The organism is Aeromicrobium sp. JP4 (assembly GCF_054957925.1).
In genome coordinates this window covers 1,130,147-1,184,135 of record NZ_CM143290.1, presented here as the reverse complement: position 1 = coordinate 1,184,135, position 53,989 = coordinate 1,130,147, and the positions used below count along the sequence as shown (strand labels likewise).

General features: G+C 71.4%; 58 protein-coding genes and 3 tRNA genes (1 of these 61 only partly in view). 36 read left to right on the top strand and 25 right to left on the bottom strand.

Going from position 1 to position 53,989, the window contains the following annotated elements; all coding sequences use genetic code 11:
• The 5 genes in view from ACY1JX_RS05830 to ACY1JX_RS05810 are tightly spaced (each overlapping or abutting the next) and all read left to right on the top strand, a layout consistent with a single transcriptional unit that may run on beyond the window.
• Positions 1-1,287, top strand: partial view of a nitrate reductase subunit alpha gene (locus tag ACY1JX_RS05830; RefSeq protein ID WP_462565515.1) — the 3' end only. 2,415 nt of this gene lie to the left of the window's left edge; the window shows 1,287 of its 3,702 coding nt (coding positions 2,416-3,702); the start codon falls outside the window, past its left edge; the stop codon is at positions 1,285-1,287.
• The gene (gene narH, locus ACY1JX_RS05825) at positions 1,287-2,951 is read left to right on the top strand and encodes a nitrate reductase subunit beta (protein ID WP_286929501.1); all 1,665 of its coding nucleotides are present in this window, start codon (positions 1,287-1,289) and stop codon (positions 2,949-2,951) included. Before ACY1JX_RS05830 ends, narH begins: the two co-directional genes overlap by 1 nt.
• Positions 2,948-3,577 (top strand): nitrate reductase molybdenum cofactor assembly chaperone, encoded by a 630-nt coding sequence (narJ, locus tag ACY1JX_RS05820; protein ID WP_286929502.1) that lies wholly within the window; start codon positions 2,948-2,950, stop codon positions 3,575-3,577. The genes narH and narJ overlap by 4 nt, the downstream gene beginning before the upstream one ends.
• Positions 3,577-4,338, top strand: a complete 762-nt coding sequence (gene narI, locus ACY1JX_RS05815; protein ID WP_181755120.1) for a respiratory nitrate reductase subunit gamma — start codon at positions 3,577-3,579, stop codon at positions 4,336-4,338. Before narJ ends, narI begins: the two co-directional genes overlap by 1 nt.
• Positions 4,335-5,552 carry an MFS transporter gene (locus ACY1JX_RS05810; RefSeq protein WP_286929503.1) on the top strand — a complete coding sequence of 406 codons (1,218 nt, stop codon included), beginning with the start codon at positions 4,335-4,337 and terminating at the stop codon, positions 5,550-5,552. Before narI ends, ACY1JX_RS05810 begins: the two co-directional genes overlap by 4 nt.
• On the opposite strand, the gene ACY1JX_RS05805 is transcribed toward ACY1JX_RS05810, so the two are convergent.
• The 3 genes from ACY1JX_RS05805 to ACY1JX_RS05795 all read right to left on the bottom strand — a co-directional run bounded on the left by ACY1JX_RS05805 (position 5,524) and on the right by ACY1JX_RS05795 (position 8,067).
• A complete protein-coding gene (locus ACY1JX_RS05805; RefSeq protein WP_462565514.1) occupies positions 5,524-7,098 on the bottom strand; it encodes an SLC13 family permease in 1,575 nt (524 codons plus the stop codon). The two genes, ACY1JX_RS05810 and ACY1JX_RS05805, sit on opposite strands and share 29 nt — an antisense overlap.
• Positions 7,099-7,172: 74 nt before the next feature.
• Positions 7,173-7,493 carry a DUF503 domain-containing protein gene (locus ACY1JX_RS05800; RefSeq protein ID WP_286929504.1) on the bottom strand — a complete coding sequence of 107 codons (321 nt, stop codon included), beginning with the start codon at positions 7,491-7,493 and terminating at the stop codon, positions 7,173-7,175.
• A gap of 10 nt (positions 7,494-7,503) precedes the next feature.
• A complete protein-coding gene (locus ACY1JX_RS05795) occupies positions 7,504-8,067 on the bottom strand; it encodes a TetR/AcrR family transcriptional regulator (RefSeq protein WP_286929505.1) in 564 nt (187 codons plus the stop codon).
• A gap of 37 nt (positions 8,068-8,104) precedes the next feature.
• Here ACY1JX_RS05795 and ACY1JX_RS05790 point away from each other — a divergent pair, with 37 nt between their 5' ends.
• Positions 8,105-8,578 (top strand): PaaI family thioesterase, encoded by a 474-nt coding sequence (locus ACY1JX_RS05790; RefSeq protein WP_462565513.1) that lies wholly within the window; start codon positions 8,105-8,107, stop codon positions 8,576-8,578.
• A gap of 85 nt (positions 8,579-8,663) precedes the next feature.
• On the top strand, positions 8,664-9,914 hold the full coding sequence (nhaA, locus tag ACY1JX_RS05785; protein WP_462565512.1) for a Na+/H+ antiporter NhaA: 1,251 nt from the start codon (positions 8,664-8,666) through the stop codon (positions 9,912-9,914).
• A 1-nt stretch (position 9,915) separates the two neighbouring features.
• On the opposite strand, the gene ACY1JX_RS05780 is transcribed toward nhaA, so the two are convergent.
• Together ACY1JX_RS05780 and ACY1JX_RS05775 are read right to left on the bottom strand one after the other, a co-directional pair.
• A complete protein-coding gene (locus tag ACY1JX_RS05780) occupies positions 9,916-10,221 on the bottom strand; it encodes a hypothetical protein (RefSeq protein ID WP_286929507.1) in 306 nt (101 codons plus the stop codon).
• Positions 10,218-10,673 carry a MarR family winged helix-turn-helix transcriptional regulator gene (locus tag ACY1JX_RS05775; protein ID WP_181755145.1) on the bottom strand — a complete coding sequence of 152 codons (456 nt, stop codon included), beginning with the start codon at positions 10,671-10,673 and terminating at the stop codon, positions 10,218-10,220. The genes ACY1JX_RS05780 and ACY1JX_RS05775 overlap by 4 nt, the downstream gene beginning before the upstream one ends.
• 77 nt (positions 10,674-10,750) lie before the next feature.
• On the opposite strand from ACY1JX_RS05775, the gene ACY1JX_RS05770 reads away from it, so the two are divergent.
• Together ACY1JX_RS05770 and ACY1JX_RS05765 are read left to right on the top strand one after the other, a co-directional pair.
• Complete coding sequence (locus ACY1JX_RS05770) at positions 10,751-10,993, top strand: helix-turn-helix domain-containing protein (RefSeq protein WP_181755146.1); 243 nt, start codon at positions 10,751-10,753, stop codon at positions 10,991-10,993.
• A gap of 1 nt (position 10,994) precedes the next feature.
• Positions 10,995-11,261: an acylphosphatase gene (locus ACY1JX_RS05765; RefSeq protein WP_181755147.1), complete on the top strand. Its 267-nt coding sequence runs from the start codon at positions 10,995-10,997 to the stop codon at positions 11,259-11,261.
• A gap of 43 nt (positions 11,262-11,304) precedes the next feature.
• Here the strand turns inward: ACY1JX_RS05765 and ACY1JX_RS05760 are convergent.
• Positions 11,305-11,380 (bottom strand) — tRNA-Lys (locus ACY1JX_RS05760).
• Between the two features lie 72 nt (positions 11,381-11,452).
• Between ACY1JX_RS05760 and ACY1JX_RS05755 the strand changes: the two genes are divergently transcribed.
• Positions 11,453-12,181: a dienelactone hydrolase family protein gene (locus ACY1JX_RS05755; protein ID WP_462565511.1), complete on the top strand. Its 729-nt coding sequence runs from the start codon at positions 11,453-11,455 to the stop codon at positions 12,179-12,181.
• Here ACY1JX_RS05755 and ACY1JX_RS05750 read toward each other — a convergent pair.
• Positions 12,178-13,686: a phytoene desaturase family protein gene (locus ACY1JX_RS05750; RefSeq protein ID WP_462565510.1), complete on the bottom strand. Its 1,509-nt coding sequence runs from the start codon at positions 13,684-13,686 to the stop codon at positions 12,178-12,180. The genes ACY1JX_RS05755 and ACY1JX_RS05750 overlap by 4 nt on opposite strands.
• A 35-nt stretch (positions 13,687-13,721) precedes the next feature.
• On the bottom strand, positions 13,722-14,669 hold the full coding sequence (locus ACY1JX_RS05745) for a hypothetical protein (protein WP_462565509.1): 948 nt from the start codon (positions 14,667-14,669) through the stop codon (positions 13,722-13,724).
• Positions 14,670-14,804: 135 nt separating this feature from the next.
• On the opposite strand from ACY1JX_RS05745, the gene glpK reads away from it, so the two are divergent.
• From glpK to ACY1JX_RS05725, 4 genes are read left to right on the top strand one after another with little or no spacing between them, the layout of a single operon-like run.
• Entirely contained in the window at positions 14,805-16,313 is a 1,509-nt protein-coding gene (gene glpK, locus ACY1JX_RS05740; RefSeq protein WP_462565508.1) for a glycerol kinase GlpK, read from the top strand.
• On the top strand, positions 16,310-17,368 hold the full coding sequence (locus ACY1JX_RS05735; protein ID WP_286929513.1) for an alpha/beta hydrolase: 1,059 nt from the start codon (positions 16,310-16,312) through the stop codon (positions 17,366-17,368). Before glpK ends, ACY1JX_RS05735 begins: the two co-directional genes overlap by 4 nt.
• A gap of 19 nt (positions 17,369-17,387) precedes the next feature.
• Positions 17,388-19,115, top strand: a complete 1,728-nt coding sequence (locus ACY1JX_RS05730) for a glycerol-3-phosphate dehydrogenase/oxidase (protein WP_462565507.1) — start codon at positions 17,388-17,390, stop codon at positions 19,113-19,115.
• Entirely contained in the window at positions 19,112-19,666 is a 555-nt protein-coding gene (locus ACY1JX_RS05725) for a nucleosidase (RefSeq protein WP_462565506.1), read from the top strand. The genes ACY1JX_RS05730 and ACY1JX_RS05725 overlap by 4 nt, the downstream gene beginning before the upstream one ends.
• A 2-nt stretch (positions 19,667-19,668) precedes the next feature.
• Here ACY1JX_RS05725 and ACY1JX_RS05720 read toward each other — a convergent pair whose 3' ends face one another.
• The 3 genes from ACY1JX_RS05720 to orn form a co-directional block, all read right to left on the bottom strand.
• Positions 19,669-20,091 carry a DUF1801 domain-containing protein gene (locus tag ACY1JX_RS05720; RefSeq protein ID WP_181755155.1) on the bottom strand — a complete coding sequence of 141 codons (423 nt, stop codon included), beginning with the start codon at positions 20,089-20,091 and terminating at the stop codon, positions 19,669-19,671.
• Positions 20,092-20,139: 48 nt separating this feature from the next.
• Positions 20,140-20,215 (bottom strand) — tRNA-His (locus ACY1JX_RS05715).
• 54 nt (positions 20,216-20,269) lie between these two features.
• Positions 20,270-20,878 carry an oligoribonuclease gene (orn, locus tag ACY1JX_RS05710; protein ID WP_181755156.1) on the bottom strand — a complete coding sequence of 203 codons (609 nt, stop codon included), beginning with the start codon at positions 20,876-20,878 and terminating at the stop codon, positions 20,270-20,272.
• Positions 20,879-20,966: 88 nt separating this feature from the next.
• On the opposite strand from orn, the gene ACY1JX_RS05705 reads away from it, so the two are divergent.
• Positions 20,967-21,719, top strand: a complete 753-nt coding sequence (locus ACY1JX_RS05705) for a thioredoxin domain-containing protein (RefSeq protein WP_181755157.1) — start codon at positions 20,967-20,969, stop codon at positions 21,717-21,719.
• 1 nt (position 21,720) lies between these two features.
• On the top strand, positions 21,721-22,458 hold the full coding sequence (locus ACY1JX_RS05700; protein WP_462565505.1) for a DsbA family protein: 738 nt from the start codon (positions 21,721-21,723) through the stop codon (positions 22,456-22,458).
• 11 nt (positions 22,459-22,469) lie between these two features.
• Here ACY1JX_RS05700 and ACY1JX_RS05695 read toward each other — a convergent pair whose 3' ends face one another.
• Positions 22,470-22,688: an amphi-Trp domain-containing protein gene (locus tag ACY1JX_RS05695; protein ID WP_181755159.1), complete on the bottom strand. Its 219-nt coding sequence runs from the start codon at positions 22,686-22,688 to the stop codon at positions 22,470-22,472.
• Between the two features lie 22 nt (positions 22,689-22,710).
• A tRNA-Arg gene (locus ACY1JX_RS05690) sits at positions 22,711-22,787 on the bottom strand.
• Positions 22,788-22,844: 57 nt separating this feature from the next.
• On the opposite strand from ACY1JX_RS05690, the gene ACY1JX_RS05685 reads away from it, so the two are divergent.
• The 10 genes from ACY1JX_RS05685 (at position 22,845) to secA (ending at position 35,435) form a co-directional block, all read left to right on the top strand.
• Positions 22,845-24,005, top strand: a complete 1,161-nt coding sequence (locus ACY1JX_RS05685; RefSeq protein ID WP_462565504.1) for a PrsW family intramembrane metalloprotease — start codon at positions 22,845-22,847, stop codon at positions 24,003-24,005.
• A 50-nt stretch (positions 24,006-24,055) separates the two neighbouring features.
• Entirely contained in the window at positions 24,056-25,483 is a 1,428-nt protein-coding gene (gene ahcY, locus ACY1JX_RS05680; RefSeq protein WP_462565503.1) for an adenosylhomocysteinase, read from the top strand.
• Between the two features lie 2 nt (positions 25,484-25,485).
• A complete protein-coding gene (gene mtrA / locus ACY1JX_RS05675) occupies positions 25,486-26,184 on the top strand; it encodes an MtrAB system response regulator MtrA (protein WP_181755162.1) in 699 nt (232 codons plus the stop codon).
• Entirely contained in the window at positions 26,184-27,713 is a 1,530-nt protein-coding gene (gene mtrB, locus ACY1JX_RS05670; protein WP_286929522.1) for an MtrAB system histidine kinase MtrB, read from the top strand. The genes mtrA and mtrB overlap by 1 nt, the downstream gene beginning before the upstream one ends.
• On the top strand, positions 27,710-29,362 hold the full coding sequence (locus ACY1JX_RS05665) for an LpqB family beta-propeller domain-containing protein (RefSeq protein WP_462565502.1): 1,653 nt from the start codon (positions 27,710-27,712) through the stop codon (positions 29,360-29,362). The genes mtrB and ACY1JX_RS05665 overlap by 4 nt, the downstream gene beginning before the upstream one ends.
• A 61-nt stretch (positions 29,363-29,423) precedes the next feature.
• Positions 29,424-30,116, top strand: a complete 693-nt coding sequence (locus ACY1JX_RS05660) for a ComF family protein (RefSeq protein WP_462565501.1) — start codon at positions 29,424-29,426, stop codon at positions 30,114-30,116.
• 42 nt (positions 30,117-30,158) lie between these two features.
• Positions 30,159-30,782: a ribosome hibernation-promoting factor, HPF/YfiA family gene (gene hpf, locus ACY1JX_RS05655; RefSeq protein WP_462565500.1), complete on the top strand. Its 624-nt coding sequence runs from the start codon at positions 30,159-30,161 to the stop codon at positions 30,780-30,782.
• 28 nt (positions 30,783-30,810) lie between these two features.
• Positions 30,811-31,473, top strand: a complete 663-nt coding sequence (locus ACY1JX_RS05650; RefSeq protein WP_286929526.1) for a response regulator — start codon at positions 30,811-30,813, stop codon at positions 31,471-31,473.
• Positions 31,470-32,684 (top strand): winged helix-turn-helix domain-containing protein, encoded by a 1,215-nt coding sequence (locus ACY1JX_RS05645; protein WP_462565499.1) that lies wholly within the window; start codon positions 31,470-31,472, stop codon positions 32,682-32,684. Before ACY1JX_RS05650 ends, ACY1JX_RS05645 begins: the two co-directional genes overlap by 4 nt.
• A 9-nt stretch (positions 32,685-32,693) precedes the next feature.
• Positions 32,694-35,435 carry a preprotein translocase subunit SecA gene (gene secA / locus ACY1JX_RS05640; protein ID WP_462565498.1) on the top strand — a complete coding sequence of 914 codons (2,742 nt, stop codon included), beginning with the start codon at positions 32,694-32,696 and terminating at the stop codon, positions 35,433-35,435.
• A gap of 28 nt (positions 35,436-35,463) precedes the next feature.
• Here secA and ACY1JX_RS05635 read toward each other — a convergent pair whose 3' ends face one another.
• From ACY1JX_RS05635 to ACY1JX_RS05625, 3 genes are all read right to left on the bottom strand, one after another.
• A complete protein-coding gene (locus ACY1JX_RS05635) occupies positions 35,464-35,907 on the bottom strand; it encodes an Rv3235 family protein (RefSeq protein ID WP_462565497.1) in 444 nt (147 codons plus the stop codon).
• Positions 35,904-36,386, bottom strand: coding sequence for a LysM peptidoglycan-binding domain-containing protein (locus tag ACY1JX_RS05630; RefSeq protein WP_462565496.1), 483 nt, complete (start codon positions 36,384-36,386; stop codon positions 35,904-35,906). Before ACY1JX_RS05630 ends, ACY1JX_RS05635 begins: the two co-directional genes overlap by 4 nt.
• A gap of 132 nt (positions 36,387-36,518) precedes the next feature.
• Entirely contained in the window at positions 36,519-36,830 is a 312-nt protein-coding gene (locus ACY1JX_RS05625; protein WP_462565495.1) for a MerR family transcriptional regulator, read from the bottom strand.
• A gap of 54 nt (positions 36,831-36,884) precedes the next feature.
• On the opposite strand from ACY1JX_RS05625, the gene ACY1JX_RS05620 reads away from it, so the two are divergent.
• Positions 36,885-37,349 carry an Hsp20/alpha crystallin family protein gene (locus ACY1JX_RS05620; RefSeq protein WP_462565494.1) on the top strand — a complete coding sequence of 155 codons (465 nt, stop codon included), beginning with the start codon at positions 36,885-36,887 and terminating at the stop codon, positions 37,347-37,349.
• A gap of 46 nt (positions 37,350-37,395) precedes the next feature.
• A complete protein-coding gene (locus ACY1JX_RS05615; protein ID WP_462565493.1) occupies positions 37,396-37,887 on the top strand; it encodes a hypothetical protein in 492 nt (163 codons plus the stop codon).
• Here ACY1JX_RS05615 and ACY1JX_RS05610 read toward each other — a convergent pair.
• Positions 37,844-38,089: a helix-turn-helix domain-containing protein gene (locus ACY1JX_RS05610; RefSeq protein ID WP_462565492.1), complete on the bottom strand. Its 246-nt coding sequence runs from the start codon at positions 38,087-38,089 to the stop codon at positions 37,844-37,846. The genes ACY1JX_RS05615 and ACY1JX_RS05610 overlap by 44 nt on opposite strands.
• A 101-nt stretch (positions 38,090-38,190) precedes the next feature.
• On the opposite strand from ACY1JX_RS05610, the gene ACY1JX_RS05605 reads away from it, so the two are divergent.
• Positions 38,191-38,823: a hypothetical protein gene (locus tag ACY1JX_RS05605; protein WP_462565491.1), complete on the top strand. Its 633-nt coding sequence runs from the start codon at positions 38,191-38,193 to the stop codon at positions 38,821-38,823.
• A complete protein-coding gene (locus ACY1JX_RS05600) occupies positions 38,820-39,935 on the top strand; it encodes an AAA family ATPase (RefSeq protein ID WP_462565490.1) in 1,116 nt (371 codons plus the stop codon). Before ACY1JX_RS05605 ends, ACY1JX_RS05600 begins: the two co-directional genes overlap by 4 nt.
• An 8-nt stretch (positions 39,936-39,943) precedes the next feature.
• On the opposite strand, the gene ACY1JX_RS05595 is transcribed toward ACY1JX_RS05600, so the two are convergent.
• Complete coding sequence (locus ACY1JX_RS05595; protein WP_462565489.1) at positions 39,944-40,669, bottom strand: hypothetical protein; 726 nt, start codon at positions 40,667-40,669, stop codon at positions 39,944-39,946.
• 155 nt (positions 40,670-40,824) lie between these two features.
• Here ACY1JX_RS05595 and ACY1JX_RS05590 point away from each other — a divergent pair, with 155 nt between their 5' ends.
• Together ACY1JX_RS05590 and ACY1JX_RS05585 are read left to right on the top strand one after the other, a co-directional pair.
• A complete protein-coding gene (locus tag ACY1JX_RS05590) occupies positions 40,825-42,231 on the top strand; it encodes a wax ester/triacylglycerol synthase family O-acyltransferase (RefSeq protein ID WP_462565488.1) in 1,407 nt (468 codons plus the stop codon).
• Complete coding sequence (locus ACY1JX_RS05585) at positions 42,228-42,524, top strand: hypothetical protein (RefSeq protein ID WP_462565487.1); 297 nt, start codon at positions 42,228-42,230, stop codon at positions 42,522-42,524. Before ACY1JX_RS05590 ends, ACY1JX_RS05585 begins: the two co-directional genes overlap by 4 nt.
• Positions 42,525-42,527: 3 nt before the next feature.
• On the opposite strand, the gene ACY1JX_RS05580 is transcribed toward ACY1JX_RS05585, so the two are convergent.
• Genes ACY1JX_RS05580 through ACY1JX_RS05565 form a run of 4 tightly spaced genes read right to left on the bottom strand, consistent with a single transcriptional unit; the run spans position 42,528 to position 45,939 of the window.
• Positions 42,528-43,010 carry a DUF2505 domain-containing protein gene (locus ACY1JX_RS05580; RefSeq protein WP_462565486.1) on the bottom strand — a complete coding sequence of 161 codons (483 nt, stop codon included), beginning with the start codon at positions 43,008-43,010 and terminating at the stop codon, positions 42,528-42,530.
• Positions 43,007-43,753 carry a PspA/IM30 family protein gene (locus ACY1JX_RS05575; RefSeq protein WP_181755180.1) on the bottom strand — a complete coding sequence of 249 codons (747 nt, stop codon included), beginning with the start codon at positions 43,751-43,753 and terminating at the stop codon, positions 43,007-43,009. Before ACY1JX_RS05575 ends, ACY1JX_RS05580 begins: the two co-directional genes overlap by 4 nt.
• 36 nt (positions 43,754-43,789) lie before the next feature.
• Complete coding sequence (locus ACY1JX_RS05570) at positions 43,790-45,208, bottom strand: sensor histidine kinase (protein ID WP_462565485.1); 1,419 nt, start codon at positions 45,206-45,208, stop codon at positions 43,790-43,792.
• Positions 45,208-45,939, bottom strand: a complete 732-nt coding sequence (locus ACY1JX_RS05565) for a response regulator transcription factor (protein ID WP_462565484.1) — start codon at positions 45,937-45,939, stop codon at positions 45,208-45,210. The genes ACY1JX_RS05570 and ACY1JX_RS05565 overlap by 1 nt, the downstream gene beginning before the upstream one ends.
• Before the next feature lie 155 nt (positions 45,940-46,094).
• Here ACY1JX_RS05565 and ACY1JX_RS05560 point away from each other — a divergent pair, with 155 nt between their 5' ends.
• The 3 genes from ACY1JX_RS05560 to ACY1JX_RS05550 are packed head-to-tail and all read left to right on the top strand — an operon-like array spanning position 46,095 to position 50,210.
• Positions 46,095-47,840, top strand: coding sequence for an Ig-like domain repeat protein (locus ACY1JX_RS05560; RefSeq protein WP_462565483.1), 1,746 nt, complete (start codon positions 46,095-46,097; stop codon positions 47,838-47,840).
• A gap of 38 nt (positions 47,841-47,878) precedes the next feature.
• Positions 47,879-49,810: a TIGR03960 family B12-binding radical SAM protein gene (locus ACY1JX_RS05555; RefSeq protein WP_181755183.1), complete on the top strand. Its 1,932-nt coding sequence runs from the start codon at positions 47,879-47,881 to the stop codon at positions 49,808-49,810.
• A gap of 1 nt (position 49,811) precedes the next feature.
• Positions 49,812-50,210 (top strand): hypothetical protein, encoded by a 399-nt coding sequence (locus ACY1JX_RS05550; protein ID WP_462565482.1) that lies wholly within the window; start codon positions 49,812-49,814, stop codon positions 50,208-50,210.
• 16 nt (positions 50,211-50,226) lie between these two features.
• Here the strand turns inward: ACY1JX_RS05550 and ACY1JX_RS05545 are convergent, their stop codons facing one another.
• The 3 genes from ACY1JX_RS05545 to ACY1JX_RS05535 form a co-directional block, all read right to left on the bottom strand.
• Positions 50,227-50,865, bottom strand: coding sequence for a hypothetical protein (locus tag ACY1JX_RS05545; RefSeq protein WP_462565481.1), 639 nt, complete (start codon positions 50,863-50,865; stop codon positions 50,227-50,229).
• 240 nt (positions 50,866-51,105) lie between these two features.
• Positions 51,106-52,305 (bottom strand): MFS transporter, encoded by a 1,200-nt coding sequence (locus ACY1JX_RS05540; protein ID WP_462565480.1) that lies wholly within the window; start codon positions 52,303-52,305, stop codon positions 51,106-51,108.
• A gap of 2 nt (positions 52,306-52,307) precedes the next feature.
• Positions 52,308-53,120 (bottom strand): CAP domain-containing protein, encoded by an 813-nt coding sequence (locus ACY1JX_RS05535; protein ID WP_462565479.1) that lies wholly within the window; start codon positions 53,118-53,120, stop codon positions 52,308-52,310.
• 64 nt (positions 53,121-53,184) lie between these two features.
• Here ACY1JX_RS05535 and ACY1JX_RS05530 point away from each other — a divergent pair, with 64 nt between their 5' ends.
• Positions 53,185-53,961, top strand: coding sequence for a TIGR03936 family radical SAM-associated protein (locus ACY1JX_RS05530; protein ID WP_462565478.1), 777 nt, complete (start codon positions 53,185-53,187; stop codon positions 53,959-53,961).
• Positions 53,962-53,989: the final 28 nt, after the last annotated feature.

The window sequence follows — 53,989 nt, the reverse complement described above, 5'->3', positions numbered from 1 at the left end:
CACGCCTTCACGCCGGCGATCGACCCGCCGTGGGAGTCCAGGACGGACTTCGACCTCTTCCACCACGTCGCCCGCAAGTTCTCCGAGCTCGCGAGAACGCATCTGGGCGTCCGCAAGGACATCGTCGCCGTCCCGATGCAGCACGACACCCCGGGCGAGACCTCGCAGCCCGGCGGCGTGGTGCTGGACTGGAAGCGCGGCGACGTCGAGCCCATCCCGGGCCGCACGATGCCGGCGCTGCACGTCATCGAGCGCGACTACACGGCGGTGGCCGACAAGCTCAAGGCGATCGGCCCCCTCGCCGACCGGCTGGGCTTCGGCGTCAAGAACGTCACGTTCGACCTGTCGAAGGCGCTCGACATCCTCGCGAGGTCCGGCGGCGTGTTCGACTCGGGTCCCGCCGCGGGCCGCCCCGCGATCGACACGGACTCCAAGATGGCCGAGGCGATCCTGACGCTGTCGGGCACGACGAACGGCGAGCTGGCCACCCAGGGCTTCCACACGCTGGAGAAGCGGGTCGGCAAACGGCTCGCCGACCTCGCCGAGGGCTCGGAGGAGAAGCGGATCACGTTCGCCCAGACGCAGGCGGCACCCGTGCCCGTCATCACCTCCCCGGAGTGGTCGGGATCCGAGACCGGCGGACGGCGGTACGCGCCGTTCACGGTCAACGTCGAGCGGCTCAAGCCGTGGCACACGCTCACCGGGCGGATGCACTTCTTCCTCGACCACGACTGGATGCGCGACCTCGGCGAGGCGATGCCGATCTACCGGCCACCCCTGGACATGAGCCGGCTGTTCGGCGGGCCGCGCCTGGGCGACAACGGCGAGCGCGAGATCACGGTGCGCTACCTGACGCCGCACTCGAAGTGGTCGATCCACTCGGAGTACCAGGACAACCTGCTGATGCTGTCGCTCTCGCGCGGTGGTCCGACCGCGTGGCTGAGCCGGGAGGACGCCGCCGCGATCGGGGTCAGCGACAACGACTGGATCGAGTGCTCGAACCCGAACGGCGTGTTCGTGTGCCGGGCGATCGTGACGCACCGCCTCCCCGAGGGCGTGACCTTCGTCCACCACGCCCAGGAGCGCACGATCGACGTGCCGAAGTCGGAGTTCTCGGGCCGGCGCGGCGGCATCCACAACAGCGTGACCCGGGTGTTGGTCAAGCCGACGCACCTCATCGGCGGCTACGCGCAGCTGTCCTACGCGTTCAACTACCTCGGTCCCACCGGCAACCAGCGGGACATCATCGCGACGATCCGTCGCCGTTCGCAGGAGGTGACGTACTGATGCGTGTCATGGCCCAGATGGGCATGGTGATGAACCTCGACAAGTGCATCGGCTGCCACACGTGCTCCGTCACGTGCAAGCAGGCGTGGACGAATCGCGCGGGCACCGAGTACGTGTGGTTCAACAACGTGGAGACGCGGCCCGGACAGGGCTATCCGCGCCGCTACGAGGACCAGGAGCAGTGGAAGGGCGGCTGGGAGCTGAACGGCCGCGGCAACCTCGTGCTCAAGGCCGGCGGACGCCTGAAGAAGCTGTTCGGCATCTTCGCCAGCCCCGTCCAGCCCGAGCTGAGCGACTACTACGAGCCGTGGACGTACGACTACTCCACGCTCATCGACGCACCGCTCGGCGACGACTTCCCCGTGGCCCGGCCGAAGTCGCTCATCACGGGCGAGGACACCAAGATCTCGTGGTCGGCGAACTGGGACGACAACCTCGGCGGCACGAGCGAGCTGGGGCACCTCGACCCGATCGTGGAGAAGGTCCGCCGCGAGAGCGAGGACCGGATCACGTTCGAGTTCGAGCAGACCTTCATGTTCTACCTGCCGCGCATCTGCGAGCACTGCCTCAACCCGTCGTGCATGGCGTCGTGCCCGTCGGGTGCGATCTACAAGCGCGAGGAGGACGGCATCGTCCTGGTGGACCAGGACCGCTGCCGCGGCTGGCGCCAGTGCATCACCGGATGTCCGTACAAGAAGATCTACTTCAACCACAAGTCCGGCAAGGCCGAGAAGTGCACCTTCTGCTACCCGCGGATCGAGGTCGGCCTGCCGACCGTGTGCGCCGAGACGTGCGTGGGCCGGCTGCGCTACCTCGGGCTGTTCCTGTACGACGCCGACGCCGTGACGGACGCGGCGTCGACCCCCGATCCGCAGGACCTGTACGAGGCGCAGCTCGACCTCATGCTCGACCCGGACGATCCCGAGGTGGCGCGCGCCGCCCGCGAGCAGGGCATCCCCGACGACTGGATCGCCGCCGCCCGCCGGTCGCCGGTCTACGCGCTGGCCAAGAAGTACCGGGTCGCGCTGCCGCTGCATCCGGAGTACCGCACGATGCCGATGGTCTGGTACGTCCCGCCGCTGTCGCCGATCGTCGACCTGCTGCGCGAGCAGGGCCACGACGCGGAGGCGCCCGCGACGCTGTTCGGCGCGATCGACGCGCTGAGGATCCCGGTGGAGTACCTCGCCGAGCTCTTCACCGCCGGCGACACCCAGGTCATCACCGAGGTGCTCAACAAGCTCGCGGCGATGCGGTCGTACATGCGCGACGTCAGCCTGGGCCGCGAGGGCGACGCGTCGATCCCCGAGGCCGTCGGGATGACCGAGGAGTCGATGTACGAGATGTACCGGCTGATGGCCATCGCGAAGTACGAGGAGCGCTACGTCATCCCGAAGGCGCACGCCGAGCAGGCGCACGACCTCGAGGAGCTCGGCTGCTCGCTCGACTTCGACGAGGGCCCCGGGATGGGCGGCTCGGGTCCGTTCGGCGAGGCCAGCGGCGGGCCCGTGCCGGTCGCGGTCGAGACCTTCCACGCGCTCAAGAACCGCCAGGAGGGCGACTCGCTGGCCAGCGACGACCAGCTGCGCGGCCGGGTCAACCTGCTGAACTGGGACGGCAACGGCACGCCCGCCGGGATGTTCCCCGACCGGGGCGCGGACGCGTGAGCGCGCGCATCGTCCACCAGGTCGCCTCGTGGGTGCTGTCCTACCCGCACGACGACGTGGTCGAGGCGCTCCCCGGACTCGCCGACGCCCTGCGCGAGCAGCGCCGGCCGACCGAGGCGGTGCGCGAGCTGCTCGCCGTCGTCGAGGCGCTCGCGCAGGTCCCGGCGGAGCAGCTGCGACACGACTACGTCGAGACGTTCGACCTGACCCGGCGGCACGCGCTGCACCTGTCCTACTGGACCGAGGGCGACACGCGGCGCCGCGGCGAGGTGCTGGCCGCGTTCAAGCAGGTCTACCGCGACAGCGGCCAGGTGGTCCGCCTGGACGGCGAGCTGCCCGACCACCTGCCGGTGGTCCTGGAGTTCGCGGCCGTCGTCGACCCCGAGACGGGCACCGCGCTGCTGCAGAAGTACCGCGCGAGCCTGGAGCTGCTGCGCATCGAGCTCGAGGACGACGCGTCGCCGTGGGCCGGAGCGGTGCGCGCCGTGTGCGCCACCCTGCCGGGTGCGTCGCCGCGCACGAGGACCGAGGCGATGGCGCTGGCCGGTCCGGTGCAGCCGGTCGAGTCGGTGGGACTGGAGCCGTACGACCCGCGGCTGCTGCCGCTGGCGGAAGGAGCGCGCTGATGGACGTCCTGCTCTGGGGCGTGCTGCCCTACGTCATGCTGGCCGTCCTCGTCGGCGGCACGATCTGGCGCTACCGCTACGACAAGTTCGGGTGGACGACGCGCTCGTCGCAGCTCTACGAGTCGCGGCTGCTGCGGATCGGCTCCCCGCTGTTCCACTTCGGCATCCTCATGGTCGCGATCGGGCACTTCGGCGGCCTCGTGATCCCCAAGAGCTGGACGGAGGCGCTCGGCGTCTCGCAGGACCTCTACCACTTCAACGCCCTGTTCTTCGGTGCGATCGCGGGGATCGCGACCCTCGCGGGCATCGTGCTGCTGATCTACCGCCGTCGCACCACCGGTCCCGTCTTCATGGCCACGACGACGAACGACAAGGTCATGTACGTCGTGCTCGTCTCCGCCATCGTGCTGGGACTGTGGACCACCCTCGTGTCGGTCGGCGCCGGGCACGACGCGCACGACTACCGCGAGACGGTCTCGCCGTGGTTCCGGTCGATCTTCGCCCTCCAGCCGAACGTCGACGCGATGGCGGCGGCGCCGTACCAGTTCCACATCCACGTCCTGGTCGGGATGCTGCTGTTCACGATCTGGCCGTTCACCCGGCTGGTCCACGCCTTCACGGCGCCCCTGCACTACCTGTTCCGTCCCTACATCGTCTACCGCAGTCGCGACGTGGGACGCAGCGCCGGGGCCCGCGCCCCGCGGGCCGGATGGGACCCCGTCGGCACACGCGACAACGCACGCGGAAGGAGATCACGATGAGCGATCAGCAGCACCAGCTCGAGGCCGGCCGGGGGAGGAACCTGGCCCTGGCCACCCTCGCTTTCACGATCAGCTTCTGGGCGTGGAACGTCATCGGGCCGCTGGGCGTGCGCTACGCCGAGCAGCTCGACCTCACCGCCAACGAGAAGTCGCTGTTGGTGGCGACGCCCGTCCTGGTCGGCTCGCTCGGGCGCATCCTCGCCGGAGCGATGACCGACCGCTTCGGCGGCCGGATCATGTTCCCCGTCCTGATGATCGTGTCGGCTCCCTTCGTGCTGCTCGTCGCCTTCGCCGGCGACCGGGGGTCGTACCCCCTCCTGCTGGTGTTCGGGTTCTTCCTCGGCATCGCGGGCACGACGTTCGCGGTGGGCATCCCGTTCGTCAACGCATGGTTCGACAAGCCGCGACGAGGCTTCGCCACCGGCGTCTTCGGAGCGGGCATGGGCGGCACGGCGCTCTCGTCGTTCTTCACCCCGCGGATGGTGGAGTGGTTCGGCTACGGGCTCACGCACGTGCTGATCGCGGCGGCGCTGGTCGCGGTGGCGGTGCTGTCGTGGGTGATGATGCGCGACTCGCCAGCCTGGACCGCCAACAGCGACCCGGTCGCGCCCAAGCTGGTCGCTGCCCTGAAGCTGCCGATCACGTGGCAGATGTCGTTCCTCTACGCCGTGACCTTCGGCGGCTTCGTCGCCTTCTCGACCTACCTGCCGACCTACCTGAAGGACGTGTACGACTTCGACCTGGCCGCCGCGGGCACGCGCACCGCGGGGTTCGCGCTGGCTGCCGTGGCCGCGCGTCCGCTCGGCGGCACCCTGTCGGACAAGCTCGGCCCGAAGGTCGTCACCGGCGTCTCGCTGGTGGGCACCGTCGTGATGGCCGGCGTGGTGGCCCTGCAGCCCGTGCCCGAGATTCCCGCCGGCGCCTCGTTCATCCTGCTGGCGCTCTTCCTCGGCCTCGGTACCGGCGCCGTCTTCGCGTGGGTCGCGCAGCTGGCACCGCCGGAGCGGGTCGGCAGCGTGACGGGGATCGTCGGCGCCGCCGGTGGCCTCGGCGGGTTCTTCCCGCCGCTCGTGATGGGCGCGACGTACGACGCCGAGGACCACAGCTACACGATCGGGCTGGTGCTGCTCATGGCCGTCGCCCTGGCCGCGTTCGTGTTCTCCCAGTGGGGGATCCGCAAGCGCGTCAGCCGATCCCCAGCAGGTTCGCCATGACGGTGACGCCCGTGACGATGATGACGATGCCGATGACGTCGAACACGATGCCCGAGCGCAGCATCTTGGTGATCGGGACCATTCCGGTGCCGTAGACGATCGCGTTCGGCGGCGTCGACACCGGCAGCATGAACCCGAACGACGCGCCGAAGATGGCGGCCAGCACGGGGATCGCCGGGTTCACGTCGGCCGCGAGCGCCAGCTGGGCGGCGATCGGCGCGACCACCACGACGCTGGCGGTGTTGCTCGTCGTCTCGCTGATGATCACGGCGATGACGGTGGCCAGGATCGTGATGCCGACGAGCGTCTCGGTGCCCAGCAGGTCGCCCAGGGAGGTGCCCATCGTCTCGGCCAGACCCGTGGACGACAGCAGCCCGCCGAGGGCGATGCCGCTGCCGAACAGGATGATCGTGCCCCAGTCGATCTTGACCGCGTCGTTCCAGTTCAGGGTGAACTCGCGCTTCTCCCAGTTCAGCGGCAGCAGGAAGAGCAGCGAGGCCGCGAAGATCGCCACGGCGCCCTCGTCGAGGTGCTCCAGCAGCCAGTCGTAGGTGGCGGACTCGCCGCCCGTGACCAGGCCGACCGCGCCCGGCAGGATCCAGAGGGTGACCGCGACGCCGAACGCGATGAGGGTGTTGCGACCGCCCGTGCCCATCGAGCCGAGCTTCTCGCGCTCCTCGGTGATGTAGCCCTCGACGCCCTCCACGTGCTTGAGCTCGGGCTTGTTGAGTCGCACCAGCAGCACGCACAGGACGGCGAACATCACCAAGACGAGCGGGAACGCCAGGAGCATCCACTGGAAGAACGGGATGACGATGTCCAGCTCCTCCTCCAGGTAGGCCCGGCCGATGAGGTTGGGCGGGCTGCCCACCGGGGTGAGCAGGCCGCCGACGCTCGCGCTGTAGGCGACCATGAGCATCAGCGCGGTGGCGAACCGGAGCCGCTGGGGGTTCACGTCGACGTCGCCGTCACCGCTGCGGCGCATCGCCGAGGCCATGAATCCGACGATGCCGGCGGCGATCGGCATCATCATCGCGGCGGTGGCGGTGTTGGAGACGAAGCCGCTCAGCACGGCCGTGATCACGCCGAACGCCACCACGATGCGCGTCGTCGACCGGGCGATCCCGGGCAGGTTCAGGATGCCGAACGCGAAGCGCCGGTCGAGCCCGTGCTTGCTCATCGACTCGGCCAGGATGAAGCCGCCGATGAAGACGAAGATCGTGCTGTTGCCGAAGGAGCCGAAGACGTCGTCGGCCGGGGCGATCCCCAGCGCGATGACCGCCGCCATCGCCAGCATGGCCGTGACCGGGATCGGGATGGCCTCGCAGATCCAGTAGACGGCCACCCAGGCCAGGACGCCCGCCAGCCGCTGGGCCGGCTCGTCGAGCGAGCTGCACGCGAGGTAGACCACGATCGCCAGGACGGGCCCGGCGAACAGGCCGGTGGTGCGGCGGATGCGCTCGAACCGCTGCTCCGCCGGACTCAAGGTCTCCTGCACCTCGTCGAACGTGCGGTAGGTGGTCGGTCGTTCCTCGGCCGTGCTCATCGCGCCCCCTGCAGGTGGTGATCGGAGTCACATGCAGCCTAGGGAGGCCCACCGGGTTGCGCGAACGCAGCGGCTCAGCCGAACGGCAGCTCGCCCTGGTCGTCCTCGTCGTCGGCGCTGCTCGCCAGGTGGCGGTGGGCCTGGAGGATCTCGACCTCGGGCCGGTCGGCCATCCAGCGCTCGACGGAGTCCAGCACCTCCACCACGTGGGACCGGTCGATCGACACGAGGGAGCCGCCGATCCCGGCGCGGCGGTACAGGTCCAAGGAGTCCGTCTCGGCCGCGGACACCGAGAACCGCCGCCGCAGCTCGTTGACGATGGGTCGCACGATCGCGCGCTTCTCCTTCAGGGAGTGCACGTCACCCAGTCGCAGATCGAACTCGATCCATCCCACCCACACAGGCTCAGTGTGGCAGCAGGTCGTCGACGAACCGGTGCAGGTGCGTGCGCAGGTCCTCGAGGGGCTGCACGGTGCGCAGGGCACGCGCGGTCAGGATGGCACCCTCGATGGCGCTGATCTGGAAGCGCGCGAACGCCGTCGCGGCCTCCGGCTCGGCACCGGCCGCGACCAGGCGGTCGGCGAACGATCTGGTCCACGTGGCGAACGCCTCGGCCGCGGCCTCGACCACCTCCGGGTACTCGCTGCCGGCGAGTGCGGCGGCCGCGACGGGGCAGCCCAGCGCGAAGTCGTGCCGCTGCAGCTGGCGGATCCACCAGTCGATGCGGCGGTCGAGATGGGCGTGCGGATCGGTCGCCTCGTCGGAGCGGACGATGAACTCGCCGGCCCGCCGCGTCGCCGCCGCGACCAGCTCGGCCTTGCCACCGGGGAAGTGCTGGTAGATCGACTGCCGTGCCGTGCCGCTCGTGTGGAGCAGCTCGGCGATGCCGGTGCCCTGGACGCCGTGGCGGCGCAGCGAGGTGATCGTGGCGTCGAGGAGCCGCTCGCGAGGGGAGGGGCGGGAGGCCATGTGGACACAGTAGACCGATCGGTCTACATTGACCAGCATGAGTGCCCCCGGCCTGACCGATGACCAGCTCGCCGCCATGTCCCGCATGAGCGGCCTGGAGTTCCTGCGGTTCGCGTTCGCGCTGCCGAGCGACCAGCGTCCCGCCGTGATCGGCGACCTGTTCGGGATGCGGATCGTGTCGCTGGAGGAGGGGACCGCCTCGTTCTCGATCCAGTCCCTGCCCACCGCCGCCAACCCCTTGGGCACGCTGCACGGCGGTGCGTGCGCCACGCTGCTCGACTCCGTCATGGGGTGTTCGGTCCACACGACGCTCGGTGCCGGCGTCGGGTACGGCACGCTCGAGCTCAAGGTCAACTACATCCGCACGGTCCCCGTCGACGGCCGCACGCTGACCGGCACCGGGAACGTGATCCACGTGGGCCGCAGCACGGCCACGGCGGAGGGCAAGGTGCTCGACGAGAACGGCAAGCTCGTCGCCCACGGCACCACCACCTGCATGATCTACTCCTGACCCCGTGCCTCGCGCCCGTTAGGGTGGTGTCAGGTGTGCCGGGAAGTCTGGTCGGCGTCCTGCCGCCGACCCCTCGAGGAAACCCATGAGCTCACCTGGTCTGTTCACCCGCGGAAGCTGGCCCGAGGCCTCCCGCGTCGCCGACGTGCTGCGCCGCGAGACGGTCGGCGGGACGATCCTGCTGGTCGCCGCGGTCGCGGCTCTCGTCCTGGCGAACTCGCCGTGGTCCGATGCGTACTTCGACCTGGCGGAGACGCGCATCGGTCCGGCCTCCCTGCACCTGGACCTCACGGTCTCGGCGTGGGCGGCGGACGGGCTGCTGGCCATCTTCTTCTTCGTGGTGGGACTCGAGCTCAAGCGGGAGTTCGTCGCCGGCGACCTGCGCGACCCGCGCCGCGCGATGCTGCCCGTCGTCGCGGCGGTGGGCGGCATGATCGCCCCTGCCCTCATCTTCGTGGCGATCAACGCCGGCCACGGGACCACGCACGGCTGGGCCATCCCGACCGCGACCGACATCGCCTTCGCGGTGGCGGTCCTGGCGGTGCTGGGCACGTACCTGCCGCTGGCCCTGCGCACCTTCCTGCTGACGCTCGCCGTGGTCGACGACCTCCTGGCGATCACCGTGATCGCGGTGTTCTACACCGCCGAGCTGGACCTGGCCATGCTCGCCGCGGCCTTCATCCCGCTGCTGGCCTTCGCGGTCGTCGCCCGCCGCGCGCCGAACTGGTGGTGGCTGCTGATCCCGCTTGCCGTGGTGACGTGGGTGCTCATGCACGAGTCGGGCGTCCACGCGACCGTCGCGGGCGTGCTGCTCGGCTTCACCGTCCCGGCGCACGGCCACCACAGCGTCGCGGAGCGGATGGAGCACCGCGTCCGGCCGGTGTCCACGGGGTTCGCCGTGCCGGTGTTCGCCTTCTTCGCCGCCGGGGTGGCGGTGTCGGGGGAGGTGCTCTCGGGGGCGTTCGACTCGCCGGTGACGTGGGGCATCGTCCTGGGTCTCGTGCTCGGCAAGCCGATCGGCATCGTCGGCAGCTCCATGCTGCTGTCGGCCACGACACGCGCCCAGCTGGACCCGAGCATCCGCTGGATCGACGTGATCGGGGTGGCGATGCTCGCGGGGATCGGCTTCACCGTCTCGCTGCTGATCGGCGACCTGGCCTTCGTCGACGAGGGCCGCGAGGAGTACGTGAAGATCGGCGTCCTGCTCGGCTCGCTCGTCGCGGCCGCGCTCGCGGCGGTGGTGCTGCGGGCGAGGAACCGCCACTACCGCGAGGTCGAGGAGCAGGAGTCGCGCGACGACGACGCCGACGGCGTCCCCGACGCGTTCCAGCGCTGAGTCAGAGCACCCAGACGAAGCCGGCCACGCAGAACGACAGCAGCAGCACGAGCCACGGAGTGGTGCGCCAGCTGATCGGCGGCTTGTCGAGGATCACCACGGTGACGCCGTAGATGATCAGCGCCAGCGGCACCGAGACCACCAGCAGGATGATCTGGTCGCTGCGCCGGTCGGCCCCGAGGGCGTAGGCGGCGCCGATCGCGCCGAACAGGCCGTGGATCGACGTGACCACCCAGGTGATCGCCATGATCCGGCGTCGGACGATGTTGAGGGACTCCTCCGAGGCGTCGGGGAGGCGCTGGCTCATGCCGTGGTCCTTTCGTGGGCGCGGTCGGCCCGCTCGATGAGTTCGTGCAGCCACCGGTTGACCTGCTCCAGCTCGGCGACGTCCATGTCGAACCGGTCGAGCATCGTGGCCGGGACCGCGAGGGCTCGCTCGCGCAGCGCCCGGCCCTCGGGCGTCACGGTGAGGGCGAAGGCGCGGTCGTCACCGGCGCGGCGGTCGCGGCGGACGAGGCCGGATGCCTCGAGGCGCTTGACGAGGGGAGAGACGGTGGCCGGCTCGAGGCGCAGCACGTCGCTCAGGCCGCGCAGCGTCAGCCCGTCGTTCTCCCACAGCGCAAGCATCACGAGGTACTGCGGGTGCGTGAGGCCCAACGGCTCGAGGACGTCGCGGTAGCAGCCGATCACGGTGCGCGACGCCACGGACAGCGCGAAGCAGACCTGCTCGTCGAGGGACAGCGGATTCGGGGCGGCCATGCCGTCAGTGTACTAATGGTTCGTGCACTCACGAAATCCCCCGTGCGGTTGGCCCCCGGGGGTCGTAGGTTGACCCCATGGCCTTCCGCCACCGTCGTGAGTACGACGAAACCGTGCCGCAGGCACTCCGTGCCGCGCGTGAGTCGTACGACGCCGCCTCGGCCGAGTACGAGGAGGCGATCACCCGCGCGAGGCGCGAGTGGGCCGCCGCCCTGGCGACTGCCATCGAGGCGGGCATGTCCTACCAGGAGATCGCCGACGAGGTCGGCGTCTCGCACACCAGCATCAGCCGGGCGATCAAGCAGTACGGCTCGACCTGACATGAGGCGCGTCGGCGTCGTGGTGCGCGGGACCGTCCAGGGCGTGGGCTACCGCTTCAGCCTGCGCGTGGTGGCCGAACGCGCAGGCGTGTCGGGTTGGGTCCGCAACCGCGCCGACGGCAGCGTCGAGGCCGAGCTCCAGGGCGCGCCCTCGGCGGTGGACACGGTGCTGGCGTGGATGGCGGAGGGGCCGCCCGGCGCCCGGGTGGACTCCCGCGACGTCACCGACCTCCAGCCCGAGGGCACGCAAGGCTTCGAGGTGCGCTGAGCCACCAACGTCAAAGGCCCCGGCGAACCGGGGCCTTCGACATTGGTACACCCCCTCGGACTCGAACCGAGAACCCATTGATTAAGAGTCAATTGCTCTGCCAATTGAGCTAGGGGTGCTCGCGCGCTGCGCGATCACCAACTCTACCGCATACCTTCACGCGACATGAAATCGAGTGCCATGCTTCCGCCATGACAGCGCTCGCACGGTGGGACCAGGGCACGTTCACGCACGACGGGATCACCCACGAGACGTGGCGCCAGGGCAGCGGGCCGGGTGTCGTGGTGATCCACGAGATCCCCGGGATGACGCCCGAGGTCATCGCCTTCGGGCAGGAGCTCGTCGACCACGGGTTCACCGTGGTGATGCCGCAGCTGTTCGGCGAGCCGGGTCGGCCGATGACCGCGGGGTACACCGTGAAGTCCCTCGTGCGGGGGTGCGTCAGCAAGGAGTTCGCCGCGCTGGCACTGCGCCGGACCGCGCCGGTGACCCGCTGGCTGGCCGCGCTGGCGAGCGACCTGCACGGCTCGGTGGGCGGACCGGGGGTCGGCGCGGTGGGGATGTGCTTCACGGGCGGATTCGCGCTGGCGATGATGGTGGACGACGCGGTCGTCGCGCCCGTGCTGGCCCAGCCGTCGGCGCCGTTCCCGATCACGCCTGCCCGCTCGCGCGACCTCGGGCTGTCTCCTGCCGACCGCGAGACCGTCGTGGGGCGCGTGAACGCCGGCTGTCCCGTCCTGGGCCTGCGATTCGAGGACGATCCCGCGGTGGGCCGCCGCTTCGAGGTGCTCCACGAGGAGCTGGGGGAGAACTTCACCGCGGTCGAGTTCCCGGGCCGTCGGCACAGCACCCTGACCCTGCACCGGCAGGAGCGCGGGGTCCGCGCCGTCCTGGACTTCCTCGACGGGCGCCTGCGCTAGGAGAGCAGCGCCTGCGCGGCGTTGTGGCCGCCCAGTCCGCTGACCGCGCCACCGCGCCGCGTCCCGCTGCCGCACAGCAGCACGCGCGGGTGCGCGGTCGCCACGCCCCAGCGCTGGGCGGGGGAGTGGGGACGCTCGTCCTCCTCGAGCCACGGCCACGTGAGGTCGCCGTGGAAGATGTGCCCGCCCGGCATCCACAGCTCGTGCTCGATCTCGGTGGGGGTCTTGGCCTCCAGGCCGAGGATGAGGGGCTCGATCGGCTCGGCCAGGTGGGCGTCGAGGGCGGCGAGCACCCGCGCGACGGCCTCGTCCTTCGCGCCGGGCGCGTCGAGCACGCCCGGCGGCGTGTGCAGGCCGAAATAGGTGAGCGTCTGCGCGTCGGAGTCGCGCAGGTCGGCCCCGAGGATCGAGCGGTCGGTCAGGGTGTGGCAGTAGAACTCGCCCGTGGCCGGGGGCAGGTCGCCCGAGGCGGCGGTCGCCCACGCCCGCTGCAGCTGGTCGTAGGACTCGTCGAGGTGGAACGTGCCGGCGAACGCGACCGCCGGGTCGGCACCGGACTTGAGCGCCGGGAGGCGGGACAGCAGCAGGTTGAGCTTCAGCTGCGCGCCCGCGGGCTTGGCCGTGGGGGTGTGGCCGAGCAGCCGCTCGAGCACGTAGGGCGCCGCGCCGAAGAGCACGTGGTCGGCCCGCTCGACGAACCCGTCACCGCACACGGTCACGTCGACGTCACTCACGTCGATGCCGTCGACCTCGGAGTTGAGCCGGATCGTCGCGCCCGCCTCGGTGGCCACCCGGGCCAGCTCTGCGGTGACCGCGCCCATGCCGCCCACGGGCACCCGCCACTCGCCCGTGCCGTTGCCGATCAGGTGGTAGAGGAAGCAGCGGTTCTGCACCAGGGACAGGTCCTCGAGGGAGGCGAAGGTGCCGATGAGGGCGTCTGTGGCCACCACGCCGCGAACGACGTCGTCGGCGAAGCGACGCCGGATCGCCGTGCCGATCGGCTGCTCGACGAGGTCGGTCCAGATCGCCATCTCCACCCGGTCGCGCAGGTCCCCGATGTGGGGGAGCGGCTGCATCAGCGTGGGGGCGATCGCGTCGGCGAGCGTGCCGATCTCGGCGTAGAACCGGTTCCAGGCCTCGAGCTCGTCGTCGCCGCCGGTGAGCTCGGCGAACGAGGCCCGCGTGGCCTCCCCGGGCCGGGTCTCCACGAGCAGGCCGCCGTCGCGCCCGTCGCGGTGCCAGGGCGTGAAGGAGGCGGTGTCGCGCGACCGCAGCTCCAGCTCGAGGCCGAGGTCGTCGATCAGAGCCTGGGGGAACAGGCTCACGAGGTAGGAGAACCGCGAGAGACGCGCGTCGTGCTCGGCGAACGGCGCGCCGCTGACGGCGGCACCGCCGACGCGCCCGAGCCGCTCCAGCACCAGCACCTCGACACCCGCCCGGGCGAGCAGCGCCGCCGCCACCAGTCCGTTGTGTCCCGCTCCGACGATGACGACGCGTTCGGCCATGCCTCACCCTATGACGCCTCGGGGCCGGACTTGCGTCATACGGATCGGTCGCCCGCACCACCGCTTCGTATGACGTCCGGCGCGGGCCGCCAGCCACCTCGCACGAGCGCCTCCCTGACCTGCGCCAGGAACTCGTGGGGCGCGACCCGGAGGCCGAGGTTCGGCACGCGGATGACGGTGGAGCGGTGCAGCACCAAGTGGTTCTGGCGCAACGCGTCGTCCACCATGACCGGTGCGCTGGAGTGCTGCACTCCGTCGACCTCGACGACCACGCCGTACTCGGACCACTCGACGTCGAGGTACGCCGAGCCCCGCGCGGTCCGGCGCGGTGCCTGACGGGTGGGCTCGGGCAGCCCCTGCTCGCGGCACAGGCGGGCGAAGTCGAGCTCGCCGAGCGCACGCACGCCGTCGACCAGCTGCGTGGAGACGTCGAGCAACAGCCGGCGGCGCGCGTGGCGCCGGATGTCCAGTGCCGCCCGAGCCACGTCCTCGGCCCGGCAGAGTCGCTGCTGGACGCTCGCGGTCAGGAAGAACGCCGCCTGCCGGTCCGAGCGGGCCCACAGGGCGGCGCGTACCGCCGCGATCTCGGCGCGGACGCGGGGGAGACCCGGACCGGCCAGGTCCCGCCGGGTGAGCAGACGGGTCTGCCGGAGCGTCACGCCGGCGATCCTCGGTGTGCGGGCGCCGCGCGGCACCGACACGCGGACGGTCTCGACGTCGACGCCGGTGAGGCCGGCCGCCTGGAGCGCGGAGACGCCATCGAGCATCGACCGGGGGCCGGCCTCGATGACAGCGCGCCACCACACCGCCCGCAGGGGCAGCGGCCCCGAGTGCAAGGCGATCGCGTGCCGTCCCCACGACCGCCACCGACCGGCCTCGAGCTGTGCTCGCAGGGTGGCGCGTGTGACTCCCGCGGCGAACAGCTGGCGACGGCTCACCACCTGCTCCTGCGCGGTGGCCGTGGCGTGCAGGCTCTGATCCATCCCGTGAGGGTGGCGCTTCCAACGGATCGGGTCGATCCGGCGTCCACAGCGGTCGGGGACGTCATACGGAGCGGTCGCCGGCGCGACCGCTCCGTATGACGCAACAGCCGCGCCCCCGTGGTTAGGGTGAGGCCCATGTCACAGCAGTTCGTCGGCGCGATCGACCAGGGCACCACCAGCACCCGCTTCATGGTCTTCGACCACCAGGGCGAGGAGAAGGGCCGGCACCAGGTCGAGCACGAGCAGATCCTGCCGCGGGCCGGCTGGGTGGAGCACGACGCCACCGAGATCTGGGAGCACACCCGAGAGGTCGTCGAGCAGGGCCTCGCGGCCGCCGGGATCACGGCCGGCGACCTGGCCGCGGTCGGCATCACGAACCAGCGCGAGACCACCGTCGTGTGGGACCGGCGCACCGGCGAGCCCTACGCCAACGCCATCGTCTGGCAGGACACCCGCACTGCCGACCTCGCCAAGCGCCTCGACGAGGACGGCAGCGGCAAGGTCATCCACGCGAAGTCCGGGCTGCCGCCCGCGGCCTACTTCGCCGGCGGCAAGCTGCACTGGATCCTGGAGAACGTCGACGGGGTGCGCGAGGACGCCGAGGCGGGCCACGCCCTCTTCGGCACGATCGACACCTGGCTCATCTGGAACCTCACCGGCGGGCCCGACGGCGGGGTGCACGTCACGGACGTCACCAACGCGAGCCGCACGATGCTGATGAACCTCGAGGACCTCACGTGGGACGACGAGCTGCTCGAGATCTTCGGCGTCCCGCGGCAGATGCTCCCCGAGATCACGTCGTCGTCGCAGGAGTTCGGCCGGACGACCGAGGACGGCCCCTTCGGCGCCGAGGTGATCCTGGCGGGCAACCTCGGCGACCAGCACGCGGCACTCGTGGGCCAGGCCTGCTTCGAGCCCGGGATGCTCAAGAACACCTACGGCACCGGCAACTTCCTGGTCCTCAACACCGGCACCGAGATCGTGCGCTCGGAGCGCGGACTGCTGACGACGCTGGCCTACCGCTTCGGCGACGAGCCGCCCGTCTACGCGCTCGAGGGCTCCATCGCGGTGACGGGATCGGCCATCCAGTGGCTGCGCGACCAGCTCAAGGTGTTCGCCGAGGCGGCCGACTCCGAGGCGCTCGCCGAGACCGTCGAGGACAACGGCGGCGTCTACTTCGTGCCGGCCTTCAGCGGCCTGTTCGCGCCGTACTGGCGGTCGGACGCGCGGGGCGTCATCGTGGGCCTCTCGCGCTTCAACACGATCGCCCACGTGGCCCGCGCCGCGCTCGAGGCCATCTGCTACCAGAGCAAGGACGTCGTCGACGTGATGGTCGCGGACTCCGGCATCGACCTGGAGGTGCTGCGGGTGGACGGCGGGATCACCGCCAACGAGCTCTGCATGCAGATCCAGGCCGACATCCTGAACATCGAGGTCAGCCGGCCCGTGGTGCCCGAGACCACGTGCCTGGGCGCCGCCTACGCCGCCGGGCTCGCGGTGGGCTTCTGGTCGAGCACCGACGAGCTGGTGGCGAACTGGTCGGAGTCCAAGCGCTGGACCCCGGAGTGGGACGACGACCAGCGCGCGGCCGGCTACCACCAGTGGAAGAAGGCCGTCGAGCGCACGCTGGGCTGGGTCGAGTGAGCGCCGCGACGCGGCACGGGCTCTCCGCCGCACTGAAGGCCGAGCGCTCGGTGGTGCGAGGCTTCTCGCGGCTGCCCGACTCGGTGGTCGCGCGGCTCGGCCGGCACGCGCCGGTCAACCGCGACGGCGAGACCCTCTCGCCCGAGATCGCGGTCGCCCTGCGGGTGATGAACCGCATCCCCGGCGGCGACTTCACGCAGCACCCCGTCGAGCAGGCGCGCCGGATGCTGACCGACGAGGCGCTCGTGTTCGCCGACGTCTTCCCCGACTTCGCCGTCGAGGAGGACCTCGTGATCCCGAGCGCGGCCGGCCCGATCCCGGCCACGCGGTACCGCGCGACCACCGAGTCGAGGGGCCTCGTCCTGTACTTCCACGGCGGAGGATGGGTGCTGGGCAGCCGCGTCAGCACCGACTCGGCCGTGCGCTTCCTGGCCCTCGAGGCCGGCGTCGACGTGCTCTCCGTGGACTACCGGCTCGCGCCCGAGCACCCCTTCCCCGCGGCCACCGAGGACGCGCTGGCGGCCTGGGACTTCGCGGTGGAGCACGCGGCCGGCTGGGGCCTGGACCCGCGCCGGATCGTGGTCGCGGGCGACAGCGCGGGCGGCAACCTGAGCGCGGTGCTGGCCCGGGACCTGCGCGGTCGGGACATCGTCCCCGCGCTGCAGGTGCTGCTGTTCCCCGTCACCGACCTCTCCACCAAGCACCCGTCCTACGCCGAGTTCTCCGAGGGCTACTTCCTCACCGAGGGGCACATGGACTGGTACCGCGAGCGCTACCTCGCCGATCCCGCGGACGCTCTCGACCCACGGGCCTCGCCGCTGCTGGCCGAGGACCTCGCGGGGCTGCCGCCGGCCTACGTCGCTGTCGCCGGCTTCGACCCGCTGCGCGACGAGGGCATCGCGTACGCCCGCCGGCTGGAGGAGGCCGGGGTGCCCACGACGCTGGCCAGGGAGGGCTCGCTGATCCACGCCTTCATCAACATCACCGGCGTCAGCCGCCCGGCGAGGGAGGCGACGCTGCGGATCGCGAACGCGATCGCGGCAGCCATGGCGTGACACTGGTTGACTGGAGTCCATGCGACCGGTTGCCCTCTCCCCGCAGCACCGCCAGGAGGCGCTCGACGCGCTGGCCTCGGAACACCTCGACATCCTCGTCATCGGCGGCGGGGTCGTGGGCGGTGGTGCCGCGCTCGACGCCGCCACGCGAGGCCTCTCCGTCGGACTCGTGGAGGCCCGCGACTTCGCCTCCGGCACCTCGAGCCGCTCGAGCAAGCTCGTGCACGGCGGCCTGCGCTACCTCGAGATGCTCGACTTCCGCCTCGTCGCGGAGGCGCTCGGCGAGCGCAGCCTGCTGATCGACAAGCTGGCGCCCCACCTGGTGAAGCCGGTGCCGTTCCTCTACCCGCTGACGCACCGCGTGTGGGAGCGCTTCTACGCCGGATCCGGCGTGGCCCTCTACGACTCGATGGCGCTGCTGTCCGGGCGCTCGCGCGGCGTCCCGCGGCACCGCCACCTCACCCGCACCGGCGCCCGCCGGGTCATGCCGGGCCTGCGCAAGGACGCCCTCGTCGGCGCCCTGCACTACTACGACGGGCAGGTCGACGACGCCCGCCACACGATGTTCCTGTCGCGCACGGCCGCGGCCTACGGCGCCCACGTCGCCAGCCGCACCCGCGTGATCGACCTCGTCCGCGAGGCCGACCGCGTCGTCGGCGCGCGGGTCAAGGACCTCGAGTCGGGCCGCGAGATCGAGATCCGCGCCCGCCAGGTCGTCAACGCCACGGGCGTGTGGACCGACGAGACGCAGTCCTTCGCCGCCGAGCGCGGCCAGTTCAACGTCCGGGCCAGCAAGGGCATCCACCTCGTGGTGCCGCGCGACCGGATCCGCGGCGAGTCCGGCCTGATCCTGCGCACCGAGAAGTCGGTGCTGTTCGTCATCCCGTGGGGGCGTCACTGGATCATCGGCACGACCGACACCGACTGGTCGCTGAGCAAGGACCACCCGGCCGCCAGCGCGAAGGACATCGCCTACCTGCTCGAGGAGGTCAACAAGGTCCTCGTCGAGCCGCTCGTCCCCGAGGACGTCGAGGGCGTGTACGCCGGCCTGCGCCCGCTGCTGGCCGGCGAGGACGAGGCCACCAGCAAGCTGTCGCGCGAGCACGCGGTCTCGACCTCGGTGAAGGGGCTCGTCGTCATCGCCGGCGGCAAGTACACGACCTACCGCGTCATGGCGAAGGATGCGATCGACGCCGCCGTGCAGCAGATGGGCTCGCTGCTCGACCGTCGCGTGCCGGAGTGCGTCACCGACGACATCCCGCTGCTGGGCGCCGACGGGTACTCCGCCCTGTGGAACCAGCGCCAGGCGCTCGCGGCCCAGCACGGGCTCGGCGTCGGCCGGATCGAGCACCTGCTCAACCGGTTCGGCACCCTCGCCACCGAGGTGCTCGACCTCATCGCCGACCGGCCGGACCTCGCCGAGCCGCTCACCGGCGCGGACGACTACCTGCGCGCCGAAGTGGTCTACGGCGTCACGCACGAGGGCGCCCGTCACCTCGACGACATCCTCGCGCGGCGCACCCGGATCTCGATCGAGACGTTCCACCGCGGCACCGAGTGCGCGGCCGAGGCGGCCGAGCTCATGGCCGAGGTCCTCGACTGGTCCGACGCCCAGCGCGAGCGCGAGGTCGACCACTACCTCAAGCGGGTCGACGCCGAGCGCGAGAGCCAGACGATGCCCGACGACGAGACGGCCGACGCGGCGCGGATGGGCGCTCCCGACGTCGTCCCGGTGGCCCACCTGTGAGCCTCGATCCGGCGAAGGTCCTCGTCATCGCAGCGACGAAGGCCGAGGCCGCCCACCTGCCCCCGGAGGTGCCGCTCGTCCTCACCGGGATCGGGAAGGTCGAGGCCGCGGCCGCCACCACGGAGGCCATCGCGGCGCTGCGTCCCGAGCTGGTCCTCAACGTCGGCACGGCCGGCGCGCTCCGCCCCGGCCTGACCGGGCTCTTCGTGCCCTCGGTCGTCGTGAACCACGACTACTCCGCCGACGCGATCCGCGCGCTCGGCCACGACGCCGTGGACGAGATCGATCTCGCCGGCGGCGACGGCACCGTGCTGGCCACGGGGGACCTGTTCGTCACCGACCCCGTCGTCCGCGACGCGATCGCCGCGCGGGCCCACCTGGTCGACATGGAGGGCTTCGCGGTGGCACGGGCGTGCCAGCGCGCCGGCGTGCCGTGCCGCCTCGTGAAGATCGTGAGCGACGCCGCCGACGACTCCGCACTGGAGTGGACCGCGGTGGTCGACGCCTGCGCGCGGCTGCTCGGGCACTGGGTGCGCGAGCGGCTGGCCTGACCTCAGGGCTCCGGGTCGTCCTCGCGCTCCCACGCGATCGCCACGAGCCGGCGCAGCACGCCGAGGTCGACGTCGTCGAGCCTCTTGACGTACACGCAGCCCGCGCCCTCGGTGTACGTGCCCAGCTCGGGAAGCAGCGCGGCGCCCTCGGGTCGGTCCTTCAGGCCGTAGATCGTCAGCGCTGCCTTGCGGGGCGAGAACGCGACCTTCGGCCAGGTGCCGCGGGTGCGGGGGTTGGCGGGGGAGACGTAGCGGTAGCTGCCGTAGCCCACCATCGACGGTCCCCACATCACCGGATCGGTGCCCGTGACCTCGCCGACGATCTCGGCCAGCCGCTGACCGTCCTCACGCCGGCGCGCGGGCGTGGCGGCGGCGAGGAAGGCGCCCACGTCGGCGTCGGTGGGCTGCGTCTTCGGCTCGGCCATGACTCCATCATGACGAACGGCCCGGAATCATCGATTCCGGGCCGTTCATGGGGTGGATGACGGGACTTGAACCCGCGGCCACCGGCACCACAAGCCGGTGCTCTACCAACTGAGCTACACCCACCATGTGCGCCTCGCGGCACAGCGCGACGAGTCTACCGGACGTCTCGCGCAGGTCCTACTCGGAGGGGGTGCCCCCGAGGATCTCCGCGGCGACGGCGCGCGCGGTCTCGGTGTCGACCCCCGGATCGGGGGTGAAGACGGTGCGGCGGTAGTAGCGCAGCTCGTCGATGCTCTCGCGGATGTCGGCCAGCGCGCGGTGGGCGCCGCCCTTCTCGGGTGCCGCGAAGTAGGCGCGGGGGAACCAGTGGCGCGCCAGCTCCTTGATGGAGGACACGTCGATCACCCGGTAGTGCAGCCACGTCTCGAGCTCGACCATGTCGCGGGCCAGGAAGGCGCGGTCGGTGCCGATCGAGTTGCCGGCGAGCGGAGTCTTGCCCGGCTCGGTGGCGTACTGGCGGACGTACTCGAGCACCTGCTCCTCGGCCTCGCGCAGCGTGATGCCGCTGGCCAGCTGGTCGAGCAGGCCAGAGGAGGTGTGCATCTGCGTGACGACCTCGTTCATCTGCTCGAGCGCCGCCTGCGGGGGCTTGATGATGAGGTCGACCCCGTCGCCGAGGATGTTGAGGTCGTAGTCGGTCACGAGCGCCGCGATCTCGACCAGGGCGTCGTCGCGGATCGACAGGCCCGTCATCTCGCAATCGATCCACACCAGCTTGTCGTTCACCCCGCCACCCTAGTGCGAGCCACCGACGGATGGGCCGCACCGGGTAGGCTTCCGGCCGTACCGCGTCCATGTCCCGAGGAGCCCGCACGTGACGAACGACCGCCAGGCCCGCGCCGCCCGCGCCGAGCAGATGCGCAAGGAGCGCGAGAAGGCCGAGCGCAAGCAGCGCAACAAGATCACCGTCGCGATCGTCGTCGTGGTCCTCGTGCTGATCGCCGCCGCAGGCTGGGGCGTCAAGTCCCTCTCGGACGACAACGCGAAGAGCACCGAGGTCATCGAGCCGGCCAACCTGACCGAGGGCGGTGTCGACTTCCCGGCCACGGGACAGACGAAGCCCGACGCTCCGGTGATGGAGGTGTTCGAGGACTTCCTGTGCCCCGCCTGCGGCTCCTTCGAACAGCTCAGTGGCCAGTTCCTGCAGGACCAGGCCGCGTCGGGCGCCATCACCCTGCGCTTCATGCCGTTCTCGTTCCTGCACAACCAGAGCACGAACGACTACTCACGCCGCGCGGCCAATGTGGCGATGTGCGCCGTGGACCAGGAGGGCCCGGAAGCCTTCTGGAAGGTCCACACCGCGCTGTTCGCCAACCAGCCCGCCGAGGGCGGAGCCGGCCCGGAGGACGCCGAGCTGATCGAACTGGCCGAGGAGGCCGGCGCGCCGGACGTCGAGTCGTGCGTCCGCACCGAGAAGTTCGTCCCGTGGATCGACGAGATGCAGGAGAAGTCGGCCGACGAGCGCGAGGTCTCGGGCACCCCGACGGTGCACATCAACGGCAAGGCCTCCGAGGCGCGCACGCCGCAGGAGCTGCAGGCCGCGATCGCCGAGGCGTCCAAGTCCTGACGTGACGAACGACCGCAAGGCGCGGGGCGCCCGGGCCGAGCAGGCTCGCCTCGAGCGTGAGCGTGGGGAGCGCCGCAAGCGCACCACGCTCACGCTCGCGGCGGTCGTCGGCGCCCTCGTGCTGGTGCTCGGGGTCGCCTGGGGTCTCTCGGCGCTGGGCGGCGACGACGCCGCGGACGGTCCGGTCGTCGAGCCGCGGAACGTGACGTCCGGCGGCGTGCAGCACCCCGGTGCCGCGCCGGCCGGCGCGCCGGTGGTGGAGGTGTACGAGGACTTCCTGTGCTCGCACTGCGCCGACTTCGAGGCCAAGCACGGTGCGTGGCTGGACGACCGCGCCGAGCGCGGCGACATCGTGTTGCGCTTCATGCCCATGACGATCCTCGACGGCACCGCCGGCACCGGCCCTGCGCACGACGCGATGAACGCCGCCTTCTGCGTCGCCGATGCCCAGGGCGCGGAGGCGTTCTGGGCGATGAAGTCGGAGCTGTTCGCGGCGGGCTACGCCTCGGGTGACGAGGAGCCGTCCGAAGCCGCGCTCGCGGCCCTGGCGCAGGACGCGGGGGTCCCCGGTGCCGACGCGTGCGTCCAGGACCGCAGGTTCGTGCCCTGGCTGAACGAGGCGCGCGAGACCGCGCGGGAGCGCGACGTCACGAGCACGCCGTCGGTGTTCGTCGACGGTGAGAAGCTCGACGACGTCTTCGCGGTGCGGTCGGCCGTCGAGGACGCGCTCGCGTCCTGACGTCCGTCAGGTCACCAGCGCAGCTCGATCTCCAGCTCGTTCTCGTCACCGATCTCGACCTCGACGGTCAGCTCGACCTCGTCGGGCACGTCGACCGTGATGCGGTGGCCGTTCTTCTCGAACTCCACCGAGTTGTGGCGCGCGAGCGCGTCGGCGAGGGCGTGCAGCCGGGCGGCGGCCTCCTCGCGGCGAAGTCGCTGGGTCTGGTCGATCTCGAACAGGTCGCTCACGGTTCTCTCCTTCGGTTCGCTCTGGCGCGCCCGGCAGGATTCGAACCTGCGACCTAGAGATTAGAAGGCTCTTGCTCTATCCAGCTGAGCTACGGGCGCCTGCGGCCCACACTATCGGGGGCGTTCGGTGTCGTGGCTCCGCTCTAGGCTGTCCACGTGACGACGATCGAGGCGCCTGCCGCGCTGCCGCGCGAGGACGACCCGTTCCGCCAGCGTGGCCGCAAGGTCCTCGTCGTGCTCGTGTGGATCTCGGCCCTGGCCGGCGCGGCCGGCGCGATCTTCCTGGCCTCCACGTCGGGATCGGTCACCGGCGCCTCCCTGGCGGTGGTGTACGCCCTCGTCCCGCTCCCGGCCGCGCTGGCCATGTACTGGTGGCTCGACCGCGTCGAGCCCGAGCCGTTCCGCTACAAGGCGGCCGCCTTCGTCTGGGGTGCGGTGATCGCCGTGGCGATCGCGCTGCCGCTGGAGATCGGGATGTCGCGCCTGGGCATGAGCGAGGACTGGCTCATCGCGTTCGGTGCGCCCGTCGCCGAGGAGTTCGCCAAGGGCCTGTTCGTCGTGCTCACGCTCGTCCGGCTGCGGCGCATCATCGACGGGGTCCTCGACGGCCTCATCGTCTCGGGCCTGGTCGCGCTGGGCTTCGCCGCGATGGAGAACGTCGGCTACTACGCCGCCAGCTACCTGGGCTTCGACGAGGTGCCCTACTCCGGCACCGAGATGGCGACCGCCACGTTCGTGGTCCGCGGGCTGTTCAGCCCGTTCGCGCACCCCTTGTTCGCGTCGGCGATCGGCATCGCCGTCGGCCTGTCGGTCTCGCGCACCTCGCGGGCCCAGCGCTGGGGCCTGGTGGCGCTGGGGTACCTCGTCAGCGTCGGCCTCCACGCGCTGTGGAACGGCTCGATCGTGGTCGGCGGCGGTGTGGGCTTCCTGCTGGCGTACGTCGTGCTCGCGTGCCTGCTGCTCGGCCTGGGCGTCACGGCGGTCGTGCTGCGCATGCGCCAGTTCGACGTGATGGCGCGGTCCCTGGGCGACATGGCACGGCGTGGCTGGCTCCACCCGGCCGAGGTGCCGTGGCTGGTCCGGTTCGGCCGCCGGCGCCAGGCCCGCGTGTTCGCCGCGCGCTACGGACCCATCGCCGCGGAGGCCGTCGACCGGTACCAGCAGCTCGCCACCGAGGTCGCCTTCCTGCACGACGCGGTGATGACCGGACGGGCCAAGCCCGAGGGTCCCGACCGCACCTACGCGCTGCTCGACCGCATGTGGCACCTGCGCCCGTTCCTGCGGTTCCCGCCCGCCCTGCCACCCGGCTCGAGGTGAGTGTGGCGTCGATTCGTTGAGGCTCGGTACTCGCCGGTACGCTGGTGGGTATGGATTATCGCGTCAAGGACCTGTCCCTCCACGAGTACGGCCGCAAGGAGATCGAGCTCGCGGAGCACGAGATGCCGGGCCTGATGGCCATGCGGGAGCGCTACGGCGACTCCAAGCCGCTGGCCGGCGCCCGCATCGCCGGGTCGCTGCACATGACGATCCAGACCGCGGTCCTGATCGAGACCCTCACCGCCCTCGGCGCCGACGTGCGCTGGGCGACGTGCAACATCTTCTCCACCCAGGACCACGCCGCCGCCGCGGTCGTCGTCGGCCCGAACGGGACGCCGGACGACCCGCAGGGCACGCCGGTCTTCGCCTGGAAGGGCGAGACGCTGGCCGAGTACTGGGACGAGGCCGAGAAGGTCTTCGACTTCGCCGAGGGCGGACCCAACGTCCTGCTCGACGACGGCGGCGACATCACGATGCTGCTGCACCTGGGCGTCGAGTACGAGAAGGCCGGCGCCGTGCCGCCGCAGGACAGCACCGACAACGAGGAGTTCAAGGAGGTGCTGCGCGTCCTGGCCCGCTCGCTGGAGACCAAGCCGCAGCACTGGACGAACATCTCCAAGGACATCAAGGGCGTCTCCGAGGAGACCACCACCGGTGTCCTGCGCCTCTACGACCGCTTCCGCGAGGGCACGCTGCTCTTCCCGGCGATCAACGTCAACGACTCGGTCACCAAGAGCAAGTTCGACAACAAGTACGGCTGCCGCCACTCGCTGATCGACGGCATCAACCGCGCCACCGACGTCATGATCGGCGGCAAGGTCGCCGTCGTGTGCGGCTACGGCGACGTGGGCAAGGGCTCGGCCGAGTCGCTGCGCGGCCAGGGTGCTCGCGTCATCGTCACCGAGATCGACCCCATCTGCGCCCTCCAGGCCGCGATGGACGGCTACGAGGTCAAGCGCCTCGAGTCGGTCGTCGAGACCGCCGACATCTTCATCACCACGACGGGCAACTTCGACATCATCCGGGTCGAGCACTTCGAGAAGATGAAGCACCAGGCGATCGTCGGCAACATCGGTCACTTCGACAACGAGATCAACATGGCCGGCCTGGCCAAGATCCCCGGCATCGTCAAGGACGAGATCAAGCCCCAGGTCCACCAGTGGATCTTCCCCGACGGCAAGAAGATCATCGTGCTGTCCGAGGGCCGCCTGCTGAACCTGGGCAACGCCACGGGCCACCCGTCGTTCGTGATGTCGAACTCCTTCACGAACCAGGTGCTCGCGCAGATCGAGCTGTACAGCAAGGCCGACCAGTACGAGCTGGGCGTGCACGTGCTGCCCAAGCACCTCGACGAGGAGGTCGCCCGCCTGCACCTGGACGCCCTCGGTGTCGAGCTCACCGAGCTGTCGAAGGCCCAGGCCGAGTACCTCGGCGTCGACGTGGCAGGTCCGTACAAGTCGGACCACTACCGCTACTGAGCATGTCGCAACGTCGCCCCAAGAACGATCGGGTGCTGGTCGTCGACGATGACGCGTCGTTGGCGGAGATGCTCACGATCGTCCTGCAGGGCGAGGGCTTCCGTACGTCGGTGTGCCGCACCGGCGACGCGGTGATGGAGGCCTTCGAGGCCTTCAAGCCCGACGTCGTGCTCCTCGACCGGATGCTCCCGGGTCTGGACGGCATGGAAGTGTGCCGCCAGATCCGGGAGGTCTCGGGCGTCCCGATCGTGATGCTGACCGCCAAGGGCGACACGCGCGACATCGTCGACGGACTCGGCGTCGGGGCCGACGACTACATCACCAAGCCGTTCCGCAACAGCGAGCTGATCGCGCGCATCCGCGCCCGGCTGCGCCGCAGCGACCCGATGGGCGCACGGATCGAGTTCGGCGGGATCGTGCTCGACCCCCAGGCCCACACCGTCACCCGTGACGGCCGCCCGGTCTCGCTCACGCCACTGGAGTTCGACCTGCTCGCGTGCCTGATCTCCGCGCCCGAGCAGGTCTTCAGCCGCGAGGCGCTGCTGGAGAAGGTGTGGGGCTACCACCATCCCGGCGACACCAAGCTGGTGAACGTCCACATGACCCGTCTGCGTCAGAAGATCGAGGACGACGCCGACAACCCCAGCGTCATCCGCACGGTGCGCGGCGTCGGCTACCAGGCGATCGACCCGGCGAACTGATGCGCCGGCTCGTCGGGCTGTGGCGCCGTTCGCTGCGGACGCGGGTCGTCATCAACACCCTGCTGCTCAGCGTGGCGGTCATCGTGATCGTCGGCTGGGCACTGCTGCGTGACGTCGCCGGTGGCCTGGCCGACAACCGGCGCGACGCCGCCATCGCCGAGGCCCGCGCGGGCCTCGAGCAGGCCCAGTCCCAGCTCGACGCGGCGGTCGACAGCGAGCCCGCGCGCCAGTCACCGGCCCTGACCCAGCTGGTCGACTCGCTGGCCGCCACGCGCGGGGAGAACCGCGCCTACGAGCTCGTCCTGCAGGGCCCCCTGGCCGAGGCGGGCGGCGCGCCCGTCCGGGCCTCGGGCAACGTGGGGATCGAGGAGGTCCCGGAGTCGCTCGTCGAGCGTGTGAGTGCCGACCAGGGCACGTTCTGGACCTTCTCCGAGCTGGCGCCCTTCGGTGCCGGCGACGATCTCCCGGTCGTGACGGTCGGGGGCCGCGTCACCGCCCAGGGCTCCAACGACCAGTACGCGCTCTACTACGTCTTCTCGATGGCCGACCAGCAGGAGACGCTCGACCTCGTGCGCACGGCGCTGCTCGCCGGCGGCGCCGCCCTGCTGGTGATGGTGACGCTCGTGGCGTGGCTGGTGGCCCGCCAGGTGGTCGAGCCCGTCCGCCTGGCCCGCCGGATCGCGGAGCGCTTCGCCGCGGGCAACCTGGAGCAGCGCATGCACGTCAAGGGCGAGGACGACATCGCCCGCCTCAGCACCTCGTTCAACCAGATGGCCGAGAGCCTGCAGAGCCAGATCCGCCGGTTGGAGAACCTCTCCCGGCTGCAGCAGCGCTTCGTCTCCGACGTCTCGCACGAGCTGCGCACCCCGTTGACGACCGTGCAGATGGCCGGCCAGGTGCTGTTCGAGGCCCGGCCGAAGTTCGACCCGCAGACCGCGCGTGCCGCCGAGCTGCTGCACACCGAGGTCGGCCGCTTCGAGGCGTTGCTGTCCGACCTGCTCGACCTCAGCCGGTTCGACGCGGGCGCGGCCACCCTCGAGCTCGACCCCGTCGACCTGGCCTCCGTGGCGAAGGCGGCGGCCGCCGACGAGGTGCTGTCGCGGGCCGGGATCGTGGGCCGTGCGCGAGGCGTCGGGGTCCCGGCCGTCGTCGACGCCGACATCCGGCGCGTGGACCGCATGGTGCGCAACCTCATCGTGAACGCGGCGCGCTACAGCCAATCCTCGCGGGTGGAGGTCATCGTCGCGCAGGCGCCCGACCGCGTGTCGCTGGCGGTCCGCGACCACGGCGTGGGGATGGAGCCCGAGGAGGTGCGGCGCGTGTTCGACCGGTTCTGGCGCGGCGACCCGGCGCGGTCGCAGGGCGGCACCGGCCTGGGGCTGGCGATCGCCCGCGAGGATGCCGCCCTGCACGGCGGCACGCTCGAGGTCTGGTCGCGCAAGGGCCAGGGCACGGAGTTCATCCTCACCCTCCCGCGCGTCGCAGGCGAGCGCGTCTGGTCGCCCGTCACGAGGTCGGTGTTCGCATGAGCCGCCGCTCCGTCGCCCTGGTGCTCACGCTGGTCGCCGCCCTGCTGACCGGGTGCGCGGGCATCCCCACGTCCGGCCCGGTCGAGCGTGTGGAGGACGAGGCCGGCCTGGGTGAGAGCACCGTGCGCTACACCCCGTCGGGACCCATCCCCGGCATGACCGAGGCCCAGACCGTGCGCGGGTTCCTCGACGCGATGCTCGCCTACCCGGTGACCCACCGCGTCGCCGCGGAGTACCTCACGGCGGAGGCGGCGCAGCAGTGGCGGCCCGGTGGCGGCACCACGGTCTACACCGAGGCCCAGGTGTTCTCCGAGTCGGTCGGCTCGAGCCGGATCGACCTGTCCACCGACGTGCGCCTCGACGAGCAGGGCCGCCTGACGCCTGCCGGCGGGAACCGCCGCATCGAGTTCGACCTCGCCCGGATCGACGGTCAGTGGCGCATCTCCAACCCGCCCGACGGGGCGCTGGTCAGCCGCGACTGGTTCGAGGACTACGTGCGCGCGTTCGACCTGTACTTCCTCGACGAGACCGGCCGCCACCTGGTGCCCGTGCCGGTCCACGAGGTCGTGGGCGACCAGCTGGCGACCTCCCTCATGACGAGCCTGGCCCTCGGTCCGCAGCCCGACTCGGCCCCGGGCCTGACCACCGCCGTGCCGCCCGCCGACGACCTGCGAGCCTCCGTGCCGGTGGTGGCGGGAGTGGCCCAGGTGGACTTCTCGCGACGCGTCGGCGAGCTGTCGACCACCACGCAGAAGCGCATCTCGGCCCAGGTCGCGTGGACGCTGAGGCAGGTCCCGGCCGTCACGGACATCCAGATCACCGGCGACGGCACGGTCGTGGCGCCCACGGGCGACCTCGTGCAGGACGCCGGCGGGTGGGCCTCGTTCGGTCCCGACAAGTCGCGGCGCTGGGCCTACGTGGTGGCGGGCGACATCGTGCACCAGGTGGGCCCCCGCGCGCAGCAGCCGGTGCCGGGCGCCTGGGGCCGCTCCGACGAAGGAGCCTCCGCCGTGGTCGTCGCGGAGGACCGCGCCGTCGGGGTGTGGGCCGACCGGGCACGCATCACCGCCGCCGACGGCTCCGACGCGCTCGAGGTCACGGGGCAGGGCTTCCTGCGCCCGGTGCTCGACATCGACGCGCAGGCCTGGCTCGTCGACCGGCCCGGGGGACGGGCCCGCGTGCGAGTCCACGACGGCACGTCGCTCTCGCTCGTGCCGAGCCCCGGCCTCGCCGACGTCTCGTCGTTCGCCGTGTCGCCCGACGGCACCCGCTACGCGGCCACGGCCGGGGGCCGGCTCCTGCTCGGCGGGGTCGTGCGGGCCGAGGGCCGGGTCGTGCGCCTGACCCGCCCGGTCGAGCAGTCCACCGAGGACCCCGCGCGCCAGGTCGTGTGGGTCGACGGCTCGCGGGTGGCGCACCTCGGGCCGCGCGGCACGCAGATCCGCTCGGCCCGCATCGACGGCACCGGCGCGGTCGACGCGTGGCCGGGCGGCGGTCAGCTGCTGCCCGACATCGTTCCCGTCGGCCTGGTCGCGACCGCCGCGGCCTCGCCCGACCTCTACCTGATCGACGCCGACGGTGGGGTCTGGATGCTCGACCGCACGCGCTGGGTGCCGGTCGACGTACCCGTCGCGCGCGGCCTCGCCTGAGCCGTCCACAGGTCCGGAGCTCGCTCTGGTCCGTCCGGCGTCGCCCGCCCACACTGGGCCGATGGAGCGGTGGTGGCAGGCGGCGGCCGACCTCGTCCTCGGCGCGTGCTGCCCGCTGTGCGGGTCACCCGGCGGCCGGGTCTGCCGGCGGTGCGCGGCGGCCCTCGCGCCCGAGCCCGCCCGGGTCTCGCTCGAGGGTCTGGACGTGGTGGGCGCGGGGATCCACGCCGGCTCGCGACGCGACGCGCTGCTGGCCTGGAAGCTGGGCGGCACCCACGCCCTCGACCCGCTCATGGCGCACCACCTCGCCGCCGCGGTGATCACGCTGCTCGGTGCCGAGCGGTCGGTGACGCTCGTCCCGGTGCCGTCCACCCGCCGGTCGCGTCGTGAGCGGGGTCGCGACCTCGTGGCCGACCTGGCCACCGCCGCAGCCCGGTCGCTCGGCGCGGTCGGGGTCGACGCCACCTCGCTCGGCTGCCTGAGGCTCGTCCGGCAGACCGGTGACCAGCACGCCCTCGGCCGCCTCGAACGGTCGCGGAATCTCGCCGGCAGCATGCGGTCGATCGTGGTTCCGCAGGGGCTCGTCGTGGTCGTCGACGACGTCGTCACGACGGGCTCCACGGCCCGCGAGGCGGCCCGTGCGCTCGCGGCGGCCGGGGTCGTCGAGGTACTCGGCGCGGCGGCGGTCGTGGTGGCCCCGGCAGGGTCCGCAGCGGTGGCGGGTCACCCTCCCGACGGGCTACGGTCGAGGTAGCTGAGAAGCTCGGAACCTCGGACACTGGAGAAGGAGTCGGACATGGAAATCGTGGTCACCGGACGCAACAGTGAGATCTCGGAGCGGTTCCGCTCCCATGTCGCCGAGAAGCTCCAGCGGATCGAGAAGTTCGACGGTCGTCAGCGGATCAATCGGGTCGAGGTCGAGGTGACACACGAGAAGAACCCGCGCCAGCACGACAAGGCCGCCAAGGTGGAGATGACGCTGCACTCGCGCGGTCCCGCCGTCCGGGTGGAGGCCGCCTCCACCGATCAGCACTCCGCCCTCGACGCCGCGGTCGACAAGCTGGAGGGGCGCCTGCGCAAGGTGGTCGACCGCAAGATCCGGCACCGCGACAAGCACGCCCCCGGCACCCTCGAGGAGGCCACGGCCGACCTGCAGGTCGCCGGGGCGCCCGAGGAGGACTCCGACGACCCGCTGGTGCGCCATGTGGCCAGCATGGAGGTGCAGGGCGACGGCCCGCTGGTCGTGCGCGAGAAGGACCACACCTCGGTCGCGATGACCCTCGACCAGGCCCTCTACGAGATGGAGCTCGTCGGGCACGACTTCTTCCTCTTCGTGGAGAAGGACTCGATGCGCCCGAGCGTCGTCTACCGGCGCAAGGGCTACGACTACGGCGTGATTCGGCTCAAGGTCGAGGGGTGAAAGTCGCCAGACGTGGCATGATCGTGCCGTGACTACGAACGCGGATGCGATCCGGGTGCTCCTGGTCGATGACCAGGAGCTCTTCCGGAGGGGCGTCACCATGGTCCTCGGCGCCGACGGCGGTTTCGAGATCGAGGACGTCGACGACGGTGACGCGGCCCTGGAGCGGATCGCGGAGGAGCCGTTCGACGTCGTGCTGCTCGACGTCCGCATGCCCGGTCGCAGCGGCGTGGAGATCTGCGGCGCCATCAAGGAGACGGCTCCCACGACCGGCATCATCATGCTCACGGCCAGTGACGACGAGGCCGACCTCTACGAGTCCATCAAGGCCGGTGCCGCGGGCTACCTGCTCAAGGACGGCTCCACGTACGACCAGGTCGCCGAGGCGGTCAAGCTCGTCGCGGCGGGCCAGTCGCTGATCAGCCCGAGCATGGCCACCAAGCTGCTCGACGAGTTCGTGCACATGGCCAAGGGCCCGGCCCCGTCCACCAGCCTGACCGCCCGTGAGCTGCAGGTGCTGCGCCTCGTCGCCCACGGCAAGAGCAACCGCGACATCGCGGGAGAGCTCTTCATCAGCGAGAACACGGTGAAGAACCACATCCGCAACATCCTGGAGAAGCTGCAGATGAAGTCGCGGATGGAGGCGGCCATGTACGCCGTCCGCAGCAAGCTCATCGACGACGTGCTGTGACACCACGCCTCTCGGCGTTGCAGGCGCGACGCATCGCGCTCGCCGCCCAGGGGTTCACGCGCTCGCAGCCGGCCGAGGTCCGCCGCGAGCACGTCGCCCGCACCGCGCAGCGGCTCGGGTTCTTCCAGATCGACTCGGTCAACGTGCTGCAGCGCGCCCACTACCTGCCGCTGTACTCGCGCCTCGGGCCCTACGACACCGAGCTGCTGCACCGGGCGGCCGGCCGCGCCCCGCGGCTGCTGTTCGAGTACTGGGCGCACGAGGCGTCCCTCGTCGACGTCGACCTGTGGCCCGCGATGAGCCACAAGATGCGCTCGGGGCGTGGGATGTGGGGAGCGATGGCCCGCACCGCCGACGAGAACCCCGACCTGATCGACCAGGTCGAGTCGGCGGTCGCGCAGTGGGGCCCGATCACGGCGCGCGAGCTGGAGGCCCGGCTCGGTGCGCAGGAGCGCGATCGGACGCACTGGGGCTGGAACTGGTCGCAGACGAAGCAGGCGCTGGAGTACCTCTTCTTCGTCGGTCGCGTCTCGTCTGCCCGGCGCAACGCCGCGTTCGAGCGGGAGTACGGCCTGCCCGAGCGCGTCCTGCCCGCACGCGTGCTCGCCCTGCCCGAGCCGGCGGACGAGGAGGCGCACCTGACGCTCGTCGGCCATGCCGCGCGGGCCCTGGGTGTCGCGACCGTGCAGTGCCTGCGCGACTACTTCCGCCTGGCGCCCGTCCCCACGGCCGCGGCGGTGAGCACGCTCGTGGCCGCCGGCACGCTCGAGCCCGTGACCATCGACGGGTGGAAGCGTCCTGCCTACCTGCACGCCGAGGCGGCGCGTCCGCGCCGGGTGGAGGCACGCACCCTGCTCAGCCCGTTCGACCCGCTGGTCTTCGAGCGCACGCGCACCGAGCACCTCTTCGACTTCCGCTACCGGATCGAGATCTACGTGCCGGCCGAGCGACGCGTGCACGGCTACTACGTCCTGCCGTTCCTGCTGGGCGACCGCCTCGTCGCCCGGGTTGACCTCAAGGCCGATCGGGCGCGGGGCCGGCTGCTGGTGCCGGGGGCCTTCGCCGAGCCCGACGCGCCCGACTCGACCGCCGCCGAGCTGGCGCAGGAGCTGCACCGGCTCGCCGGATGGCTGGGGCTGGAGGGAGTCGAGGTGGGGGAGCGGGGAGATCTCGCTCATACGCTGGCGACGGAGTGTGCCCGCCCGCACTAGGATGGCCGGGTGCCGAAGATCATCGACAGTATCCTGCGGGCCGGCGAGGGCAAGATCCTCAAGCGCCTCGACCGCATCGCCGACCAGGTCAACGCCCTGGGCGACGAGTTCTCCGCCATGAGCGACGCCGAGCTGCGCGCCATGACCGACGAGTTCAAGGAGCGGCTGGAGGCCGGCGAGTCCCTCGACGACATCCTGCCCGAGGCCTTCGCCACGGTCCGTGAGGCCGCCACGCGCGTGCTCGGCCAGCGTCACTTCGACGTGCAGATCCTCGGTGGCGCCGCGCTGCACCTGGGCAACATCGCCGAGATGAAGACCGGTGAGGGCAAGACCCTCGTCGCCACACTCCCGTCCTACCTGAACGCGCTGTCCGGCAAGGGCGTCCACGTGGTCACCGTCAACGACTACCTGGCCAAGTACCAGTCCGAGATGATGGGCCGCGTCCACCACTTCCTGGGCCTCACCGTCGGCGTCGTCGTCGCGGGCCAGACGCCCGCCCAGCGCCGCGAGGCCTACGCCTGCGACATCACGTACGGCACAAACAACGAGTTCGGCTTCGACTACCTGCGCGACAACATGGCCGACTCCCTCGAGGAGTGCGTCCAGCGCGGCCACAACTTCGCCATCGTCGACGAGGTCGACTCGATCCTCATCGACGAGGCCCGTACGCCGTTGATCATCTCGGGCCCCACCGAGGACGAGGTCAAATGGTACGGCGAGTTCGCCCGCATGATCGACGGAATGCGCATCGACGAGCACTACGAGGTCGACGAGAAGAAGCGCACCGTCGCGGTCACCGAGAAGGCCATCGACGTGGTCGAGGACCAGCTCGGCATCGCGAACCTGTACGACGCGGTCAACACCCCGCTCATCGGCTTCCTGAACAACGCCGTCAAGGCCAAGGAGCTGTTCAAGAAGGACAAGGACTACGTCGTCATCGACGGCGAGGTCCTGATCGTCGACGAGCACACGGGCCGCCTGCTCGAGGGACGCCGCTACAACGAGGGCCTGCACCAGGCGATCGAGGCGAAGGAGGGCGTCCGGATCCGCGAGGAGTACCAGACGCTGGCCACGATCACCCTGCAGAACTACTTCCGTCTCTACTCCACCCTCTCGGGCATGACCGGTACGGCCATGACCGAGGCGGCCGAGTTCGACAAGATCTACAAGCTCGGCGTCGTGCCCATTCGGACCAACAAGCCGATCCGTCGTGACGACCTGCCCGACCTCGTCTACCGCACCGAGGACGCGAAGTTCAACGCCGTCGTCGACGACATCGCCGCGCGTCACGCCAAGGGCCAGCCGGTGCTGATCGGCACCACCAGCGTCGCCAAGAGCGAGCGGCTCAGCAAGCAGCTGAAGAAGCAGGGCATCGCCCACGAGGTCCTGAACGCCAAGCACCACGACCGCGAGGCCGCGATCGTCGCGCGCGCCGGTCACAAGGGCGCGGTCACCGTCGCCACCAACATGGCCGGTCGCGGTACCGACATCATGCTCGGCGGCAGCGTCGAGTTCCTGGCCGACGCCGAGCTGCGCAGCAAGGGCCTCGACCCCGTCGAGACCCCCGAGGAGTACGACGCCGCGTGGACCGAGGCCCTCGAGCGCATCGAGAAGCAGGTCGCGGCCGAGAAGGACGAGGTCGTCGCGGCCGGCGGCCTGGCCGTGATCGGCACCGAGCGTCACGAGTCCCGTCGCATCGACAACCAGCTGCGTGGCCGCTCCGGCCGTCAGGGCGATCCGGGCTCCACCCGCTTCTACCTGTCGCTCGAGGACGACCTCATGCGCCTGTTCAAGGGCGAGTGGGTCAACTGGATCCTGCAGACGATGAAGATCCCCGACGACGTGCCGATCGAGAACAAGCGCGTCACGAAGTCGATCGCGTCGGCGCAGGGTCTGGTCGAGGCGCAGAACTTCGAGACCCGCAAGAACATCCTCAAGTACGACGACGTCATGAGCGCCCAGCGCGAGGTCGTCTACTCCCAGCGCCGCCGGGTGCTCGAGGGCGAGGACCTCGAGCCGCGCGTGCGCCAGATGATCGAGGACGTCACCGGCGCCTACGTCACCGCGGCCACGGAGGGCTACCCCACCTCGTGGGAGCTCGACAAGCTGTGGACCGCGCTGCGCACCCTTTACCCGATCTCGCTCGATCACGAGCAGGTCGTCGAGGAGGCCGGCGGACTGGAGCGGCTCGACGCCCCCACGCTGCGGGCGCGGGTCGTCGAAGATGCGCTGTCCGCCTACGACAAGCGTGAGGCCGAGCTCGGCGACGAGGTCGCCCGTGAGCTCGAGCGCCGTGTCGTGCTGAGCGTGCTCGACCGCAAGTGGCGCGAGCACCTGTACGAGATGGACTACCTCCGCGAGGGCATCGGCCTGCGCGCCTACAGCCAGCGCGATCCGCTGGTGGAGTACCAGCGCGAGGGCTACGACCTGTTCAACGCGATGATGGAGGGCATCTCCGAGGAGTCCGTCGGCTACCTGTTCAACCTCAGCGTCGAGATCGAGGTCGACGAGGACGACGAGGGCGACGAGCCCCCGCACATCTCGGCCAAGGGCCTCGAGCCGGACACGACGCCCAAGCAGCTGTCGTACTCGGCGCCGTCGGAGGACGGCTCGGCCATCGCGGTCGAGGAGTCCGTCGTCGACGACGACGAGGAGCTCGACCCGAACGAGCTGGCGCGCCAGAACAAGGCCAAGGAGGCCGCACGCCGCAAGGCGAAGGCCGCTCGCCAGTCGCGCAAGAAGAACCGCTGACCCACGCCTGCACGGCGCGCTGAGGGGCCTACGCCCACTCGGCCGCCGTGCAGCGCCATGTCGTGCGTCCCTGGTGGTCGCGACCGCGCTGCAGCCGCACCGCTAGCGCGTGGGACCGGCCCCGGTGCACCATCCGGGCCGCGATCTCCGCCGCACCGGGGTCGACCATCGCGATGTGCACCGAGACCACGCGCGGGCTGTGGCGCGGGCCGCCGGCGACGAACCGCTCCGCGACGTACCGGTGCAGCTGCTCGTAGACGTCACGGCTCAGCCACGGCCCCAGCTGGCGCACGGGCCGGATGCCGGTGATGACCTCGGCGAGCGCCTGCGTGAACCGCGCGCAGCGATGCCGCAGCTCGCTGGCGTCGCCGCGCTCGACGGGGACCGGCACCAGCGGCGGTGAGGGCGCGAACGGCAGCGGCACCTGTCGGGGCCCGAGCGGATCGGTGGCGAGTGCGGTGGCGGTGATCATGGTGCTCCTGGCGGATCGAGGCGTTGGCCGGGCTGGATGAGATCGGGGTCGTCGCCGATGACGTCGCGGTTGGCGCGGTACCAGCGGTCGACGGCGTCCCCGACGCTGGCGTCGTCCGCTCCGGGGGACCGGCTGCGGACGATCGACCAGAGGCTGTCGCCGGGAGCCACGACGTGGGCCGACGGCTCCGGCGGTGGCCGGGTCGGTTCCGGTGCCGCCGTCAGCGGCCGGTCGGGCAGGGCGAGGCCGTGCAGGGTCTCGACGCCGCCGGGCGTCGCTCGCGCGGGTGACTGCACCGAGACGACCGCGCCGGTGACGAGCAGCGCCCTCAGCAGGGGAGGTGCGAGCCGTGCCGCGAGCCGCCGGTCGGCCAGCGCGACCAGCAGGCCCACGCCCCACCAGGCGGCCCACAGTGCGAGCACCCCGGTGAGCACGACGCGCAGTGCCTCCTCGGGTCCCGAGGTCGACAGGTCGAGCATCCGATCCCCCGATCGCGATGGTCAGTGACGTCGCATGAATGCATTTGACGACAGATGACGTGATGAGCGCCCAGCGAACCGCATGCCGAGAGTTCCGTCAATGCCGTTGACGGGGAGGGTGTGGACGAAGGCTCAGCGCGAGGTGGGGTGGCGCCGCAGGCGCTCGTTCTCCCGGCGCAGACGCGCGAGCTGCTCCTCGAGCGCCAGGACGCGCTCGATGCCGGCGAGGTTCAGTCCGTCGGCGAGGAGGTCGCGGATGCGGACCAGCCGCCGGATGTCGGCGCGGCTGTAGCGGCGGGTGCCGCCTGCGGTGCGGAGGGGCTCGAGCAGTCCACGGCGTTCGTAGACCCGCAGGTTCTGCACCTGCATCGACACCATCTCGGCGGCCACCGAGATGGCGTAGACGCCGTCCGCGTCGCCCTCGCGCAGGCTCGTCCGCTCCATGACCTGAACTGTACATGACAAGGAATATGAAATGACGAATATAGGTTGCAACGGATGAGATCCACCATCACTCGCAAGGAGGAACCGACGATGATGATCCGTACGACCGACCCGTTCCGTGACTTCGACCGCATCACCCAGCAGCTGCTCGGGACGACCAACCGCCCGGCGTTCATGCCGATGGACGCGTGGCGCGAGGGTGACACCTTCGTCGTGGAGTTCGACCTCCCCGGGGTGGCGAAGGACAGCATCGACCTCGACATCGAGCGCAACGTCCTGACGGTGCGCGCCGAGCGGGTCGCCCGCAGCGGCGACTGGGAGATGCTGGCGTCCGAACGTCCGCGCGGCGCGTTCAGCCGCCAGCTGGTACTGGGCGACAACCTCGACCTCGAGCGCATCGAGGCCACGTACGAGGCCGGCGTCCTCGGGCTGCGCATCCCCGTGGCCGAGCGCGCGAAGCCGCGCAAGATCGAGATCGGCGGCGCCCGCAGCGGTGACAACGCCGCGATCGGGGCCTGATCCCCACGACACCGTAGGGCCTTCGCGGAGGCCCTACGGTGTCCTCATGCGCTGGGACCGACTCTTCGCCGACCTCGAGGGCGCGGCGATCGACGAGCACGCCGACGAGCGTGACGCCCTCGCGGACGACCTGCGCGAGGAGCAGTGGGCCGCCCTCGGGTGGACCGACCTGCTCGGCGGTCCGGACGTCCGCCTCGACGTGGCGGGTCTCGGCGAGATCGGCGGCCGGGTCGCCGGCGTCGGGGACGTGCTGCTCGTCGAGGACGCGGGCCGTCGAGTCATCGTGCTGCCGGAGGCGGTCACCGCCGTGTCGGGCAGCGACGGCCGTGCCGCGACCGCACCGGCGACGTCGCGGACCCGTCGTCAGATCGCCCGTGCCGTGAGGGACGCGGGCCTCGAGGTGCGGGTCGTCCGTCGCGACGGACGGGCGGTGGAGGGCCCGATCGTCGCGGTCGGTGCCGACTTCGTCCAGGTGGCCGCCGGCGACCGGCGGGTCAGTCTGCCGTGGGGATGGATTGCGGCTCTCGTCCAGCGCTGACCCCGGTGTCGCGCGCGGTGCGCTCGTACTGGCGTGCGATGTAGTCCTCGAGCGCGCTCGCCTCGATGCGCCACATCTTGCGCCCTCCGACCTGGAAGCCGCGCAGCTCGCCGGACTTCAGCAGACCCCAGACGACGCGCACGTCGACCTTCAGAGTCTCGGCGACGTCGTTCGCCGTGAGGAACTGGTGCTGGGGGGCCATGACGCCATTCTCACACGCAGGGCCTGCGACGAGGCGCAGGTCACGACCGGACTGTGGACGACCGGTGGCCGTGCCACGTCGCGACCCCGTATGACTGGCACATGCATGTCACGGGGGGTGACACGTCCCGGCGCGCGCTCGCCCGGCGCACCTCGATCTCCAGATGGCGCAATCCACGACTCGTCCTGGGCTCCGTCCTCGTCCTGGTGTCCGCGATCGCCGGTGGCTGGCTCGTGGCCACGGCACGCGACTCCACCGACTACTGGCTCGTCCGCGCCGAGGTCCGGGCCGGCGAACCCGTCGATCCGGCCGACCTCGCTCCCGTCTCCGGTCGCCTCGAGTCGGCTGCGGCAGCGGGACTGCTCGCCACGCGCGACGGCGTGCCCCGCGGGGTATGGGCGCGCGATGCCGCTCCCGGCACGCTCCTGGTGCGCGACGCGATCGCCGACTCCGCCGACCGTGGCCGCGAGCTGGCGATGGCCGTTCCCGGCGGGACCGCGCCACCGGACCTCGAGGCGGGGGAGCGGGTCGACGTGTGGGCCGGCCCCGGCGAGTCCGGTGACCCGGGCGCCCGCACCCGCCGCGTGCTCGTGGACGTCTCCGTCGTCTCGGTCTCTCGCGTCGACGGCACGGGCACCCGCACGCTCGTCGTCGACGCGGGACGCGGAGGTCCCGGCGCCGACGTGGTCTCCGCCCTGTCCACGGGGCACCTGACCGTCGTGCGGGTCCCGTGACCGCCACCGAGCCGTTGCGCGTCGCGGTCGCGGCGTGCGGGGCGCACTGGGAGGCCGCGGCCCTCGCCGAGATCGAGCAGGACGCGCGGATGCTGCTGGTGCGCCGGTGCGTGGACGTCGCCGACCTCCTCGCCACCGCGGGCACGCACCGACTCGACCTGGCCCTCGTGGCGGTGGGCAGTCCCGGGCTCGACGCCGGCGTCGTCGAGCGCCTCGTCGAGCTGGGAGTCCGTTGTGCCGCGGTGGAGGGCGACGGCGCCGCGCTCGGGATCGACCACGACGCCCGGCTCGGCCACCTGGCCGCCGCGGCGTCGGTGCCCGTGGCCCGGCCCGAGCGCGACGGCGATCCCGGGACGCTCGTCGCGGTCTGGGGCGCCACCGGCGCGCCCGGCCGCAGCAGCCTGGCGGTGTCGCTCGCGGCGGCCTCCGCCGCCCGTGGTCGCCGCACCGCGCTCGTGGACGCCGACGTGTACGGCGGGTCGATCGGTCAGCTGCTCGGCGTGCTCGACGACGTCAGCGGCGTGATGGCCGCGTGCCGCGACGTCACCCGCGGTCGCGCGGCGTCCGCCGACACCCACCTGCTCCGTCTCGGCCCGCACTGGGACGTGCTCACCGGCCTGCCCCGGTCCGACATGTGGCACCACCTGCGCCCCGACGCCCTGGAGACCGTCCTGCGCGGGCTGCGGCGCGACCACGACCTCGTCGTCGTCGACTGCGGGTTCGGCGTGGAGGCCGCGATGGGACAGGGGCCCTCGCGCGACCAGGTGACCCGCCGCGTGCTCGACCTGGCCGACGAGGTGCTGGCGGTCGGCCGCGTCGACCCGGTGGGGCTGGCCCGGTTGGTGCGCGCCCTCGACGACGCGGCTCCGTGGCGTCGCCCGCCGCGCCTGGTGCTGAACGGGTTCCGTGCCTCGCTGGGCTGGACCGAGCGCGAGGTCGCCCAGACGGTGCGCGAGCTCACCGGGCACACCCCGTGGACCTTCCTGCCCCAGGACGGACCCGGCCACGACCTGGCGCTCATGACCGGCCGGCCGCTGCGTGAGGTGGTGCCCACGTCGGGCTACGTCACCCGGGTGGAGCGGCTCGCCACCGAGCTGGTGACCGCCCGATGAGCGGGCCGTCAGCGCAGGAGGTAGCGCCCCTCGCCGACCGTGTCGTAGATCGCGACGACCTCCGAGGTGAGCGTGAGGGCCCCGACGACGAAGAGCGCCACGAGCGCGCCGCGCGCGAGCCACGGTCCCGCCTCCGGCGTCCGCGGCCCGGCCCAGCGCGCGAGGAGCCAGCCCGCGACGAGCAGGACGGCGGCGGGCAGCAGCGGGAAGACCCACGGCACGAGTCCCACCCACGTCCAGCGGCCACGCAGCAGGGCGCCGTCGTCCCGCACGAGCCGGTCCACCGCCGGCGGCATGAGCAGCAGGAAGACGAGGGGGACCGCGAGCGTGAGGGCGATCGCCGCCCACGTGGGCTCGAGCAGGGTGAAGTCGGGCCCGTCCTCGTGGACGAGCACCGCCCCCACCATCACCGTGCCGCCGACGGCAGCGCACGCGCGGCGGAACCACGTCGGTCCGGGTGCCAGTCCGCGCAGCGCGAGGTAGATCCCGGCGCCCAGCACACCGAGGACCGTGCCGGTGGCGAGCAGCTGGAACGTGCCGCTCGTGGTCACCTCGCCCATGGGGAAGCCGTCGCTCGTGATGACGCCGTGGTCCTCGCGGTTGAGGCTCGCGAGCAGCCCCATGAAGAGCCGTCCGCCCACCCCTCCGACGAGCAGGCCCAGGACCGCTCCGACGCACGAGGCGGCGGCCAGTCGTTTCGCAGCAGGCGCCGCGTCCGTCCCCAGGCGCATCATCGTTCCTCCGATTTCCTTCGAGGCAGGATGGCACGGCAGCGGGTCCGCTGTCAGCGACTCGCGCCGGTTTCTGAAGCCCCTCGGGTGGCCGAACCGAGTGGTAAGTTTCGGGGCTACCGCCGGACCGGATCTTCGCCAGGACAGCAGGGGAGCGCATGCAACGACTGAGTCCTCTCGACGCGATGTTCCTGCACCAGGACCATCCCGAGACGCCCCGCCACGTCGCATCGCTGGCGATCCTCGCGCCGGGCGACCGGCCCCTCGACTATGACCGCCTGATCCAGGTCATCAACGACCGGATCGACCTCGTGCCGCGCTACCGCCAGGTACCGCGGCGGATCCCCGGCGGCGTCGGCATGCCGGTCTGGGTCGACGACGAGCACTTCGACCTCTCCCTGCACGTCCGGCGTTCCGCGCTGCCCCGGCCGGGTGGGCGCGACGCACTGCACGAGCTGGTGGGCCGGCTCATCGCGCGCCGGCTCGACCACGAGCGTCCTCTGTGGGAGCTCTACCTGATCGAGGGGCTGCAGGGCGGCGAGCTGGCGCTGCTGTTCAAGTCGCACCAGGCGCTCGTCGACGGCTCGCACACGGTCGACCTCGCGCAGGTCCTGCTGGAGGAGACGCAGCGCGACCGCACGATCCCGCACGAGGACTGGACCCCGCGGTCGACACCCGGCACCCTCGAGCTGCTCACCGGCTCCGTGCGCTCGCAGATCAGCCACCCCGCCGAGCTGCTGTGGAGCGGCGAGTACCAGTGGTCGCGGGTCGTCTCGCGCCTGCCGGGCCTCGGTCCCGACGCGACCTCCCACGGCCCGCTCACCGCCAGCCCCTCGCGGCACCGCCGGTTCACCTCGGTCAGCGCCCCGCTCACCGCGTTCCGGCGGGTCCGCGACGAGCACGGTGGCACGGTCAACGACGTGATCCTGGCAGCGATCGCCGGCGGGCTGCGCGGCTGGATGCTCACCCGGGCCGAGCCCGTCACCGCCAAGACCAGCTTCCGCGCAATGGTGCCGATGTCGGTGACCCGCGACGGGCCGGCCGAGGGCGGTCACCCGACCTCGCTCGGGCCGCTCGTGCGCGGCCTCATGCTGAACCTGCCAGTGGGGGAGTCCAACGCCGTCGTGCGGCTGCACCAGGTGTCCTACGCCCTGAAGGGTCACCGCGAGACGGGGTCGGCGGTGGCGGCCAACAAGCTGGCCAACCTGCCGGGCTTCGCCACGTCCACGTTCCACGCCGTCGGTGCGCGCGTGGCCACCGACGAGGCGAACCGGCCCTACCACCTGGTCATCACGAACGTGCCGGGCCCGCAGGACCCGGTCTACATGGCCGGGCAGCAGCTCAAGGAGATCTTCCCGGCCATCCCGCTGACGGGCCACCGGGCGGTCTCGGTGGGGGTCACGTCGTACGACGGTCACGTCTTCTTCGGCATCGTCACCGATCGCGAGGCGGTGCCCGACGCCGACGTTCTGGGGCAGTGCATCCTGGAGGCGTTGGAGGAGCTGACCGAGACGATCGGTCCCCGGCGCGCCCGGGCTCCCCGCGGACGGAAGAGGCCCACATGACCCGTGTCTACGCGGCGGCCGACGTCGCCCTGCTGCGCACCCTCGCACAGGACGAGCCGGTCACGCCCGAGCGCTTCACGGCCGCCTCGCAGGACGAGGAGGACGAGTACGACGCACTCCTGACCGTCGCCGAGCAGGGAGCGGTGGTGGTGTGCGCCGAACTCGACGACGCGGACGCGCCGATCCGGCTGCGCGACGTGCAGTCGTTCCACCTCGACGCCGACGGCAGCGGCGACCTGGCTTGGTACGCGCCGCAGGAGCTCGAAGAGGTCATCGAGCTCCTGGGCGACTGAGGCTCAGATCTGGGTCTTGCCGTACTCGACCTCGTCACGCAGCGAGGCCGTGATCGCCTTGGCGACCTCCGGCTCGATGCGGCGGCCGATGAGCGGCAGCGACACCTTGACGTCGCCGTCCACCGACATGGTCGTGACGTTCCCGGACCCGGCGATCGTCGAGGTGCCGAGCATGCGGGCGGGCTGACCGTGGATGTCCACGGAGACCTCGGCGGTGCGGGTGCCGGCGGGATCGGCCGGGCCCCACTTCTCGATCTGCGTCACGGTGACCGAGTCGCCCGTGAGCTTCTTGACGAAGTCGGGCATGTCCGACTCCATCGTGCGCACGATCGTGACGACGGTGGCTGCGCCCTGCTCCTCCACGGTGACGGTGTAGTCGCGGGCGCCCTGGCGCTCGCACGACCGCTCGCGGAAGCCCTGGTCGCTGACGAGTCCGAAGACCTGCTCGGGGCTGGCCGGGTACTCGAACTTCTCGGTGAGCTTCACGCGTTCTCCTCGGGGGTGGGGGTGCCCTGACCGAGCCCCTTGAGCTCGGCCAGGCGGGCCTCGACCTCGAGCTGGCCGGCGTCGGCCTCCAGCTCGGCGAACTGCGAGTCGAGACTGGAGGTGGAGAGCTCCTGCTGGCCGAGGACCTGGGCCTCGACGCGGCGGACGCGGTCCTCGTAGCGGCTCAGCTCGCTGGTGGGATCGAGGATGTCGATCGACTTGATCGCGTCGTTGACCTGCGCCTGCGCCTCGGCCGAGCGGTGGCGGGCGACGAGCTCGTCGCGCTTGGAGTTCAGCTCGGTGAGCTTGCCCCGCATGCCGACCAGGCCGGTCTTGAGCTTCTCGACGACCTCGCTCTGCTGCGCGATCATCGGCGCGGCGGCCTTGGCCTCGTTCTCGGCGGCGATCTGCTTGCCCAGCGCGAGCTTGGCGAGCTGGTCGAACCGGTCGGCCTCGCCGGCGTGGCCCTCGCGGCGCAGCTGGTCGGCCTTGTTCGACGCGGCGATCGCCTTGCCGCCCCACTCCTTCGCGGCGGCGACGTCCTCGGCGTGGTCGGCCTCCGCCAGGCGCAGGTTGCCGATCGTCTGCGCGACCGCCTGCTCCGCCTCGGCGATGGAATTGGTGTAGTCGCGGACCATCTGGTCCAGCATCTTCTGCGGATCCTCCGCCTTGTCGAGCAGCGCGTTGATGTTCGCCTTCGTCAACTGGGAGATGCGTCCGAGGATGGACTGTTTCTGAGCCATGCGTCGATCATGGTGCACCGTCCAAACTGGCCGCAACTAATCGGCGGCGAAGGTCAGGGTGAACGTCGTGTCGCCGGGCCGGCTGGTCAGCGACGCCTCGCCACCGTGGGCGAGCATGATGGCGCGGACCAGCGACATCCCCAGCCCGGCGCCGCCGGCCGACCGGGTCCGCGAGGACTCGCCGCGCGTGAAGCGCTCCCACACGACCGGCTGCAGCTCCTCGGGGACCCCCGGGCCGTCGTCGTGGACCTCCACGCGGGTCGGACCGGCGAGGACGCGCACCGTGACCGTCGTCCCCTCGGGCGTGTGGCGGGTGGCGTTCGTGAGCAGGTTGGTGACGGCCTGGTGGAGCCGCAGCTCGTCGCCGACGACCATCAGGGGTTCCGGCGGCACCTCGAGTCGCCAGCGCCGGTCGGGGTCGACCACGCGCGCGTCGGCCACGGCCTCGACGACCAGGTGGGTGAGGTCCACCTCGCGCTGCTCGAGCGGGCGTCCCGAGTCGAGCCGGGCCAGCAGCAGCATGTCCTCGACGAGCGTCGTGACCCGCCCGACCTCGGACTCGATCCGGGCCATGGCCTCGGTCGGGTCGGCGCCGGTGCGGCGACTGAGCTCGGCGTAGCCGCGGATCGTCGTCAGGGGGGTGCGCAGCTCGTGGGAGGCGTCCGCGAGGAACCGGCGCACCTGCTGCTCGCTGTCGTGGCGGGCCCGCAGCGCGTCGTCGACGTGCCCGAGCATCTGGTTGAACGCGGCGCCGACCCGGCCCACCTCGCTGGTCGGGTCGGTGAGCTCCTCCGGCACGCGGGGGAGGGAGGCCACCGCGCCCGAGGCCAGCGGCGTCTCGGCGACCTCGTGGGCCGTCGCCGCCACCTGCCGCAGGGGCCGCAGCTGGTGACGCACGATCTGGCGCGCCCCGACGGCCGCGACGCCGATGCCGAGGAGCGAGAGCAGGATCTCCCAGCGGACCAGGCTGCCGATCGTGTCGTCGACGCCTGCGGTGGGCAGCCCGAAGGCCACGCGGTCGCCGGCGGCGTTGGTCGTGGCGGCGACCCGGTAGGAGCCGACGCCCGGGAGGTCCATGGTGCGCGGCTCGTCGCCGACCTCGGCCTGGCTCATCTCGTGGACCGCTGCCGGCGGGAGCTGGCTCAGCCCGCCGGCGGCGGTGATCTGGACGCCGATGCGGCAGGCGGAGCCGAAGACGGCCGTCACGCTGCCGGCGTTCTGGCCCGGGGGGAGGGTGGGCAGCTCACCGCAGTCGGTCACGAGTGCCCCGCCGCCGCGCCCCGGTCCCTCCACGCGCTCGGCCCGCTCCACCGCCTGCTGGAGGTCGCCGTCCAGGCGCTCCATCAGCGTCGACCGCATGATGACGGTGGCGGTGAGCGCCACGAGCAGGCAGACCACCGACACCAGGGCCACGGCGGAGGCGATCAGCCGTCCGGTCAGGGTGCGAGGGCGCATCACGGTGCCGCCGGAGCGGCCTTGAGGATGTAGCCCGCTCCGCGCTTGGTGTGGATCATCGGCTCGCGCCCGGCGTCGATCTTCTTGCGCAGGTAGGAGATGTACAGCTCGACGATGTTGTCGTTGCCGCCGAAGTCGTAGTCCCACACGCGGTCGAGGATCTGCGCCTTCGACACGACGCGGCGCTCGTTGCGCATGAGGTAGCGCAGCAGCTCGAACTCGGTGGCCGTCAGCTCGATCGGCGTCCCGCCGCGGGTGACGTCGCGGCTGTCCTCGTCGAGCTCCAGGTCACCCACGACGAGGGTGGAAGTCGGGTCCTGCCGGCGTCCGCCCGCGCGCCGCAGCAGCGCGCGCAGGCGGGCCACCACCTCCTCGAGGCTGAACGGCTTGGTCACGTAGTCGTCGCCACCGGCCGTGAGCCCGGCGATCCGGTCCTCCACGGCATCGCGGGCGGTCAGGAAGATCACCGGCACGTCGGGGGAGAGGGCGCGCACCTTCGCCAGCACCTCGAGACCGTCGTAGTCGGGCAGCATCCAGTCCAGGATCATCGCGTCGGGAGCGAACTCCCGTGCCGCCGCGACGGCCTTGCGCCCCGTTCCGGCCGTGCGCACCTCGAAGCCCTCGTAGCGCAGGGCCATCTGGAGGAGCTCGGCGATGTTGGGCTCGTCATCCACGACCAGCACCCGCAGCGGGGTGCCGTCCGGACGAGTCAGATCGGACGCGACGCTCATGCGGTCCAGTCTGTCGCCTGAGGGGGCGAAACCACTGAGCATCGGCTGTGGAGTGGCTGTGAGCCCCGGAATGACAGCGGTGTCACTAACACAGATGAACCCTAAAGTTCAACTTTAAGTTCATTTCGGCGTGTCGGTGTCGTAAACTGTCGGCCATGCGTCGTTTGGGACTGGTGGGACTCGTGTGCCTTTTCGTGGTGTCGGGGCTCTCGGCCACCACCACGTCGGCCCAGGCGTTCACCCTGATCTGCACGGCCAAGACCAAGGCGCAGGTCGCCAAGTGCGACACCTCCGGATACGCCGACGTCATGCACCTCATGCACTGGCGGATGTACGCCGGGCACAACTGCACGAACTACGCCGCGTACCGGATGAAGAGGGCCGGCGTCCCCGAGCCGCGGATCCTCATGGGCAACGCGCGCGACTGGCACACCAACGCCAAGAAGCTGGGCTACCCCGTCGACAACCGTCCCGCCGTCGGGGCCATCGCCCAGTGGTCGAAGGCCGCCAGCCACGTCGCCTACGTCGAGCAGGTCGGCTCGGGCTTCCTCGTGCTGTCCGAGGACAGCTACACCTCCAAGACGTACCGCCGGTACCGGGTCAACACGGGTGACTCCTGGTACCCCGAGCGGTTCATCCACTTCAAGGACCAGAAGGCGCCGGTCGCGCCCGCGCCCGTCGAGCCGTCGCCCACGCCTGCCCCCGCGCCCGCGGTGGCGTCGGCCGTCTCCGTCTCGGGCCCGGCGAAGGTCAGCACCCGGATCCAGCCGAAGGTCACGGTGCGCGTGAAGGCCTCCAAGGGCGTCGTGCCGGAGGGCCGGGTGCGGCTGCGTCGCGGTGGCGTGACGGTCAAGACCGTCACGCTCAAGCCGGGTCACGCAGGATCCCTCGCGGTGACGCTCCCGCGGATGAAGCGGGGCAAGCAGTGGGTCTCCGCCGTGTTCGACGGCAACACCAAGGTCCGCAAGTCGACCAGCCGCACGATCAAGGTCGTCGTCACGAATCCCCCGAAGGTGGTGTCGGCGAAGACCACGATCACCCTGCCGTCGACGACCGTCGCCGCGGGCTCGCGTCCGGTCGCCACGGTCGCCGTGACGCCGTCCGACGGCCGCACCACGACCAACGCGGTCTCGGTGTACGTCGACGACCGGCGCATCGCGTCGCCGGTGCTCACCAAGGCTCGCCGGGGCAAGGTCTCGGTGCGCCTGCCGGCGCTCACCGCCGGCCGACACACGATCCGGGCCACCTACTGGGGCTCCAAGACCGTGAAGCGCTCCAAGGCCCGGACCACGGCGTTCTCGGTCGTCGAGCCCACCACGGTGTCCGCCGCGGTGGCGAAGCCGACGGTGCGCTCGACGGAGCCGGCGCAGGTCGTCGCCACCGTGGACACCGCACGCCGCGTCGCCCCCACCACGGGTGAGGTCTGGGTGCTTGCCGACGGCGCGAAGGTGGCCGCAGCGACCCTGACACCCGCGGCCCGCGGCACCCTCACGATCCCCGTGCCGGGCCTGGCGCCCGGGACGCGGAGGATCTCGGTGGAGTACCGCGGAGCCGCCTACCAGCTCGCGTCGACCAGCGCCGAGGTCCCGCTCGTCGTCCAGGAGGCCACGACCACGGCCACCGCGCTGTCGGCCACCTCGGTGAAGTCGACCGCGCAGGCGAAGCTGACGATCACGGTCCTGTCGGCCCGCAAGGCCGGGATCACGTCCGGCTCGGTCGTCGTGATGGACGGGACGAAGCGGATCGCGACCGCCACGCTCACGCCCGCCTCGAAGGGCAAGGTCGTCGTGACGCTGCCGAGGCTCGCGGTCGGCAAGCACGCGATCACGGCCTCGTTCGGCGGCACCGGGCTGATGGAGCCGTCGGCCAGCGGCGCGCGCACGCTGACCGTCACGAAGTAGCGTCCGGCGCACTGCCCGCGGCCACGTACGCTGGTGCCATGCCTGTCGACTCCGTCTACCCCCGGCTCGAGCCGCTGCTCGCGGGGGTCTCCAAGCCCATCCAGTACATCGGCGGCGAACTGAACTCGACCGTCAAGGACTGGGACGAGGCCGACGTCCGCTGGGCGCTGATGTACCCGGACGCGTACGAGGTCGGCCTGCCCAACCAGGGCGTCCAGATCCTCTACGAGGTCCTCAACGAGCGTGACGGCATCCTCGCCGAGCGCACGTACGCGGTCATGCCCGACATGGAGGCCGTGCTCCGCGAGCACGACATCCCGCAGTTCACCGTGGACGCGCACCGCCCGGTCGGGGCGTTCGACCTGTTCGGGCTGAGCTTCTCCACCGAGCTCGGCTACACGAACATGCTGACCGCGCTCGACCTGGCCGGGATCCCGCTGCACGCCGTCGACCGCGACGACTCGCACCCGATCGTGCTGGCGGGCGGGCACAGCGCCTTCAACCCCGAGCCGATCGCCGACTTCGTCGACGCCGCCGTGATGGGCGACGGCGAGGAGGTCGTGCTCGCGATCAGCGAGGTCGTGCGCGAGTGGAAGGCCGAGGGCCGTCCCGGGGGCCGCGACGAGGTGCTCGCCCGCCTGGCCGCGTCCGGGGGCGTCTACGTGCCGAAGTTCTACGACGTCTCCTACCGCCCCGACGGCCAGATCGGCGCGATCGCGCCGAACCGTCCCGGGGTCCCGGTGCGGGTCGCGAAGCACACGCTGATGGACCTCGACAGCTGGCCGTACCCGAAGAAGCCGCTCGTGCCGCTCGCCGAGACGGTGCACGAGCGCTTCAGCGTGGAGATCTTCCGCGGCTGCACGCGCGGCTGCCGCTTCTGCCAGGCGGGCATGATCACGCGCCCGGTCCGCGAGCGCTCGATCCAGACGATCGGGCAGATGGTCGACAACGGCCTGAAGGAGTCCGGCTTCGAGGAGGTCGGCCTGCTGAGCCTCTCCAGTGCCGACCACTCCGAGATCGGCGAGGTCGCCAAGCAGCTCGGCGACCGCTACGAGGGCACGAACACGTCGCTCTCGCTACCGTCGACCCGCGTGGACGCCTTCAACATCACGCTGGCCAACGAGTTCAGCCGCAACGGCCGCCGCTCGGGCCTCACGTTCGCGCCCGAGGGCGGCAGCGACCGCCTCCGCAAGGTCATCAACAAGATGGTCAGCGAGGACGACCTGATCCGCACCGTCTCAGCCGCGTTCTCGCACGGCTGGCGCCAGGTGAAGCTCTACTTCATGTGCGGCCTGCCCACCGAGACCGACGAGGACGTCCTCCAGATCGGCGAGCTCGCGAAGCGCGTCATCGACACCGGCCGCGAGGTCTCGGGTCGCCGCGACATCCGGTGCACCGTGTCGATCGGCGGCTTCGTCCCCAAGCCGCACACGCCGTTCCAGTGGGCCGCGCAGCTCGACCACGAGACCACCGACGAGCGCCTGCGCAAGCTGCGGGCCTCGGTGCAGTCCGACAAGCGCTACGGCAAGGCGATCGGCTTCCGCTACCACGACGGCAAGCCGGGCATCGTCGAAGGACTCCTCTCGCGCGGCGACCGCCGCGTGGGGCAGATCATCGAGGCGGTGTGGCGCGACGGCGGTCGCTTCGACGGCTGGAGCGAGCACTTCAGCTACGACCGCTGGGCGCAGAAGTCGGCCGAGGTGCTCACGCCGCTGGGCGTCGACCTCGACTGGTTCACCACGCGCGAGCGCGACCACGACGAGGTGCTGCCGTGGGACCACATGGACTCCGGCCTCGACCGCGAGTGGCTGTGGGAGGACTGGCAGGACTCCATCGACCCCGACGGCGCCGCCGAGGTCGAGGACTGCCGCTGGACGCCGTGCTTCGACTGCGGCGTGTGTCCTGAGATGGATCTGGAGATCCAGATCGGCCCGACCGGGCAGAAGCTCCTGCCCCTGTCGGTGGTCTGAGATGGGGAAGCAGTCGCCGCGCCAGTCGCTGGCGTTCGCCGCCCTCACCGGCATGGCGTCGATCGTGCCCGTCGGACGCGCCTCACGCGGCGTCAGGCTCGGCGTCGGGGCCGCGTCGGGCGCTCTGGCCGGCGGGGCGACCTACGTCGCCCTGACCCGTCCCGACGTCATCGCCGCCTCGCGCGAGCCGGTGCCGGCGCCGCAGTCGGGCGCGGTCGGCGTGGGCGTGGGCGCCCTGGTTGCAGGAACGATGGTCGCGGGGTTCGCGATCGACCGCGCGTTCGAGCAGGCGCTCGTCCGCCGGAACGTCCCGCATCCCCGCCTGGTGCTCGGCGTCGCCGGGGCCGTGCTGTCCTACGCGCTCGACGTGATCGACCGCCGGTTCGACACGCCCGACTGACCGAACCGACGCTCCGTCAGCGGCGGACCGCCGCCGACGTACGGCTCCACGTGGTACCCGAGCCGCTGTAGGCGAAGCGGTACTGGAACTTTTTGGTGGCTTTCGCCGTCGCCGTGGCCCGCCCCGTGGAGGACGTGCGAACGTTCTTGATCGTTTTCCACTGTCCACGCCCGTTCGATGGGCGGCGCTGAAGCTTGACGGGTGCTTTCTTCATGGCCTTCCACTGTGAGGCACCGACGTTGTAGTGGGTCAGCTTCGTCGAGAGAGTTCGCGTCCTGCCGGACGTCCTGCCGGTGGGTCGGGACAGGCGAGCGTCCTGCTTCACGAGGAATGATGCCTGCGAACGATCGCGGAGGTCGCCTTCGCGATAGTCCGTGTCGGTGATCCACATCTCCAGGTAGGAGTCCCAGTGGGACGTCTCGACCGTGTAGCTCCACTCGACATCACTGGGACCGGCTCGGAATCGCCCAAGTCCCTCATACGGGCACCACAGGTGCTCCACGGTCAATGGCGCGGAGGAGTCGTAGAGGAAGTCGAAGGTCTCGCCGACGTAGCGAGAGCCCTTCCAGATCTCGACCTCGGCGGCGATTCGTTCGAGGTGTCCGCCGTTGTGATGCATCTTCAGCCGTGCGGTCCTGCAGGCACCGGAGTTCACCCGGAGATCTTGGGCACTGAGCCACACGTCGCTGACGTCGCTCGACTCATCGGCATGCGCCACGGACGGCAACAGCGCGATGAGGAGGGCAGCAGCGGCGGCGGCGACGCCGCCGGTGAGGCGACGGGTCGTGGTGTTCACGCGGTTCCTTCGGGAGAGATGATGGGTGAACGGCGAGTGCGTCCACGAAGGGGACGGACGAACTGGCCGACCATGACGCCACTGCGAACCCGGACCGACCTAGCGCAGGGTGTCCTCGAGCATCCGCGGACGGCTGATCACGATGCCCGCCGTGGTGATCACCACGGTCGAGGCGATGAGGGCGATGAGGGGTGCGTCCCACGAGCCGGTGGCGTCGTGGAGGGCGCCGACGCCGAAGGGACCGAGTCCCGCCAGGAGGTAGCCGAGCCCCTGCGTCAGCAGGGACAGTGCCGTCGTGGCGGCGGGCGTGCGGGTGCGCTTGCCGATCATCGCCAGGACCCACGTGAAGGCGCCGCCGCCGAGCCCGAGCAGCACCGACCAGAGCACCGGGAGACTCGCCGGCGCCAGCAGCACGCCGAGCCATCCCGCGGCCGTGACGGTGCCGAAGAACAGCGGCAGCACGGGCGTGTCGCCCGTCCGGGCCATGAGCCACGGCAGCGCCAGCGTCAGAGGGATCCCGACGCCCGTGATGACGCCGAGCAGGACGCCGGCCTGGTGCTCGCCGACGCCTCCGTCGATAAGGATCTCGGGGTACCAGCCGAACTGCGCGTAGGCCCCGGCCGACTGGGCGCCGAAGCACGCGACCATCGCCCATGCCAGGGGTGAGCGGACGATCTCCCTCATCGGCAGACGGTCGCCCGTGGCGGGGCCGGTGTGGACGTCGTGCCGCAGCAGGGTCAGCCACGGCAGGACTGTGAGGGCGGCGAGCAGGGCCCACGCCGCCAGCCCGGGGCGCCACCCACCGAGCGCCTCGCTGAGGGGGACGGTGGTGATCGACGCGATCGTGGCGCCCGCCATGATCGCGGCCCCGTAGAGGGCGCTGATCAGCGGGATGCGATCGGGGAAGTGGACCTTCGCCAGGGGCGGCAGGATGACGTTGCCGACGGCGGCGCCGGCCAGGGCGATGGCCGTCGTGCTGAGGAACAGCACCGTGTCGTCGAGCAGGGTCCGGGCGACGAGTCCGGCGGCGAGCAGGGCCAGCAGGGCCACGGTGGCGTGGTGCAGCCCGAACCGGCGGACGAGACCGCCCGAGCTGAAGCCGATCACCGCGAAGCACAGCACCGGGAGGGTCGTCAGCACTCCCGCGGTGGTCGGAGTCATGGAGAGGTCCTGACGCACCTCGGGCAGGACGACGCCGAGGCTCGCGACGACGACGCGCAGGTTCAGGGCGAGCAGGACGATGGCCGCGCCGACGAGCCAGCGGCCGCCGGTGGTCGGCGTGGTGGGGGAGGAGCTCACGGTCAGCGCGGCGTCCCGAAGTCCTGGACCCAGTACGTCCCGTACCGGGTGTCGCCCGTGGCGTAGCCGACGCCGAGCTCGGTGAACGGGCCCATGATGTTCCTGCAGTGGCCCGGGCTCGCCAGCCACGCGTCGACGACCTGCTTCGCCGAGTCCTGGCCGGCGGCGATGTTCTCGCCGAGCCGGGACCAGTCGTACCCCTGCGCGTCGACGCGGTCGCTCAGGTCGGATCCGTTCGACCCGGTGTGGCTGAAGAAGTCGTGGGTCGCCATGTCGACGGCGTGCCGTCGCGCGGCGGCCGACAGGCGCGACTCGAGGCGCACGGGACCGCGGGCGGCGAACGACTCCGAGCCGCACGAGCGCGCCGTCGAGCGAGCCTGGTTCACGCGCGACAGGATCTCCTTCGACCGCGCGTCGGGGCTCCACGGAGCGCGGACGGTGACGGTCCTGACCCGGGTGTTGACGGCGCGCAGCCGACCCTTCGCCGCGACGCGGACGCGCAGCTTCGTCGCCGCGCCCGCCTTCGTGCCGAGGCGATGGGTGAGGACGACCCGGCCGTACCTGGTCGTGCGGGCGCGGTCGGCGCGCACCCACCGGCCGCCGACGTGCCGCTGCAGCGAGACGACGCGCCGCGCCGACGCCCTGCCCCTGACGGTGACCTTGACCGCGAGCCGCACCGTGGCGCCGGGCGCGGCGGTCTGACTCGCCGTGCTGAAGCCCGCGACCTTGGTGGGAACCGTCGCCGCGGCTCCTGCGGGGGCACTGCCCAGGACCAGCGCGGAGGCGGTCAGGAGCAGGGCGATCGTGTGACGCATGGGACCAACGGTAGCGGCGCGGACGGGCCCGCGGCCCCCGGACGGACCGCCGTACGCTGGTGGGGTGACCAACGACGGCAGCAGGACCCTGGAAGGCACCCCGAACCCGGAGGCCCCGAACCCGCAGCTGCCGATCGTGCAGAAGCTGCGCCTGAGGTACGCCAAGCGGGGCCGGATGCGGTTCACGAGCCACCGCGACTTCGCCCGCGCCTTCGAACGGGCCATCCGCCGCGCCGGCCTGCCGATCGGGCACTCCTCGGGCTACACCCCGCACCCGAAGATCTCCTACGCGGGCGCCTCGCCGACCGGCGCCGCGAGCGAGGCCGAGTTCGCCGAGATCGGGCTGACGCGGCCCATGGAGCCGGCCGAGGTCCGCGACGCCCTCGACGCGGCGCTGCCGGACGGTCTCGACGTCGTCGACGTGGTCGTGTCGCCCGGTGGAGCGCTGGCCGACCTGCTCGAGGCGAGCCGGTGGTCCATCGAGCTGCCCGAGGTCTCTCCCGAGGCCGCCAGGGCCGCGGTCGAGGCCTTTCTCGCCCGCGACGAGGTGCTCGTCGAGCGCATGATGAAGCGGGGTCTGCGCACCTTCGACTGCCGCGCCGCCGTGGTCCGTCTGGACGTCGATGACCGGACCGGCGCGCAGGGGTGTGCGATACTGGACGTGGTCGTACGCCATGACACCCCGTCGGTACGACCGGACGACGTGATCACCGGACTGCGCACCCTGTGCGGCCTGCCGATCGAGAAGGCGCCGCTGGCGACCCGCTCGAGCCAAGGGCCGCTGGATGTTCGGACCGGTACGGTCGGCGATCCGCTCGCCACCGGCCGCGACGCACCGTGAGGTGTCGACCGCGGCAGGTCGGGTGGAG

Bases quoted from the DNA above. Each gene is read 5' to 3' on its own strand.
- narH (WP_286929501.1), top strand. From the start codon at position 1,287: ATGCGTGTCATGGCCCAGATGGGCATGGTGATGAACCTCGACAAGTGC.
- narI (WP_181755120.1), top strand. From the start codon at position 3,577: ATGGACGTCCTGCTCTGGGGCGTGCTGCCCTACGTCATGCTGGCCGTC.
- ACY1JX_RS05810 (WP_286929503.1), top strand. From the start codon at position 4,335: ATGAGCGATCAGCAGCACCAGCTCGAGGCCGGCCGGGGGAGGAACCTG.
- ACY1JX_RS05805 (WP_462565514.1), bottom strand. From the start codon at position 7,098: ATGAGCACGGCCGAGGAACGACCGACCACCTACCGCACGTTCGACGAG.
- ACY1JX_RS05795 (WP_286929505.1), bottom strand. From the start codon at position 8,067: ATGGCCTCCCGCCCCTCCCCTCGCGAGCGGCTCCTCGACGCCACGATC.
- ACY1JX_RS05790 (WP_462565513.1), top strand. From the start codon at position 8,105: ATGAGTGCCCCCGGCCTGACCGATGACCAGCTCGCCGCCATGTCCCGC.
- nhaA (WP_462565512.1), top strand. From the start codon at position 8,664: ATGAGCTCACCTGGTCTGTTCACCCGCGGAAGCTGGCCCGAGGCCTCC.
- ACY1JX_RS05780 (WP_286929507.1), bottom strand. From the start codon at position 10,221: ATGAGCCAGCGCCTCCCCGACGCCTCGGAGGAGTCCCTCAACATCGTC.
- ACY1JX_RS05775 (WP_181755145.1), bottom strand. From the start codon at position 10,673: ATGGCCGCCCCGAATCCGCTGTCCCTCGACGAGCAGGTCTGCTTCGCG.
- ACY1JX_RS05770 (WP_181755146.1), top strand. From the start codon at position 10,751: ATGGCCTTCCGCCACCGTCGTGAGTACGACGAAACCGTGCCGCAGGCA.
- ACY1JX_RS05765 (WP_181755147.1), top strand. From the start codon at position 10,995: ATGAGGCGCGTCGGCGTCGTGGTGCGCGGGACCGTCCAGGGCGTGGGC.
- ACY1JX_RS05755 (WP_462565511.1), top strand. From the start codon at position 11,453: ATGACAGCGCTCGCACGGTGGGACCAGGGCACGTTCACGCACGACGGG.
- ACY1JX_RS05750 (WP_462565510.1), bottom strand. From the start codon at position 13,686: ATGGCCGAACGCGTCGTCATCGTCGGAGCGGGACACAACGGACTGGTG.
- ACY1JX_RS05745 (WP_462565509.1), bottom strand. From the start codon at position 14,669: ATGGATCAGAGCCTGCACGCCACGGCCACCGCGCAGGAGCAGGTGGTG.
- glpK (WP_462565508.1), top strand. From the start codon at position 14,805: ATGTCACAGCAGTTCGTCGGCGCGATCGACCAGGGCACCACCAGCACC.
- ACY1JX_RS05730 (WP_462565507.1), top strand. From the start codon at position 17,388: ATGCGACCGGTTGCCCTCTCCCCGCAGCACCGCCAGGAGGCGCTCGAC.
- ACY1JX_RS05720 (WP_181755155.1), bottom strand. From the start codon at position 20,091: ATGGCCGAGCCGAAGACGCAGCCCACCGACGCCGACGTGGGCGCCTTC.
- ahcY (WP_462565503.1), top strand. From the start codon at position 24,056: ATGGATTATCGCGTCAAGGACCTGTCCCTCCACGAGTACGGCCGCAAG.
- mtrA (WP_181755162.1), top strand. From the start codon at position 25,486: ATGTCGCAACGTCGCCCCAAGAACGATCGGGTGCTGGTCGTCGACGAT.
- mtrB (WP_286929522.1), top strand. From the start codon at position 26,184: ATGCGCCGGCTCGTCGGGCTGTGGCGCCGTTCGCTGCGGACGCGGGTC.
- ACY1JX_RS05665 (WP_462565502.1), top strand. From the start codon at position 27,710: ATGAGCCGCCGCTCCGTCGCCCTGGTGCTCACGCTGGTCGCCGCCCTG.
- ACY1JX_RS05660 (WP_462565501.1), top strand. From the start codon at position 29,424: ATGGAGCGGTGGTGGCAGGCGGCGGCCGACCTCGTCCTCGGCGCGTGC.
- hpf (WP_462565500.1), top strand. From the start codon at position 30,159: ATGGAAATCGTGGTCACCGGACGCAACAGTGAGATCTCGGAGCGGTTC.
- ACY1JX_RS05635 (WP_462565497.1), bottom strand. From the start codon at position 35,907: ATGATCACCGCCACCGCACTCGCCACCGATCCGCTCGGGCCCCGACAG.
- ACY1JX_RS05630 (WP_462565496.1), bottom strand. From the start codon at position 36,386: ATGCTCGACCTGTCGACCTCGGGACCCGAGGAGGCACTGCGCGTCGTG.
- ACY1JX_RS05625 (WP_462565495.1), bottom strand. From the start codon at position 36,830: ATGGAGCGGACGAGCCTGCGCGAGGGCGACGCGGACGGCGTCTACGCC.
- ACY1JX_RS05620 (WP_462565494.1), top strand. From the start codon at position 36,885: ATGAGATCCACCATCACTCGCAAGGAGGAACCGACGATGATGATCCGT.
- ACY1JX_RS05615 (WP_462565493.1), top strand. From the start codon at position 37,396: ATGCGCTGGGACCGACTCTTCGCCGACCTCGAGGGCGCGGCGATCGAC.
- ACY1JX_RS05610 (WP_462565492.1), bottom strand. From the start codon at position 38,089: ATGGCCCCCCAGCACCAGTTCCTCACGGCGAACGACGTCGCCGAGACT.
- ACY1JX_RS05605 (WP_462565491.1), top strand. From the start codon at position 38,191: ATGCATGTCACGGGGGGTGACACGTCCCGGCGCGCGCTCGCCCGGCGC.
- ACY1JX_RS05595 (WP_462565489.1), bottom strand. From the start codon at position 40,669: ATGATGCGCCTGGGGACGGACGCGGCGCCTGCTGCGAAACGACTGGCC.
- ACY1JX_RS05590 (WP_462565488.1), top strand. From the start codon at position 40,825: ATGCAACGACTGAGTCCTCTCGACGCGATGTTCCTGCACCAGGACCAT.
- ACY1JX_RS05585 (WP_462565487.1), top strand. From the start codon at position 42,228: ATGACCCGTGTCTACGCGGCGGCCGACGTCGCCCTGCTGCGCACCCTC.
- ACY1JX_RS05575 (WP_181755180.1), bottom strand. From the start codon at position 43,753: ATGGCTCAGAAACAGTCCATCCTCGGACGCATCTCCCAGTTGACGAAG.
- ACY1JX_RS05570 (WP_462565485.1), bottom strand. From the start codon at position 45,208: ATGCGCCCTCGCACCCTGACCGGACGGCTGATCGCCTCCGCCGTGGCC.
- ACY1JX_RS05565 (WP_462565484.1), bottom strand. From the start codon at position 45,939: ATGAGCGTCGCGTCCGATCTGACTCGTCCGGACGGCACCCCGCTGCGG.
- ACY1JX_RS05560 (WP_462565483.1), top strand. From the start codon at position 46,095: ATGCGTCGTTTGGGACTGGTGGGACTCGTGTGCCTTTTCGTGGTGTCG.
- ACY1JX_RS05555 (WP_181755183.1), top strand. From the start codon at position 47,879: ATGCCTGTCGACTCCGTCTACCCCCGGCTCGAGCCGCTGCTCGCGGGG.
- ACY1JX_RS05550 (WP_462565482.1), top strand. From the start codon at position 49,812: ATGGGGAAGCAGTCGCCGCGCCAGTCGCTGGCGTTCGCCGCCCTCACC.
- ACY1JX_RS05535 (WP_462565479.1), bottom strand. From the start codon at position 53,120: ATGCGTCACACGATCGCCCTGCTCCTGACCGCCTCCGCGCTGGTCCTG.